The 57671-nt window shown below is 68.3% G+C and carries 39 protein-coding genes and 3 tRNA genes (1 of these 42 running past the window's edge); 13 read left to right on the top strand and 29 right to left on the bottom strand.

What is annotated here, in order from left to right; translation table 11 throughout:
- Both ABDW59_RS06525 and ABDW59_RS06520 read left to right on the top strand, forming a co-directional pair.
- Nucleotides 1-29, top strand: partial view of an HlyD family type I secretion periplasmic adaptor subunit gene (locus ABDW59_RS06525; protein ID WP_343628733.1) — the 3' end only. 1495 nt of this gene lie to the left of the window's left edge; only the last 29 of its 1524 coding nucleotides appear in the window; the start codon falls outside the window, past its left edge; its stop codon occupies nucleotides 27-29.
- An 80-nt stretch (nucleotides 30-109) separates the two neighbouring features.
- The gene (locus ABDW59_RS06520; protein WP_343628732.1) at nucleotides 110-17080 is read left to right on the top strand and encodes a C80 family cysteine peptidase; all 16971 of its coding nucleotides are present in this window, start codon (nucleotides 110-112) and stop codon (nucleotides 17078-17080) included.
- A gap of 23 nt (nucleotides 17081-17103) precedes the next feature.
- On the opposite strand, the gene ABDW59_RS06515 is transcribed toward ABDW59_RS06520, so the two are convergent.
- The 4 genes from ABDW59_RS06515 to ABDW59_RS06500 form a co-directional block, all read right to left on the bottom strand.
- The gene (locus tag ABDW59_RS06515) at nucleotides 17104-18213 is read right to left on the bottom strand and encodes a TIGR03364 family FAD-dependent oxidoreductase (protein WP_343628731.1); all 1110 of its coding nucleotides are present in this window, start codon (nucleotides 18211-18213) and stop codon (nucleotides 17104-17106) included.
- 115 nt (nucleotides 18214-18328) lie between these two features.
- Entirely contained in the window at nucleotides 18329-19984 is a 1656-nt protein-coding gene (locus tag ABDW59_RS06510; protein ID WP_343628730.1) for a putative 2-aminoethylphosphonate ABC transporter permease subunit, read from the bottom strand.
- 71 nt (nucleotides 19985-20055) lie between these two features.
- Nucleotides 20056-21114: an ATP-binding cassette domain-containing protein gene (locus tag ABDW59_RS06505; protein ID WP_343628729.1), complete on the bottom strand. Its 1059-nt coding sequence runs from the start codon at nucleotides 21112-21114 to the stop codon at nucleotides 20056-20058.
- A gap of 19 nt (nucleotides 21115-21133) precedes the next feature.
- Nucleotides 21134-22183 (bottom strand): putative 2-aminoethylphosphonate ABC transporter substrate-binding protein, encoded by a 1050-nt coding sequence (locus ABDW59_RS06500; protein ID WP_343628728.1) that lies wholly within the window; start codon nucleotides 22181-22183, stop codon nucleotides 21134-21136.
- A gap of 199 nt (nucleotides 22184-22382) precedes the next feature.
- Here ABDW59_RS06500 and ABDW59_RS06495 point away from each other — a divergent pair, with 199 nt between their 5' ends.
- From ABDW59_RS06495 to ABDW59_RS06485, 3 genes are all read left to right on the top strand, one after another.
- A complete protein-coding gene (locus ABDW59_RS06495; RefSeq protein ID WP_343628727.1) occupies nucleotides 22383-23255 on the top strand; it encodes a LysR substrate-binding domain-containing protein in 873 nt (290 codons plus the stop codon).
- A gap of 82 nt (nucleotides 23256-23337) precedes the next feature.
- Nucleotides 23338-24924: a Fic family protein gene (locus ABDW59_RS06490; RefSeq protein ID WP_343628726.1), complete on the top strand. Its 1587-nt coding sequence runs from the start codon at nucleotides 23338-23340 to the stop codon at nucleotides 24922-24924.
- A 116-nt stretch (nucleotides 24925-25040) separates the two neighbouring features.
- Nucleotides 25041-25514, top strand: coding sequence for a hypothetical protein (locus tag ABDW59_RS06485; protein ID WP_343628725.1), 474 nt, complete (start codon nucleotides 25041-25043; stop codon nucleotides 25512-25514).
- Between the two features lie 225 nt (nucleotides 25515-25739).
- Here the strand turns inward: ABDW59_RS06485 and ABDW59_RS06480 are convergent, their stop codons facing one another.
- A complete protein-coding gene (locus tag ABDW59_RS06480) occupies nucleotides 25740-26510 on the bottom strand; it encodes a class II aldolase/adducin family protein (RefSeq protein WP_343628724.1) in 771 nt (256 codons plus the stop codon).
- A 352-nt stretch (nucleotides 26511-26862) separates the two neighbouring features.
- Here ABDW59_RS06480 and ABDW59_RS06475 point away from each other — a divergent pair, with 352 nt between their 5' ends.
- A complete protein-coding gene (locus tag ABDW59_RS06475) occupies nucleotides 26863-27363 on the top strand; it encodes a hypothetical protein (RefSeq protein WP_343628722.1) in 501 nt (166 codons plus the stop codon).
- An 11-nt stretch (nucleotides 27364-27374) separates the two neighbouring features.
- Here ABDW59_RS06475 and ABDW59_RS06470 read toward each other — a convergent pair whose 3' ends face one another.
- From ABDW59_RS06470 to ABDW59_RS06420, 11 genes are all read right to left on the bottom strand, one after another.
- Nucleotides 27375-28265, bottom strand: a complete 891-nt coding sequence (locus ABDW59_RS06470) for a nucleotidyl transferase AbiEii/AbiGii toxin family protein (RefSeq protein WP_343628721.1) — start codon at nucleotides 28263-28265, stop codon at nucleotides 27375-27377.
- Nucleotides 28262-29080 carry a type IV toxin-antitoxin system AbiEi family antitoxin gene (locus ABDW59_RS06465; protein ID WP_343628720.1) on the bottom strand — a complete coding sequence of 273 codons (819 nt, stop codon included), beginning with the start codon at nucleotides 29078-29080 and terminating at the stop codon, nucleotides 28262-28264. The genes ABDW59_RS06470 and ABDW59_RS06465 overlap by 4 nt, the downstream gene beginning before the upstream one ends.
- A gap of 102 nt (nucleotides 29081-29182) precedes the next feature.
- Nucleotides 29183-30370, bottom strand: a complete 1188-nt coding sequence (locus ABDW59_RS06460) for an acyl-CoA dehydrogenase (protein WP_343628719.1) — start codon at nucleotides 30368-30370, stop codon at nucleotides 29183-29185.
- A 128-nt stretch (nucleotides 30371-30498) separates the two neighbouring features.
- A complete protein-coding gene (locus ABDW59_RS06455; protein WP_343628718.1) occupies nucleotides 30499-30945 on the bottom strand; it encodes a RidA family protein in 447 nt (148 codons plus the stop codon).
- 14 nt (nucleotides 30946-30959) lie between these two features.
- Nucleotides 30960-31394 carry a thioesterase family protein gene (locus ABDW59_RS06450; protein ID WP_343628717.1) on the bottom strand — a complete coding sequence of 145 codons (435 nt, stop codon included), beginning with the start codon at nucleotides 31392-31394 and terminating at the stop codon, nucleotides 30960-30962.
- A 50-nt stretch (nucleotides 31395-31444) separates the two neighbouring features.
- The gene (locus ABDW59_RS06445) at nucleotides 31445-33085 is read right to left on the bottom strand and encodes a benzoate-CoA ligase family protein (RefSeq protein ID WP_343628716.1); all 1641 of its coding nucleotides are present in this window, start codon (nucleotides 33083-33085) and stop codon (nucleotides 31445-31447) included.
- 10 nt (nucleotides 33086-33095) lie between these two features.
- The gene (locus ABDW59_RS06440; protein ID WP_343628715.1) at nucleotides 33096-34247 is read right to left on the bottom strand and encodes an acyl-CoA dehydrogenase family protein; all 1152 of its coding nucleotides are present in this window, start codon (nucleotides 34245-34247) and stop codon (nucleotides 33096-33098) included.
- Nucleotides 34248-34255: 8 nt separating this feature from the next.
- A complete protein-coding gene (locus tag ABDW59_RS06435; protein WP_343628714.1) occupies nucleotides 34256-35095 on the bottom strand; it encodes an enoyl-CoA hydratase family protein in 840 nt (279 codons plus the stop codon).
- Between the two features lie 39 nt (nucleotides 35096-35134).
- The gene (locus ABDW59_RS06430) at nucleotides 35135-35719 is read right to left on the bottom strand and encodes a MarR family transcriptional regulator (RefSeq protein WP_343628713.1); all 585 of its coding nucleotides are present in this window, start codon (nucleotides 35717-35719) and stop codon (nucleotides 35135-35137) included.
- Complete coding sequence (locus ABDW59_RS06425) at nucleotides 35716-36504, bottom strand: SDR family NAD(P)-dependent oxidoreductase (RefSeq protein ID WP_343628712.1); 789 nt, start codon at nucleotides 36502-36504, stop codon at nucleotides 35716-35718. Before ABDW59_RS06425 ends, ABDW59_RS06430 begins: the two co-directional genes overlap by 4 nt.
- A gap of 22 nt (nucleotides 36505-36526) precedes the next feature.
- Nucleotides 36527-38875 carry a bifunctional salicylyl-CoA 5-hydroxylase/oxidoreductase gene (locus tag ABDW59_RS06420; RefSeq protein WP_343628711.1) on the bottom strand — a complete coding sequence of 783 codons (2349 nt, stop codon included), beginning with the start codon at nucleotides 38873-38875 and terminating at the stop codon, nucleotides 36527-36529.
- Between the two features lie 271 nt (nucleotides 38876-39146).
- On the opposite strand from ABDW59_RS06420, the gene kynB reads away from it, so the two are divergent.
- From kynB to ABDW59_RS06395, 5 genes are all read left to right on the top strand, one after another.
- Nucleotides 39147-39794 carry an arylformamidase gene (gene kynB / locus ABDW59_RS06415; protein WP_343628710.1) on the top strand — a complete coding sequence of 216 codons (648 nt, stop codon included), beginning with the start codon at nucleotides 39147-39149 and terminating at the stop codon, nucleotides 39792-39794.
- A 49-nt stretch (nucleotides 39795-39843) separates the two neighbouring features.
- Nucleotides 39844-41148: a kynureninase gene (kynU, locus tag ABDW59_RS06410; RefSeq protein ID WP_343628709.1), complete on the top strand. Its 1305-nt coding sequence runs from the start codon at nucleotides 39844-39846 to the stop codon at nucleotides 41146-41148.
- An 8-nt stretch (nucleotides 41149-41156) separates the two neighbouring features.
- A complete protein-coding gene (gene kynA, locus ABDW59_RS06405; RefSeq protein WP_343628912.1) occupies nucleotides 41157-42041 on the top strand; it encodes a tryptophan 2,3-dioxygenase in 885 nt (294 codons plus the stop codon).
- Between the two features lie 190 nt (nucleotides 42042-42231).
- Nucleotides 42232-44049, top strand: a complete 1818-nt coding sequence (locus ABDW59_RS06400) for an aminopeptidase P family protein (protein WP_343628708.1) — start codon at nucleotides 42232-42234, stop codon at nucleotides 44047-44049.
- Between the two features lie 236 nt (nucleotides 44050-44285).
- On the top strand, nucleotides 44286-44567 hold the full coding sequence (locus ABDW59_RS06395; protein WP_343628707.1) for a hypothetical protein: 282 nt from the start codon (nucleotides 44286-44288) through the stop codon (nucleotides 44565-44567).
- Between the two features lie 6 nt (nucleotides 44568-44573).
- On the opposite strand, the gene ABDW59_RS06390 is transcribed toward ABDW59_RS06395, so the two are convergent.
- The 4 genes from ABDW59_RS06390 to ABDW59_RS06375 all read right to left on the bottom strand — a co-directional run bounded on the left by ABDW59_RS06390 (nucleotide 44574) and on the right by ABDW59_RS06375 (nucleotide 47607).
- On the bottom strand, nucleotides 44574-45461 hold the full coding sequence (locus ABDW59_RS06390) for a LytTR family DNA-binding domain-containing protein (protein WP_343628706.1): 888 nt from the start codon (nucleotides 45459-45461) through the stop codon (nucleotides 44574-44576).
- Between the two features lie 55 nt (nucleotides 45462-45516).
- Nucleotides 45517-46602, bottom strand: a complete 1086-nt coding sequence (locus ABDW59_RS06385; protein WP_343628705.1) for a histidine kinase — start codon at nucleotides 46600-46602, stop codon at nucleotides 45517-45519.
- Nucleotides 46603-46719: 117 nt separating this feature from the next.
- Nucleotides 46720-46974 carry a hypothetical protein gene (locus ABDW59_RS06380; protein ID WP_343628704.1) on the bottom strand — a complete coding sequence of 85 codons (255 nt, stop codon included), beginning with the start codon at nucleotides 46972-46974 and terminating at the stop codon, nucleotides 46720-46722.
- A 168-nt stretch (nucleotides 46975-47142) separates the two neighbouring features.
- On the bottom strand, nucleotides 47143-47607 hold the full coding sequence (locus tag ABDW59_RS06375) for a hypothetical protein (protein ID WP_343628703.1): 465 nt from the start codon (nucleotides 47605-47607) through the stop codon (nucleotides 47143-47145).
- 269 nt (nucleotides 47608-47876) lie between these two features.
- On the opposite strand from ABDW59_RS06375, the gene ABDW59_RS06370 reads away from it, so the two are divergent.
- Entirely contained in the window at nucleotides 47877-50141 is a 2265-nt protein-coding gene (locus ABDW59_RS06370) for a bifunctional (p)ppGpp synthetase/guanosine-3',5'-bis(diphosphate) 3'-pyrophosphohydrolase (RefSeq protein WP_343628702.1), read from the top strand.
- A gap of 42 nt (nucleotides 50142-50183) precedes the next feature.
- On the opposite strand, the gene greB is transcribed toward ABDW59_RS06370, so the two are convergent.
- Together greB and ABDW59_RS06360 are read right to left on the bottom strand one after the other, a co-directional pair.
- Entirely contained in the window at nucleotides 50184-50750 is a 567-nt protein-coding gene (greB, locus tag ABDW59_RS06365; RefSeq protein ID WP_343628701.1) for a transcription elongation factor GreB, read from the bottom strand.
- A gap of 69 nt (nucleotides 50751-50819) precedes the next feature.
- Nucleotides 50820-51587, bottom strand: coding sequence for a hypothetical protein (locus ABDW59_RS06360; RefSeq protein ID WP_343628699.1), 768 nt, complete (start codon nucleotides 51585-51587; stop codon nucleotides 50820-50822).
- 232 nt (nucleotides 51588-51819) lie between these two features.
- On the opposite strand from ABDW59_RS06360, the gene ABDW59_RS06355 reads away from it, so the two are divergent.
- Complete coding sequence (locus tag ABDW59_RS06355) at nucleotides 51820-52917, top strand: CaiB/BaiF CoA-transferase family protein (protein ID WP_343628697.1); 1098 nt, start codon at nucleotides 51820-51822, stop codon at nucleotides 52915-52917.
- A gap of 161 nt (nucleotides 52918-53078) precedes the next feature.
- Here the strand turns inward: ABDW59_RS06355 and ABDW59_RS06350 are convergent.
- From ABDW59_RS06350 to hemC, 7 genes are all read right to left on the bottom strand, one after another.
- Nucleotides 53079-53155: transfer RNA gene (locus ABDW59_RS06350), tRNA-Arg, on the bottom strand.
- 68 nt (nucleotides 53156-53223) lie between these two features.
- Nucleotides 53224-53300 (bottom strand) — tRNA-Arg (locus ABDW59_RS06345).
- Between the two features lie 119 nt (nucleotides 53301-53419).
- A tRNA-Arg gene (locus tag ABDW59_RS06340) sits at nucleotides 53420-53496 on the bottom strand.
- Nucleotides 53497-53568: 72 nt separating this feature from the next.
- Complete coding sequence (locus ABDW59_RS06335; RefSeq protein ID WP_343628696.1) at nucleotides 53569-54816, bottom strand: heme biosynthesis HemY N-terminal domain-containing protein; 1248 nt, start codon at nucleotides 54814-54816, stop codon at nucleotides 53569-53571.
- Nucleotides 54817-54826: 10 nt separating this feature from the next.
- Nucleotides 54827-56011: a uroporphyrinogen-III C-methyltransferase gene (locus ABDW59_RS06330; protein ID WP_343628695.1), complete on the bottom strand. Its 1185-nt coding sequence runs from the start codon at nucleotides 56009-56011 to the stop codon at nucleotides 54827-54829.
- Nucleotides 56008-56850, bottom strand: a complete 843-nt coding sequence (locus ABDW59_RS06325; RefSeq protein ID WP_343628693.1) for a uroporphyrinogen-III synthase — start codon at nucleotides 56848-56850, stop codon at nucleotides 56008-56010. Before ABDW59_RS06325 ends, ABDW59_RS06330 begins: the two co-directional genes overlap by 4 nt.
- Nucleotides 56850-57671: hydroxymethylbilane synthase (gene hemC / locus ABDW59_RS06320; protein WP_343628691.1), on the bottom strand; the 822-nt coding region annotated here is incomplete at its 5' end. The genes ABDW59_RS06325 and hemC, both read right to left, overlap by 1 nt.

Below are 57671 nucleotides of genomic sequence, written 5' to 3'. Positions count from 1 at the left end.
TGGGGAGCGAGAGCTTGCGGGAGCGGTGACCCCCGAAAGGGGGTTGGCCTGCGTTGCCGGCACCGACGGGGACTGAAAACGCTTTCCTCCACCCCGCCGCGCCAGCTCGATGACCTACTTGAATCCCGCCCCCGCAGGCTCCGCTTCCTCCACCCCGCGAGCACATGACGCGCAACCAGCCCTCTCGGCCGAGGTGACGCGCGACCGGATCCGCACGATCCAGGCGCGAATGTCCGGATTCTTCGTCAATGACGAGCCCATCCCCTTTTCGCCAAAGGAGTATGGGGAGCGTCAGATCCTGATCCAGCATCTGAACTCTCATCTGAGGCACCGATACGGCCGCCAGCTGGTCCATTCGCTGGATGAGGCGATTCACCAGATGTGCCACGAGCTGCTCGCCGGTCGGTTCTTCGACGGCTATCCCGAGACCGATCCCTACTCCCATCTCGTGGCGCAGCTTGACAGGGCAAGCATCCCGAATGAGCCCGTGGATATCGCCGGGCCGTTTGCAGACGCCGATCTCCGGTCACGCCTGGGTTCGACGACGGACAACTCGCTGGTCTCCAGGACGCGTGTCCCCCGGTCATCGGCCTTGTACCTTGACGTCCTCGGTGCGCTCGCGCAGCTCGTCGAGCAGCAACCGAGCACCACCGCGCGGCCGACGCACCTCGCCACTGGCCTGCGCTTGCTGCGAGCCGCCACGGCCAGCGCCCTCACCGGCGCACCAATGCTCATCGACCTTGATCGCCTGCGCGAGCGAGCCGCGCACAGGACACAGGAGAATGTCGCGGCGACCGAGGCGCTCAGGGCGCTCTACCCAGCGCTACGCCAGCTCGCCCATGAGGATCACATCGGCATCAGTTTCCTCGACACCCGAGGAGCCCGGCCGGAAGGCAAGACCTGGCGAGCGATCAACGATGGATGGGTCGTGTCTGACGATCCCTCCCAGGCAAGGGCGTTCATCGACCTCAGCGCGCTCCCGCCGCTGGTCGCTCGCCCCCCACGGGTCCAGCCCCCGAGGATTCCGACGGTGGACGGCTCCAACCCGTCGCCCTCCCCGGGGCCGACGACATGGCGCAACCACGTCGATCTGAGCGCCGAGCCCTCCTATGTCAGTCGCGGCAACGATGCGCCGCCCAGGCGGATCCGTCTCTTCATCGCGCTTGATGACGACATCCGCATCGAGCAGATGGGGCAGCTCGCGCTGCGCAAGTACGCGGGCGATCTGGTCTGGGTCAGACTGTCGCGAGACGGCCAGTGGAGCCTGCGGGCCGGCTCCGGTCTGCTCGTCGACGCCGCCGGGGACGCGTCGTTCCAGTTGATCGTCGGCGGGCAGGGGCAGATCGACCAAGCGACCGGATCTCGCCTGGTGAGCGGCTATCGGCCCCAGGCGCTGGCCGACGCGATCGGCCCCTTGCTGAAGTCTCTGCGATCCGGTCTGCCCGCCCGGGTCGAGAGTACCCGCCTGTTGGCCGACAGCCTCAAGCCCCCGGCCAACGGCGGCTTTGGCCGTGACTTCGCGCTCGCCGCCGACCGCTCCGGATGGGCGCGCCCCGGCATGAGGACCACGACCTATGCGGATCTGCTCAGCCTCGGACGGGACGACCCCGACGGGTATCGGATCTTCGCCAAGGTCGACCCCGGGACACCGCCGCCCGCCCGAAACGCCGGCCAAGCGTGGCAGTTCTGGGTCGAGGACGGCGAAGTGCGCCGCCAGGACAAGCACATGCCCGCCCAGGATGAGGTCGACAGGTCGCTCGGACTGCTGCCGGGCAACACGGATCCGACGGCTCAAGCGCGGCGAGTCGACCGCGCGCTGGTCGTCCTGGACCAGCTCCCGGGCTGGGACGATGACTTGTCGACATCGGAACGCCAGGATCTGCTCCAGCGTGTTCGCCAAGCAGTCCTTGACGACCTGAAGACCCGGCCGGCGCCCGATCCCACATCGCCGGCCCACGCCCAGCTGCTGTCCGATGTCTCCCGGGACGTCGCGGCCGGCCTTCTCGGCGAGCGGGGCCGTCTTCGGCTCGCGTTCACTCGGCTGCGCGACGCGTCCTCGATCGCCGGCAAGCAAGATCTCGCGGCCAGGATCTGCGTATGGCCGATTCGAGCGAACACGCTCGGACGCACCGTCGAACTGGCCCAGGCGCTGTTCGCCCGCGGCGACCGCACGCGAGCGCTCTGGGCAACCTACTTCAACCGCGCGTTGACGGCCGGCAACTGGCTGCTGGCCCGGGAGACGGGAGGGCTTTCGAGCAAGCTCACTCGACGGACGGGCTGGAACAACCTGGTGGCCGCCACGACCAGTGCCGCGATGCAACGCGATGTCGTGGTAGTGGATGTCAGCTCGGAGGTCGAGGCCTCCGACGCGGACATCGAAGTCGTCCGCGCCAGGCATCTGATCCGGCATCTCGCGGACACAGGCGTGATCGGCGGCGCCCTTGCGGTCACGTCCGACGTCTCCATAGCGGTGCCCGGCCGCTGGCGAGAGGTCTCCATCCCGATGCAGCCGCCGGACGCATCCACTGGCCCCACGTCCGAGCGGCTTTGGCTGAGGGCGCTTTCGGATGAGGCGGTGCTGGACGCGATGCCGCAGGTAATGGCGCAGGTCGCCGGCGATCATCTCGTCTGGCGCCGCCCGTCAGAGAGTGACGTCGCCAGTCAAGTTCAGGCGGCGGCCGATGCCCCGCTGGCCGAAGCATTGCAGCGCTTGAACGCCCTGAGGTCGGAGAACGCCGACGAGATCAAGATGATCAACTTCGTCAGGAGGGACCTGGCCGGACGCAAGCAAGACATCCTCGCACGGGCGCCGACGGAGCCGGGAACGGACTACGCGCGACTGCGACGGGTCGCCGGCGACATCGCCAGGGAGGTCGGGGTTCCCATCGCCGGATGGCGCGAGATACGGCGCCGCCTGGAACTGGACGAAGGCGAGCTCACCCCGCTGGTGGAGGAGGCGCTGGGGATCCACGCATCAGCGATCGAGGCGGCGACGCAGGGAATGGCAGCCCTGCAGGCTCGCTTCCGGGATGAGCGCGTGGGCGCTTCCCTCGATGTCCACGACGCTCTGCCGGCAGACGCCCCCTTTGCGTTCTTCGTCGATCGCGGTCCGGACTTCAGCCAGTCCTTGGACCGGCGCCGGGGTCTGATCACGCTGCGCGATCGGTTCCTGGACCTTGACACCGAGGTGCGGGTTCGGCCGCTCGACGCATTCGAAGGACCGGGGATCTCAGCGCCGGAAGCCCGGGCTCGCCAGGACGCGGAGATCCGCATTGCCGAGGCGCTGATCGTGCGCTTGCTCGACGCGCCGGACGGGGAATTCCGTCTCGCGCCGCTGGGGCTGGAGAGCCTGCCTCGTCGCATGGCCTTGGACGACGCCGGCTTTCACGTCAACGGCACGGTGGTCGCCGTCCCGCGCGACGACCTGTCCGCCGAGCAACGCCGAACCGTCGCTACCGGGTGGCGTGTCAAGGACGACTCCGCCGACAGCCTGCTGCGTTCGCTGAGCGCGGCCGAGCAGCGAGGCGACTGGAGCGTCAAGCACCTGCCCAAGCTGCCCGATCCGCCCTCCGATGCCGTGCCGACCCGACTGAAGATCGTGCTTCAACTGGCCGGCGACTCGGACAGCGCCACGGCGGCGTGGCTGCTCGCCAGAAAGCACAAGGGACGTGCGGTCTGGTTGCAGGACAGGTCGCAAACCGAGGGATCCCGGTCGTTTGCCATCTCGGGCAAGCACTTCCTGGACACACTGACTGGCGCGGCCGAGGCCGACCTGCTGGTGGTCGGCCATGGCGGCATGTCGACCACCGGCGAGCAAACCTTGAGCGGCTGGACGCCGCAGCGGCTGGCGAGCCGCGTGCAGGAGCTCGTGCAGGGGCTACCGGCCCCGGGAGGCAAGCTCAGCCTGCGACGCGTGAGCCTGATCGCTTGCGATCTCGCCTCGCCGTATGTCGAGGCGCCGTTCGCCCATGCGTTCGTGAAGACACTGCTCAAACAACCCGGCATGAGCGAGGTCAGCGTGACGGCGAGGACGGGACGTTTGCATGTGATCGGCGCCGATGTCCTGGGCGATGAGCGCATCAGGATCGTCACGGAGCGCAAACAGCCGGACGGGGAAATCATGCTCCGGCACCGCATGCCCGGGGACACGATGGTCTATACACGCGAAGGCGAGACCGTTCCGTTCACGGTCACGGACAAGTACCCTGCCGACGATGTCGACGTGCCCGAACGCTGGTCGGTCTTCGCCGACCTGTTGCCGCGCAGTCTCGACGCCGTGCTGTCGGATCCAGGCGCCGGTCCGTCGAGTGCATCCGCACCGAAAGGCCCGAACTTCCCCCAGCCCGAGTCCGGATTCGCAGGCCTTGCGCTCCCTCGACGCCTCACCGCCGTGGCGGCGAGCCTGCAGACCGGCGTCGCCTCGTGGGACCTGTCGGCTCCGCCCGCCCTGCAGGCGCAGCGCGATGCGCTGACGGACGCCACCTGGCAGGCGTTTGAAAAGAAGAAGCCCCTTTCGGGCAAGAGCAGAGCCGTCGCCGAGCATATGGTGGAGGGGCTGCTGACGGGATCGGCGTCCTCATTCCTGAAGGCCTACGTCGGTGTGCTGAACGCACAGGGCGCCAACGTCGCAGGTGATCCCGCCAAGCTCCAGGACGTCCATGCCGCCTACGAGACGCTGCGCACGACCGCGATGGAGCAACTGGGGACCGCCAACGCGGACCTGCGGGTCCACACGAACAGCGCGATCGCCCATCTCTTCGGGCGCGCGGCGCGGGCCACCGACGGCAGCCCGTTGCTGCTTGACTTCGTCGCCATCGATGAAGATGCCGTGCTGGGCGTCCTTGCCCCGCCCGAAGTCGCGAATGCAGGCGTGGAACTCGAACTGGCCCGTACGCTGAGCCAGCTCCACGACACCGGCTTCATCGGCCCCGTGCAATGGCGTTCCAGCCACAGGCCTGTCTCAGGCGCCTGGACGGCCTCGGGCAAGGACTTTGTCTCGAGCATGGACGCGCCCGCTCTGCTCTGGACGGACGTCCACTTCGATCCCATCAACGGTCTGCTGTGGGGCCAGCCGGCCCGTAGCTTCGATCCCCCGCCCATCGCCGACGACCTGCCGCTGCCCGGCCTGGCTGCGCTGGAGCGGCGGATCCGGCAGTCGCTGGACCCGCGGACGGGCATGGTGCGTCTGTCCTGGGAGGATCTGGAAGGATCGATAGGCGTCGCACGCATGCGGGTCGACGACTTGCCACCGGCCGTTGACGGAGGCGGACGGCCGCGCGCTCGCGCACTTGGGGACGCGCTACGACGCCTGGACCTGATGGTGATCGCGCTGGCGAGCAACGAGACAGGCGAGATCGTGCCTGACCGATTGCCGGCGACGCTCACCCTGACCGACGATGCCCTGCGATCAGGCGATCTGGTGGTGGCGAATCGATCGCCGCAAGGGTGGTCGTTCAAGCGCGGCGACGCCTGGACGCCGCCTCCCAGGCTGGCCGGCGGGGAGCCGACGCTTTCGATGACCGGCACCGGCCGCGCGCGCGCGATCGCGTCCAGCCTGTCGCTGGTGCCGGAAGCGTGGTTCGGCGACCCTGGCAAGCTTGGACCGTACCGGCACGAACTGGTCGAGGGTTACGGTGACACCGCTTTCGCCGCGCCCGACGCTTCCGTCCAGATCGATCCAGAGGTGCGCCGCGTGGCGGCCGAGACCTTGATGATGGGCATCCTCGACCCGTCGCTGGCGACGATGGAGCGCGCCCGCCGGCTTCTGCTGGACGCCGCCAATCAGGCCGGCACCGTGGGCGACGAATCGCCCGATACGCGGGCCGCGCGGGCCCTGCGCCACCTGGTCGAAGGCGCCGAACAACATCTGATGGGCGGCACCGACCAGCGCGCGATGACGGAAAGTGTCCAAGGTCGCCTGCTCGCCAACTTCTTCTCCAGCACCCTCGTGTCCGGGCCGACAACGCCCTTCCACCTGGATTACGACCGCTTGAGACGCGGCATCGAAGGCCCGAACGCGAGTCCCGAGGACACGAGCTACGCGGCGCTGATCCTCTCGATGCGCGACGAGCTCGACCTGCTGTCGTCCACCGGGGTGATCGGTGAGGTCGAGTACACGCGCAAACGCCGGCCGGTGGGGGGCGGGGCCAAGTGGCGTCATGACGACGAGGGGCTCTGGATCGCTAGCGACGACATCTTGGACGAGCAATGGCCGACCGCGGTCTTTGATCCGGATCAGCACCGGGTGCAGCGGCTGCGCTTCAACGATTTGCGCGAGGGGTGGGGAAAGCTCGCCGACGAATTGAGCGTCGACGTCCGCTCTCGCGAATTGAAGGAATGGCTGAACGAGACGTCACGGAAGCTGAAGGCCTTGCTGTCCCGCCCGCGGGCCGCGATGGCGGAGGGCATGAGCTCGGAGGCTTGGCAGCGGCGCGTGGATGAAGTGAGCAAGCTGACCCAGACGCCGCCGGACGACCCTGAGGTCAAGGCACTCTGGGACAAGGTGGTGGCACGTATTGGCGAATCGGCGAAGCTGGCGTCGAGCCCGGCCTACCAGGCCGCGTTCGGCGAGGGAGGCCGAGACCTGTTGCCCGCCGATTCCCCCTTGCCCTTTCTTGGCCTTGCAAGACCGGATCTGAAGCAGCGCTTCGACGCCACATCGGGCGCTCTCACGATCGAGAAAGAGGGCCAGACGCTCACATGGCAAGTCCAGACGGCGGCGAGCACCCCTGAGACCGATCGGTCCTGGCGTCAGGCGCAGTCCCTGCGGGAGCTGGATGTGTTGCTGGTCGCGTCGCTGGATGGGACCGACTCGCAGTCGCTGCCGAACAAGCTCCTCTACGAATCCGGCGAGCTGAGCGCTGACGGGGTGGTGATTGCGAGGATCGTGCCCGTCGCCGGCTGGGAGACTGCTCCGGCTTGGGACATCTCGGACTCCGAGCCCGAGTCCGACGTCCCCCTCGGATCCGCGACCCCAGCCCGGACCGAAGCCAAGCCCGCAGGGGTCCCGGCGGGCTCCGTACAAAGCGAGATCGCCCCGCCAAGCGAAGCCGCCGCGGCATCGGATGAAATGCCGATGGACGTCAATCAGCCGACGACGAGCACGGCAGAAGAAGGCACCAGCCGAGGCACCAAGCGGCCCCTGGCCGAGCCGGACAACGTCGTCCCCGCCAAGCGCGATCGCCCCGAGGGATCGTCGGCAGTCGATGTCGATGCACCTCGCTCCGAGTTCGAGTCCGAGTTCGAGTCCGAGACGGAGTACCAGCCCGATTCCGACTCCGATTACCAGCCAGATTCCGACTCCGAGTCCGGCTCCGAGTCCGACTCCGACGCCCCCCCTCGAACCGCGACCAAAACCCGGAACGAGACCAAGACCGTGCCGATCTCGGAGGGCTCGACACGCAGCGAGATCGCCCCCCCAACCGAAGTCACTGCGGCATCGGACGAGAAGCCGATGGACGTCCATCAGCCGACGACGAGCACGGCAGAAGAAGGCACCAGCAGAGGCGCGGAGCGTCCCCTGGCCGAGCAGGACAACGTCGTCCCCGCGAGACGCGATCGCCCCGACGGCTCGTCGGCAGCCGATGTCGATTCATCGGGCATCGTGTCGGTAGAGACGACGGGGGACACCTCGCTGACCATTCCCAACTCCAAGGCCATCGACACGCTGATCGTGGCTTGGCTCGACAGGCAATGGTCCGGTACGGAAACCAAGGTCAAGTGGAAGACCAATGACCGCTCAGCCTTGATCAAGGCCATCTCCTCGGAAGCTCAAACGCGTGGCCAGATCGATTCGGGCGCCGTCGATGAGCTTTGCTCACTGGTGAACAAGGGCAACGCTTCGTCCTCCGCGGCATTTCTTCTGGACATCCATGAGCGATTCGCCGGGAATCCCACCGTTGGCACCGGCGCCTCGATGTCCCGCAGGGAGGCGGCCTCATTGCTGAGTGCCGCCATTCGTCGTACCCGAAAGTCAGGCGAATCTCAGGTGGCGTGGGACTCGCTATCGGACTGGATCTTCGCCGCGCTGGACTCCTCCCAACAAAGAAAGGGGCTCAGGATCGACGCCGACGCCCTGCTCCAGTTGCAGCAACGTGGCTCCGAAGGAGAGCTTGTCGCCAGCAAGATCGTCAAGTTGCAACCCGTCCTGGAGGCGCTGTCGGCCCGAGGCGTCATCGGACAGATCAAGGTGGTGGCGAAAGAGGAAACCACCCTGAAACGCGGCACTTGGGTCGCCCACGGAAAGGACGGCTACCACGTCGCAAGGACGCCGCTCAGCGGGATTCTTCAACAACAGGGAGATGTCTCTACGCCCGCCCTCGTCTACGACAAGAACGATGCCTTGCCGGGGCTCTCTTTGGTTTGGTATCGGAAATACTCCACTTCGACCCGCCAAATTGTCGCAAAGCTCGGTCATGACGACAGCGGTGCTGCGAAACACTTCCAGTTCAAGACAACGAGATCGGGCAGCGTGGAGTCGAAGTCCTCGACCATACATTACCTCCGCATTGGCGACTCCATGGACGCATCGGCTGCCGCGATGGATCTCGATGTCGCGGCTGCGCACCTGATCGCCAATGGTTCCGTGGCCGCTCGGATGCCGAAGCGCTTGATAGCGAACCCTCGAGAAGTTTCGCTGGCGCGGAAAATCGGGTCAGCCCCCCTGGAGACGACCGTCGCACTCTTTGAGCGCGATGGCGAGCGCCTGAAGCCGGACGCCAAGGCCATCGAACAGTTCCGCGCCTTCATGGATGCCGGTGAGGTGCAGGCCGATGTATCTCGGCCCGATCTGAACAGCTGGCGTAACGAGTTGCTGCCACGGCATCAGGGCAACGACGCCTGGAGCGCGCTGCTGTCGAGAGTCCGCTCGTCTCCGGCCGACGGGGTTCGGTCCGCCGACAGGCGGACCATCGTGCTGCAGATGGATGATTCACCCTCCGCGTACGAGGCGAGCCTGAGGGTCATGGCCAGAGAGATGAGCAAGGACCGTCGGGCCTTGTGGATTCAAACGGATCATTCCGGCAACTTCCAAACCTACGCGGGGAATACTGCGTCATTCGGGCCAAAGGACATTCCGATCAAGCTCGTCATCGTCGGCCAGGGTGCCAACAAGGGCCAGTCAACAACATTGAGCGGCTACGAAGGAGAGGATCTGGGCAAGCGCGTGACAACCCTCCTTGGAAAGAATTTCCCGCAACAAGCGCTGCCCATCGACCGCATCACGTTGCTGGCCTGCAAGATCGCCTCGGAATTCTCAGCGAGTCGGTTCGAGGACGATTTCGCCACCGGTTTCAAAATTTCCCCGTCGAAGAAGGCCAGGGAGCTGGCGATCACCGCATACAGGGACATCGTGCTGTTTCCCGGCGACGAGCCGTCCAAGCCTGATTTCTCCCGGCGCTGGACAGTCGGAGAAGGAGAAACGCAAGCGATCCATCACGCCAGGAACAGAACTTCGATCACCATCAAGAAGCTCCGCTCCAGACAGGATCAATCGATGCGGAAGCTAACACAAAAGTACCAAGAGGAGCCGACCACCAAGCCCCTTTCCGAGGACGCCACCAAGCTCGCCCTCGACACGGCACTCGACGTCTCCGGCTCGGACGCCGACCGCCTCAACGCCTCGATCGAGAAGGACCTGCTCTTCTACCGTCCCGATCTGGGCGACGAGCTCCCTTCCCTCACCTTGCGGTCGCTGTTCGCCGATGACCAGGGGGTGGTCGACAAGGAGCGGCTGGATCGCATCGCCGAGGACGCCACGGAGCAGCAACAACTCGCCTGGGACATCGAACGCGAGTTCAAGACCACGACCGCCGACGCGCCACTGCGCGACCTGATCGACGAGTCGCTGGCCGGTTGCATGGTCAAGCTCGAGGGACGCGAAGTGCCGGCCCGCTTCCTCGACGCCCTGGGCGCCCGCCTCGACGGACAGCCGCTCACCGCCGAGCGACTGCGAGTGGCCGGTGGACACGGGGTCGAGTTGGGTGATCGCCTCCAGCTCGACTCGGCGCGATTCGAGGCGGTGTTGCCGCTGCTGCCTTCCGACGCGGACAGCACCGCGCGTGTCAGGACGCTCTCCCAATGGCTGAGGGCCCGACACACCCAAGTCGACGCGTCCCTCCCCTTGTTCTTCGACACGCCGTCGGCCAGCGCCCTGGCCCTGACCCGCCGAATGGTCGCGGCGGCCGGCCCGGACAGCTCGGAAGCCGACCTGCTCAAGGCGGTGCACGATCGCGAATCCGGTCCGAAGGGCTTGCTCGACGAGATCGTCGACGGCCTCCCCGATGCAAGTCGCGTGGAGTTCAGGCAGTGGATGGATCGAATCGGTCTGCGCGAGGACGCGCCCAAGACCATGAATCCGCCGCCCCCCTCGCCCGCACAGGGCTCGCCCGTCGAGCGAGTGATCGCAGAGATGGGCCGGGACGCTGAACACGGCCACGACATCGACTTCGACACGATCGACGCGATCAACGAGAAGACCTCGCTCGCCGCGCTCGAGAAGATCGGTGCGGTGCGGATCGATTCACAGGGCGTCAGGCTCGACAACGATCGGCTGACGTCGCTCTTGAGCGGCGAGGCCTCGCCGGAACTCGCCATGGCGGATCGCGCGTTCCGCAAGCTGCCAGGCACGCTCTTCCAATCGCTGCGCCGATCGGCATCGGCTCCGGTGGTGGCCCGCATGGATGCCAGCCGCTCGCGGCCGGGTCCCGTGACAAAGATGCTGGGCAAGGTCGACGGGTCGGTGGACTTCATGGACACCGCACTGGGCATCGGCCAACTGATCGCGCGCGGGCATGAGATGGACCCCGTCTCGCTGGTACTGACCAGCGTGCAGAGCTCCAGCATGGCCGTGACGCCCCTCTTGGCGCTGCTTGGCAGAAAGCTGTGCGCCCTCGACGCGGTGACGCGCATGAAGGTGCTTCGCGGGCTGGGAACAGGCCTTGCGGGTGGCGTAGGGAATGTGGTGATGGCGGCGGTCGGCGTCACCGCCTGCGTGTTTCAAGGCATCGACTTCGTCAAGAGCGGTCAGTCCATCGACAGTCCAGCCGGCAAGTCCTTCGTCCTCAACACCGTCATGACCTCCTTCTCGGTGGGCATGGCGTTGACCGGCGCGGTGATCGGCGTGAAGACGATTCTGGCCGGCGGCACCGCCGCGCTGGCCGGGACCGCCATGGGCGTGGCCTCCGCCATCCTGGCCAAGGTGGCAGCCCCCGCCGCGGTCGTGATGTTCGTGATCAATGGGATGGCGCAGGCCTTGCTCTGGTTCGACGAGTTCGGCAAGTACATCCTCGACTCGGCCAGTGCGGGCGACCGTTTCGCCGCGGGTTTAGCCAAGGTCTTCGGCATCTCGACCGATCTCGTGCTGCGGGCCGAGATGGAGAAAGCGGCATACGAAGCCGCGACCGAGTACGCCAGGACGCTGAAGGCGCAATTCAAGGACTCGGCGCAGTTCGAGATGGACATGCTGGCGAAGAAGCAGGGCTACAACGAGTTCTTCGTCCCTGACACCGAACACCCGGTGCGACACCCCGTTTTTCACGATCACACGACGAAGAAGAAGTACACCTTCGTGCTGCAAGCCGCGGAGCCCATCGCCCGCGACTTCGTCCACCACCAACGGGATCGAGGGGGCGCTGCCGCCCCGTCCGTGGCCGTGCTATCCATGGATCGGATCAACGCGTGGCAAGGGCCGATTGATGATTTCGGGCGCGATCTCATCAAGGGGGAGAAGCACGCAAAGCGTCAGCTGTTCCAGCTCGGCAGGTCAACCAGTACGGTCGTCGAGGGTAGTCTGCACGACGACATCTTTCAGATGACGGCGCCGGACAACGTTCGTCTGCGGGGACTTGGCGGCGACGCCGACGAGATCCAGCTGGATGCCGATGGCTCGGACGTGAATATCCTGCACGAGTTCGCGGGCATGAAGCCGGTGCTCCGAATCGAGATGCCCCAACGCGTGACGTCCTGGGCGACGGACGTGCATCGAATCAGCGTCCACAATGCGCGCGACGTCTTGATCCGCGGCTCGGACGCCGATGAGCGATTCGACGTGTCGTCCGCCCATGCCTTGATCGACGGCGGCGATGGCCACAACACCTACCTGCTTCGCGACAACAATCAGATCATCTCGACGTCGAACGACATGGCCATCTGGTCGCGCGGCGTCCGCTATGCGCGAATCGATATCGGCCGAAGGCGTGACACCCGATTGCTGCTCAAGATCGATGTGCTCCATGAGGCGGTGCGCTACCGCCGGGACGGTCAGCGTCTGGTGCTTTCCATCGGCGACGACACGCTGAAGCTCGACGGCTTCTTCGATCGACTGGAGGCGCCCGCGCGGGACGCCATGTCGGCCCCCCCTGCGAATCCGCTCATGCTCATCGACGCCCTGGGGCGGGCCGTCGTGCTGATCAACCCGCTGTCCATCGGCGACCAACCCGTGCCCCCCAGCCAGTTGGAGAAGCATGTGACGCTCCCCGCGTCGGGCCTTGCCGCGCCGATCACGCTGACCGGCGACGAGGCGCTGACTCGCTATCACCTATCCTCCGGCTCAGGCGACATCCGCGTCGAGCCGATGACCGCGGTGCCGATCGACATGGCGCTTGACATTCCGATCGATCGGCTTCGTCAGGAGGTGCAAGCCGAGGATCTCCTGATCATCGAAACCCCTCCCTCTGACGCCAGCCAGGACTTCACCCCGCTGCGTTTGCGACTGGTCGGCCAACGCGACGCCTCGGGACCATGGAGCGCCGCTCCCGCCATGCTCTGGGCGAACGGTACGGACAACAAGCCCCTGCCGCTCACCTTGCCCGATTCCGACGAACAGGTCGCCGCTGCCGTGCGGACCGTCGCGAGCAGCGGCTTCAGCAGCCACGGCAGCGGCAACGACGGTGCAGGGCAGAGCACGAGCACGCATTCAGGAACGCTCCCGTTCCTGGATCCGTCGCCGACGCAGGTCCGCAGCGGCACCGTTGCCGACGACACGCTCAGCTGGAAGGGCCTCCCCGACGGATCGATCCTCCGGGGGGGTGAGGGTTCGGACACGTACTGGCTCTACGCAAGCCCGCCCGCCGCCAGCGGACAGCATGTGGTGATCGACAACTTCGCACAGGATCGGACGCAGGACGTCCTGCAATTGCGCCACATCGACACGGCCGAGTTCCTGGAGCAGGTCCGCCTGTCACGCATCGGCGATGACCTCGTGATCGCGCTGGCACGCGACACGATCACCGTCCGGAACCATGCGACCGACCCCGACGCCCGGCACCTGTCGGTCCGGGTCGGAACAGAGCGGTTCGCACTGCCCGTCATTCGATCGGACGGGATCTTCGTGCATCAGCCCGACGAGCAAGGTGACGCGCTGGCGACGGCTCCAGGCACGCATGTCTTCCTCTCGGAACCCGGCGCCCCCTGGGGCGACCAGCCCTCCACCCGCCGGATCCGGATGCGACGTCCGGTCGAATGGGTGTCCCACGGCGATACGGTGGAAGCCCATGGAGACGGTACAACGCCGTCGATCGTGCTGATCCAGGACTATCACCGGCGCCCCGGGCGATGGTCGCTGCAGGTGGAGGGAGAAGGAGGATTCTGGAACGCGCTGCCCGATGGCGAGCGGCCGCCGAGCAAGGCGCTCCCCCAGGGCGCCGCCGACATCCAGCACCAGCTCTCCTTCGCTCGCCACGGTTGGATCGACTTCGACGTGGCCTACGCCGCCGCGGACGTGCAGGCGCATCTGCGGTCCAAGGGGATGCCCGGGGACATCGCATCCCGGATTCGCAGCGCCACGCCTCGGCAGCTGCTTCGGCTCCATGACTTGCTGCGACAGGTGGTCGATCGCCACGCATGGGCGCTTCCCGCTTCGGTGATCGACGGCTTCGCTGCCAGCGACGTCGACCTCACGCCCGCCCAGATCCCGGTGCTCAAGGATCTGGCACAACGGCAGATGCCCTGGCCCACGATCGAACTCGCCTTGCGAGAGAAGCTGACTCTGCAGGACCTCCAGGCCCATGAGACCTTCTGCGCCCGGAACCTGCCACGGGGCATCGATGACCCGGACGCGGGCTGGGCCCTGGAAGAGCTGATCCGGATTCGGGCCGGCGCGCTGCCGTCAAGATCTGTCGCCGTGCCTTTGCTGCCAGCGGTCCTTCAGCTGAAGGGACGGCCAGCGGCTGTTGCGGAATCTCTGGCGCGTGCCATGTTGGACGCCGGTGTTCCGGACGCGGACTGGGTCGCCGACATGCGCTTGGCGGGCGTCGAGGATTACACCGTTCTGCGGCGCCTGCGGGAGTCCGGCATCTCGGCTCACGATGTCGTCCTTGGCAATGCGAACCGCAAGGCCTATGAGCAGGGCGACCGGTCGGCGCTCATCAGCGTCAAGGCATCGCCGACTTTCAAGAGCGCGCCCCAGACGGAGTACCGATACCTGGCAAGACGCTATCTCAAGTTCAATGACGACCGCACCGGCTTCCACTTGGCGCATAGCCAGGCGCAGCAAGGTGTCCAGTACGACCTCGTACCCGGGCAGGTGCTCGACACCGAAGGCGGGTCGCCGGAGAATCCTCAGACCCTCATCGATGAGCGAAATGCCAATCTTCGCAAGCAAGCCGCGAAGGTCGAGCAGGATCGCTCGAAGAGCCCCTGGGACAGCGCACAGCTCTACTCGCCCGCGTCATTCGATGACTATCCGTTGCCCTCCGTCGTGATCCTTTACGAGGAGGGGCTGCTCGACTATCAGCCCTTCACGATCGAGGGGTCCTGGGAGGGCCGTTCACTGCCGCAGCACCTCGTCGACGGCCACGGCGAATCGGGGGAGATCACGGCTTGGCGCCCCGCCAAGACCGACGTGGGTCCGGACAAGTTCATCCGCTTCGACTTCCGGCACGCGATCGTCCTGACGGGTCTGGCGTTGAAACTGGGGCCCACATCGTTCGCGAGCGACAAGGCTCGGGAGATCAAGCGCGGAGGGCCGCTCGGCGCGCGCTGGAAGGTCCAGGGCATTCGCAAGGACGGGCAGCGCATCGACGTTTCCGCGCCGTTCGAGACGGCCTGCGACAGCGCGAAGGTGAAGATCGATACACAGGGCGTGCCCTATGCCGCCTACGAGATCGTCGGCATCGATGGCGACTTCCCGGCCACGTGGTTCGAGGAAGTCGAGTTCCAGACCGGCGAGGCGGGGGCCAGCCCAGTGCTGCAAGCGTTGACGGCCGAGTCGCTCTTCTCGCACGAGGACGCTCGGTGGCTAGCAAGGCGGGGAGTGCAGACTCCCGACGGGGTGAAGCATGCGAGGTCGCTTCGCGCAGCGCTGGGCGTCGAATTGTCGCTGGAGGCGACCGCGGACGATGTCGCGCGCCATGCCGCGCCCGCTGAGCGGGAGCTTGGGCTGTTCACTCGCCTCAACCAAACGGGCCGGACCCCCGACCAATCCCTGGAAATCGTGCGCCGCGGCCTCTCGCCGCGCGAACGTATCGAGGTCGGCCTGCCGCTGCTCCGCTACAGGAGCTGGGGCACGTCCCTGCTCACGAACAGTGTCGTCGACCCCCTACGCCAAGCGGTCGTGGCCCGGCTCGACGGCATGACGGCGCCTGCGGCGCGACGGGATCCCGACTTCACCCAAACCGTCGCCGGCCTCCTGCTCGACGCCGCCGCCGGCGACAACGATGCGATTCCCGCCGCGCTTGTGAAGCTCCACGACGCGCAGGCCCTGCTGTACGGTCAGCACGCGGTGGAGGTCCCGCGCGACTGGCATTCCAAGACCTTGCGCGAGTTGACCGGATCCGCCACGACCGACCGGCCTGCGCTTCGCGTGTCCGCCCCCGAGGCCATCGTGGGCACGACCCTGGGCTGGATCGCCGATGTGCTCCGCGCTCAGGTCATGGCGTCGCACGGCAGGGTGAACGCGGACATGGCCACGTTACCGGTGCACTTGGCGCTGGCGACGATCGCGGCCATGGTTGAGGGACGCCCCGCCGTCCTGCAGGCGCCCGTCGGCACCAGCCCCCGCGCGCAGGAGCTGATCAACAAGGCGGCCTTTGAACTCAAGCGCGACCTGGAGCCGCTCGGATTGATGGCGCCACCCACGGCGATGCAGAGCATCCGCACCGAGCCGTCAGCCGAAGAGGACGCCACGGAGCGACAGCGGCTGCAGGCCGTCATCGACAGCCTGCCGGCGCGGCTCCATGATGCCGAGGCGGTCGAGCCCCTCGACGCTCCGCTGCTGGCCCCGCTTCGCTGCGAGGTGATACGTCTGCTCCGGAAGGGGGCGAGACGGATCAAGCTCGACGACGAGACCGTCGAGGCGGTCTCCACCCTGCTGCTGAAGGCGTCCGGCGGTGATTGGCACGCCTTCGGCGCCGCGGTGGACCGGCTCGCCTCCGCCTCGGACATGCAGGGCGGTGAGCTGGACATCACGGCGATCGACTGGGGCGCCAAGGCCGTGAAGGCGCTGACCTCGACGGCGCTTGACGAGGAGGCCACGCGAATGGGCTTGATGTCGGTCTCCGTCAGCCTTCCCGCCGTCGTGTTGGCCAAGCTGCTGGAGATGCGGCGAGGCATCATCTCGGACGCTCTCGGCGACCGGGTGGCCCAACGCTCGGTTGCTCCCGGCGAGCTCATGCTCGCGACACTGGGCGCCGCGGTCGCCAGACAGCCTCTCGTGCTGCGCTTCCCCGACGGGGATACCGTTGCGGATGCGGCTCGACGGCAGGCCTTGACGGAAGCGGCCGCTGGCCTGGATGCACTGGAAGCCGCCGGTCTTCTGACGCTCAAGGTGCTCAGGCAGGGTCAGCCGCCGGAAGGTCAGCCCGGGTGGACGTCGATCCGAGAAGGTGACGATCCGATCTCACAAGCGTTGGATCCGCGCACGCTGCTGGCCACCGCGACCCCTCGGACGCCGAGCGCGGCGGCCGTGCCCCCATCCCTCGAACCGCTGCAGAGCACCGCGCGCTCACCGGCCGACTTGGCGGCATTGCTGACCCAGGCGATCGCGGGCTTCAAGCACCGATGCGGCGATGGAATCGCCGCCAGCCCGGCGCAGCCTGCGACGTCGACGTGGCTGGATCGGCTGCTCGCCCCATCGGTCGGTTGACTCCGGCGCAACGCGCATAGCGCTCACCACCCCGCCAGCACCTCCTCCGCCAAGCCGAAGGCGGTGCTGGCACCGGTGCCGCCGGTGACCAGCACCACCCGCGTGCGCTCGTCCGGCGCGTCGATCAGGCAAGGGCGCTCGGCGCTGACGGGATAGACGCCGGTCCAGCGTTCGACGACTTGCACCGGCACCGGCAGCTGCCGGTGCAGCTCGTCCAGGATCAGCCGGTCCACCTCGTCGCTCGCGAACGGCGGCAGCACCGGGCCGTAGTGATGCGAGTCCCCGACCACCAGCGTCCCGTCGGCACTCTGCACCGCGATCAGGTGGATGCCGTGGGCCAGCGCATCGTGGCGTTCGGCCGAAAGACGCTCGAGCAGCGGCTGCGCTTCGGGCAGTGCGGCGTAGCCCTCGTAGCGGACCAGGCTGAGGTCGGCCATCAGCGCGGCGTCCAGGCGGAAACCGTCCGGCGGACGCACGCGGAGCATCTGCAGTTGGCAGAGCGAGAGCGCATGTGGCGCCAGGCGGCGGGCGAAGAGGCCGTGCAACTCGGCGCCGGAGCAGACCGCGACGCGCTCGGCGTTGTAGACGGCCCGGGATGTGCGGATGCGAGGGGCTTCGACGTCGAGCACCGACTCGCCGAAGCGGAACTCGACGCCATGGTGCTCCGCCAGCCAGGCGGCGATGCGCGGGATCACCTCGCGCGATTCGACGCGCAGTTCGTGCGGGCTGTAGAGGCCGCCGAGCAGGCCTTCGGCGCGCAGGCCGGGTTGACGCGCGGCGGCTTGCGCGGGGTTCAGGCGCTCGCAGCCTTCACCCATCTCGGTGGCGAGGAAGGCGTCGAGCAAGGCTTCGGATTCGGCGCAGCGGGCGGCCATCAGGAGGCCGGCGTGCTCGATGCGCAGGCCGGCTTGGGGGGCGAGCTCGGCCCAGAGGTCGCGGGAGCGGCGGGCGCGTTGCCAATGGGTGCCGCGCTGCTGGCCGGTGACGGTGACGAAGCCGAAGTTGCGGATGGAGGCGCCGATGCAGGCGGCGTCGCGCTCGACGACAACAACGCGCCAGCCGCGCTTGGCGCCGGCCCAGGCATGCGCCAGGCCGACGATGCCGGCGCCGACGACGAGGAGGTCATGGGTCATGGGAGAGTGGAAGTGATGGAGAAAAGTTGACTCCCTCTCCCGCATGCAGGAGAGGGCGGGAAATGTTGACTCCCTCTCCCGCTTGCGGGAGAGGGCGGGGGAGAGGGTCTTCCAGCTACCTCGCCCGCCACCTCTGCGTCCGCTGCACCAGCAGGTCCCCCACCACGCCGATGCCCCCCCGCCCGATTGCCGCCGTCCCGAACAGCAGCGTGGCCATGGCCGCCGCCGGCGCCGTATCCCCGGCGTCGTCCATCGCCAGCACCGCGATCGCCGCCAGCGCGGTATCCGGCGAATACAAGAACACCACCGCCGACACCGTCGTCAGCGCGCTGACGAAGAAATAGCCCGCCACCTGCACCAGCGTCGGCACCGCGATCGGCAGATGCACCCGCCACAGATGCCGCCAAAAAGGCAGTCCCAGCGACTCCGCCACCCGCTCGTACTCCGGGTCCAGCTGCCGCAACGCGCCCAGCTGCGTCAGATGCGCCACCGAGTAGTAATGCGCCACCGTGCACAGCACCAGGATTCCCAGCCCGCCATACCACCCCCGCAGGGGATTCCACGGCGCATTGAAGAACAGGATGTAGCCCAACCCCAGCGCAAGACCCGGCACCGCCATAGGCAGCGTGGCCAGCGCATTCAGCACGCCCCGCGCCGCACGCAGCTCCCGCGGCTTGTCGACCATCCAAGCGAGCAGGAAGCTGAGCATCGTCCCCGTCAGCGCCGTCCAACCCGCCATCCGCAGCGAGTTCCAATAGCTCGCCCATCCCCCGCCGTCGCTCATGTCGAACTGGTAGTGCGACAGGGTCGGCGCCGGCTGATACGGCCAGTACTGCGCGAAGGATGCATACACGGCGATCCCGAATACCCCCACCAGCGCGCTCGCCACCAGCCCGCAGTACGCCATCGCCGCCAGATCGACCGCCGCATTCGCCTGCGGCTGATGCGGCACCGCGCGCAGGCTCAGCACCGCGCGCTGCCGCGCCCGCAAGCGCTGCTCCAGCACGAAGGCGCCCAGCGCCGGGATCAGCAGCAGCAGCGCGACCACGGCGCCGCGATCCAGCCGCTGCTGCCCGACGACTTCCTTGTAGATGTCGGTCGCCAGCATCGCGGTCTGACCGCCGACGACCTTGGGCACGCCGAAGTCGGTCAGCACCAGCACGAACACGACCACCAACGAGATCAGCAACCCGTAGCGGCTGGCCGGCAGCGTGACCGTGCGGAACACCCGCCAGCCGTCCGCGCCCAGGCAGCGGGCCGCTTCGATGAGACGCGCATCGCTGGTCGACAGCGTCGTCGTCAGGATGAGCAGCGCATGCGGAAAGGTCCACAGCACCGAGCCGGCGACGATGCCCGCCGGCCCGTAAATGCTCTCGATGCCGAATGCCTGCATCGCGCCCTTGAGCAAGCCCTGGTTGCCGAAGGCGTAGACCAGCCCGATGGCCGCCAGCAGCGACGGCGCGAGCAAGGGCAGCAGCGCCAGCCCGCGCCACAGCCCCTTGACCGGCAGAGCGGTATGCGTGAGCGCCCAGGCATAGCCGTAAGCCAGCACGACGCAGATCACCGCGGACAGCGCGGACAGCGACACGCTGTTGATCAGGGCGCTCCAGCGCCCGGTCGCGAAGTGGGCCGTGAAGTGGGCGATGCCGACGAAGCGCCCCTGCCCGTCGAGCACGCTCTGCGCCAGCAGCGACGCCAGCGGCAACAGAATGATGAGCACGAGCGCCGCCAGCGCCGCCATCACCAGCCCGCGCAACACCCAGCCCTCCACGGGAACGGGCCTGAAGAGCCCCTCTCCCGCTGCGCGGGAGAGGGGTTGGGGTGAGGGCCGTGGCAATGCGCTCACGCCGCCCTCCGCATCGACGTCGGCGCGTCAAACAGCTGAAGCGCGCGCGCCGGAAACCGCAGCCCCCGCACCTCGCCCTCGCTCAGCCCCGCGGCCTCCCCGCTCGGCAGCTCCAGCAACAGTTCCGCCGCCAGCGCATCGCAGCGCATCAGCACCTGCGTCACCGCGCCATGGAACTGCAGCGCCTCGATCCGCGCGCGGATCATCGCGCCCTCCCCGTCCAGCAGCCTCAGCGCCTCCGGCCGGATGCCCACTCTCACCACGCTGCCCGTCTTGTACGCGCTGGTCTCGCAGTCCAGCAGCGAGCTCCCCACCCGCACGCGCCCGTCCGACACCACCTGGCCCTCCAGCCAGTTCATCCGTCCGACGAAGCCCGCCACCAGCGCATTCGCCGGCTGCTCATACAGCTGCCGCGGCGCGCCCTGCTGCGCGATCTGCCCCTTGGCCAGCAGCACCACGCGATCCGACATCGCCAGCGCCTCGTCCTGATCGTGCGTGACCATCAGCGTCGCGATGCCCAGCCGCTGCTGCAGCGCGCGGATCTCGGTGCGCATCTCATGGCGCACCTGCGCATCCAGCGCCGACAGCGGCTCATCCAGCAGCAGCAGCCGCGGACGCGGCGCCAAGGACCGCGCCAGCGCCACCCGTTGCTGCTGCCCGCCCGAGAGCTGCGCCGGGAACTTGTGCTGCTGGTCGGCCAGGCCGACCAGCGCGAGCATCTCCTCGGCCCGGACCGCCGCCTCGCGACGCGGCAGCTCGGTCAACCCATAGCGGACGTTCTCCAGCGCCGTCAGATTGGGGAACAGCGCATAGGACTGGAACACCACGCCGAAGCGACGCTGCGAGGCCGGCCATCGCGTGATGTCCTGGCCCTGCATCAGCACCTGGCCGAGGTCGGCCTGCTCGATGCCGCTGACGATGCGCAGCAGCGTGGTCTTGCCGCAGCCCGAAGGCCCCAGCAGCGACACGAACTCGCCCGGCCGCAGGTCCAGGTCGATGGCCTGCAGCACGGTCTGCGGGCCGAAGCGCTTGGTGATCTGACGCAGTTGGATCATGGGACGCGACCGCCTGGTCTCACTTCTTCTCGGCCTTGGCTTCGTAGCGGCGCGACCACTCGGCCAGGATGCGGTCCCGGTGGGCGGCGGCCCAGTTGAAATCGTTCTTCGCCAGCAGCTTGTCGAGGTCGGACGGGACGTACTCCAGCTGCTCCTGCACCGAGGGCAGCGCCAGCACGGCGAAGTTCTTCGCGTAGAGCTCGTTGGCCTTGCGGGTGACGGACCAATCGGCCAGGGCCTTGGCGGCCTCCAGCTTCTTGGTGGTCTTCATGATGCCGGTGGCCTCGACGTCCCAGCCCAGGCCTTCCTTGGGGAAGACGATGTCGATGGGCGCGCCCTCCTTCTTGGTCTTGTTGGCGCGGTACTCGAAGGACAAGCCGACCGGGAACTCGCCGGCGCCGGCCTGCTTGCAGGGCTTGGAGCCGGAGTGCGTGTAGACGCCGATGTTCTGATGCAGCGCGTCCATGAAGGCCCAGCCCTTGGACTCGCCCATCATCTGCAGCCAGGCGGAGACCATCAGGTAGCCGGTGCCGCTGGAGGCCGGATGCGGCATGGTCAGCAGGCCCTTGTAGGCGGGCTGGGTCAGGTCTTGCCAGGACGTCGGCTTGGGCAGGTTGCGCTTGCCGGCCTCGACGGTGTTGAAGCACACGGCCGAGGACCACAGGTCCATGCCCACCCAGGTCGGCTGGGCGCGCGGGTCGCGCATGCTGGGGCGGACCTGCTCCACGCCCTTGGGCGCGTAGGCGGCCAGCATCCCTTCCCTGTCCAACAGCATCAGCGAGGTGGCCGCCAGGCCCCAGACGACGTCGGCCTGCGGGTTGGACTTCTCGGCCAGCAGGCGGGCGGTGACGATGCCGGTGGATTCGCGGACGAACTTGAGTTCGATGCTCGGGTGGTCCTGCTCGAAGGCGCTCTTGTAGGCCTTGATCTGGTCGGCCTCCAGCGCGCTGTAGACCAGCAGCTCGGTCTTGCCCTGCGCATGGGCCTCGGGGCTGCTCAGCGCGGCGATCGCGGACAAGGCCGCGATGGCGGCGGCGTGGAAGACGGTCGAGAGGGACTTGAGACGCATGGGCGCTCCATCGAGGGTCGTGGGGAAATCGGGACCGGCAGCGTCGCCGCCAAGGTCGGCGACGGACTGTCACGATCGATGGCGACACTGTAGGAATGGCATATGTCATCTGCGCGTCAAACGCCCCAAGTTCCCGAAAGCCGGTATTGGCGGTTTTGGGGAGCGGCTCGCCGGCCCTGCGCCGCCGGGGAGTCCGCCCATGCTGGTGAATCAGCTCAAGGCCTTCTTCGCGGTGGCGCGGCTGGGCTCGATCACGCTGGCGGCCAAGCAGCTGGCGCTGTCGCAGCCGACGGTGACGACGCAGATCCGGGCGCTGGAGGAGCAGTACGGGGTGGAGCTCTTCCACCGCGGCGGCGGCAGGCTCACCTTGAGCGACGCCGGTCGGCGCCTGCTGCCGCGCGTGGACGCGCTGCTGCAGCAGGAACTGGACATCGAATTCGCGCTGAGGAACTCGGCCGAGCTGCAAGGCGGGACGCTGCGGCTGGGCGCGACGGCGCCCTACTACACGCTCACGCTGGCGCAGCGCTTCCGGGCGCGTCATCCGCGCGTGGAGCTGAGCGTGGCGGCGGGCAATTCGCGGCAGATGGTGGACGCGCTGCTCGCGTACCAGGTGGATCTGGCGACCTCCAGCCATCTGGAGGAGGACGCGCGCCTGCATCGCGTGGAACTGGGCAGCGATCCGCTGGTGCTGCTGCTGCCGCGCGGGCATGGGCTGGCGAGGCGCGCGGCGGTGCCGCTGGCGGCGCTCGCGGGCGAGACGCTGCTCGCGCGGGAGCGTGGATCCATGACACGCGCCTTGAGCGAGGAAGCGCTGGAGCGGGCCGGCATCCGGCCCAGAGACCAGATGGAGATCGCCAGCCGCGAGGCCCTGCGCGAGGCGGTGGTGCGGGGCCTGGGCGTGAGCATCTTCGCCGCGCATGAAACAGGGCGGCATCCGGAGCTCGTCGCCCTGCCCTTCGAGGAGGACATGCCGCTGGTGCGCGAATACCTCTACTGTCTGCGGGAGCGCCGGAGCGCGAGCCTGATCGAGGCGATGCTGGGCTGCGTGGAAGCGGATTCGCAGCAAGTTTGATGCAGCGCAAACCGGCGCGGGCTCGGCGCGAGCGGCGGATGGTGAAGATGGCGGACTCCTCCACTCGCCTCGAATCCTGCCCATGGACACGCCTGACTGGTTCGGCCCGGAGCCGGAACCGCTGATCGGCCGAGCAATCGGCTACAGCCACCTGATCGACACCTTCTTCCTGAAGATCTTCCCCCGCGATCGCCCGGCCCGCACAGCGCGGGTCGACAAGATCACCCCGCAGCTGCAGCAGCTGGGCGTGCCGCCGTCGATGGCGCCCGCGCCCGACGATCTGGTGGGCCATCTGCGCTTTGCGCTAGCGCATGAGGGCGTCGAGCTGCCAGCGCTCATGCCCATCCTGCGCCGGCTCTCGCCGGAATCGATCGCCGATGCCTTCATCGCCGAGCCCGCAAATCGTTTCGCAAAGATCGCCTGCTACCTGTGGGAGATCGCGAACGAGCGGACGCTCGACGGACTCCCCGAGGCGGAGGGCGAGATGGAGGATCTCTTCGACGACACGCTCTACCTCACCGACCGTTCCCGCCCTGGCCGGGCCGGCCGGCGCTGGCGGGTCGCCTTCAACGGCATCGGCTCGCCGCGCTATTGCGTCACGGTGCGGCGCACGCCGCTGATCGAGGCGCTGCTGAAGCAGGACCTGCTCGGCCAGGCTGCGGCGTTCACGACGACGCTGTCGCCGGCCCTTCTGCTCCGCGCCTTGGACTGGGCTTACATGAGCGAGACCAAGAGCTCCTTCGCGATTGAGCAGGAGAAGCCCGGACACGCCGCGGCTGCCAGCTTCGTCCACCTGCTGGCCGAGGTGTACCGCGACCTGCCGATCACGGAGGACTATCTGGTCCACGTCCAGAACGTCGCGATGCTCGGAGATCCGCTGAATCGCGCCTTCGGCTTCCGCGCGGAACAGAACCGCTTGCGCAACGCGGCGCGCGGCGTGCTGGGCGTGAGCTATCTGCCTCCGCCGCCCGAGCTGCTAGGCGAGCTCATGGACGAGGTGATGCGGATCGGGAACGACCACGACAGCGCTCTCGACACGCTGGTCCGCGCGAGCATCGTCAAGTTCGGTTTCGTCCACGCGCATCCCTTCATGGACGGCAACGGACGGGTCTCGCGCTTTCTCTTCCACAAGGTGAGCTGCGCCGACCCTCGGCTCGCGCATGGCTTCGTGCTGCCGGTGTCGCTGGCGATGGAGCGAAACGAGGCGGACTATCTGCGCGCGCTCCGGTCGTTCTCGAAGCCCGCCCGGGAGCTCTGGAAGGTGACGATTGCCGGCGACAACGCCTTCATCGAACAGTTCGAGGGTGAGCCCGACATCTATCGCTACTGGGACGCGACGGACTGCGTCGAGTTCTCGCTGCGCATGGCGCAGGAGGCGCTGAACGTGGACCTCGTCGAAGAGAGCGATTTCCTGAGGCGACACGATGCGATCCGGGCGGCGGTAGAGCCCCGCTCGACGCTGCGGGGCCGCGATCTCCGGTTGATGGTGCGATCCTTCGCGTCAACGGGCCGGCTGTCGAAGAACCGTCACCGGCAGTTGGTGGGGCGCGGCCATGCCCCCGCTGCCATCGATGCGGCCGTCGACGCGGCCTTGGAAGCGACAACGAGGGCGACACGCGCGTCCCCGACGCGAGGGGCGCTGTGCGCAGCGCCATCCGCATCGGCTTGATTTATCGCAGAGACACCCGGCTCGCGCGGCGGGACGATGCGCCCCGTTCCGCGGGTGTCCGGTGTCTCCGGCCTGCCCGCTTCTCTGCCCTTCGACTCGACCGACGAGCTGCCGCCATGCCCGTGCATTTCCGCGACCATCCTCCGCATCACCTCTGGAGCGGCGACGACCGCGACGAGCCCGTCCGTCAGCGCCGTCCGCTGGACATCTGCGACGACGCGACCTTGCTGCGCCTGCAGGGCGGCTGGGGCATGACGCTGGACGGACCCGGTCGACCGCGCGTCGGCACCGACGCGCTGCGGCTGCGCAACGACCTCACCGTGGGCGATGCGCTGGCCACCGCGCAGCGCTGCGTGCAGGACGCCGCCGCGATCCTGCGGCTGTCCGCCGAGCGCGAGCAGGAAACCGCCGGCTGCGACTGCGGCGCACTGATCGCCGCCACGCACGACCTGCTGCGTCAGGCGCTGGGATCGATGGGCGTGGTCGAGCGAGGTCTCAGCGATGATGTCTGGGACCGCGCCGACCGACAGCGCGGCCAAGTCGGCGAGCGCGCCCAGGCGATCGGACTGCTCTCGACTGAGGAGCGCTGATCGGCGCAGGCCGACGCGGCGCGCCGTCACGCGGACGTAAGCCTCAATCCGCCGTGATGCCCCGCTCCAACGGCGAGCGCTTGGGCCCGGTCACGCCGAGCGCGTGCAGCCGGCCCGACTGCACTCGGCGGCCATGTGGAAGGATGGCGAGAGACCGCTCCTCAGAATTCAGCTGAGGATCATGCTTTCGTTCCTGGAAGTTAAGGAGCGGCGCGGGGGGAATGCTCAGACGTCGAAGCCCGGGCATTCCCGCTGCGCCTTTCGCAGCAGCGCCGGCCACACGAAGGCCCCGCCCAATCCGCCGGTCTGGACGCGCATCGACTCGGCGGTGCCGCGGATGATGGACTCCTCCACTTGCGTCAGCGGCCCGCCGCCAGACTGCGCGGCGATCTGGATCTGGCAGGCGCTCTCGAAGGTGTACATCGACAGGAAGGCATCCGCGACCGTCTTGCCCACCGTCAGCAGGCCGTGGTTGCGCAGGCAATAGAAGATCTTGTCGCCGAGGTCGTTTTGCAGACGGGGCTGCTCCTCGGGCCGGATGGCGACGCCCTCGTAGTCGTGATACGCGAGCGAGGCCAGCACGAAGGTCGACTGCTGCGAGATCGGCAGCAAGCCCTCCTTCTGCGCCGACACCGCAACCCCGGCGCGCGTATGCGTGTGCAGCACGCAGCCCACGTCATGCCGGGCCGCATGGATCGCCGAATGGATGATGAAGCCGGCCTGGTTGACGGGGAACGGCGTCTCTTGAAGCTTGTTGCCCTGCGCGTCGACCTTGATGAGGCTGGAGGCGGTGATCTCCTCGAACATCAGCCCGTAGGGGTTGATCAGGAACTCGTGCGCGTCGCCGGGGAGCCGGGCGCTGATGTGGGTGAAGATCAGATCGCTCCAGCCGTGCCGGGCGACGAGCCGGTAGCAGGCGGCGAGGTCCACGCGCAGCTGCCATTCGGCGTCGCTGACCTTGCCCTTGAGCGAGGGGATCTGGGCGGTGATGTCCATGGGGCGTCTCCATTCGCGCGAGCCTCGATCGGGCCCGATCGCGGCGGATCGTGCGCCGTGATGGACGGACGTGCTGTCGCGTGGAGGACAGCCGACATCCGCATTCGCCCTTGACTCTGCCCTCGGCGATCAGCGCGCGAGCGCTCGATTCGCCGTCTTCGACAGGCCGCGTCGAGCATCAGCCATGTCGCCGCGTTGTCCGATGGCATCGATGATCTAGCGCATCGGGGTCTACACAAGGTGGCAGCGTCAGCTCCAGAATCGATCGAAGCATCGCTCGTCTCCAAGAGCGATGCGAGATCTCGCATCTCTCAACGATTGATGTGGTCCACACCGTAGGAGCCAGCGAGCCATGGGCGCCAAACTGCAAGTGGTCAAGGGCCTCGCGCCACAGACGACTGATTCACTGCTGACTTACTGCCTCAAGGTGGCCGCGCTCTCGCTGGTGGCGAACCTCGCGTTGTCCGGCGCCGCGCAACTCGCGGCTCACGCCCTTGGACTGCCTGGATCAATCGCCGACCGATCATTGACCTGGGCCGAGATCCTTGGAACGCTGCTCTTGGCGCCACTCGTCGAGTCCGTTCTGCTGCGAGTGGCTTGCGCACTCGTGAGGAGTGGCACCCGCGCGGTGTGGTTGCCGAGTCTCTTCATCGGCGTGATCGCGGGCCTGGCTCATGGCGCGCTCGACGGGCTGAGATTCTTTGGTCCCATGGCGTCGTTCACCATCTTCGCTTGGGCATGGCTTCGTTGGCACGATGCGAGGCGAGCTCATGGATTCATGGTTCTGCTGCTACCGCACGTGCTGCACAACGCAGTTCCGATTGGGGTCCTCGCATCGGCTGGGCCCGTCTGAGGGCCTGTCTCTCAATCTTGTCCTGCAGTCGCGTTGCCGGCCAGCAGATTGGGAAAGCGCTTCTCGCGCAGCTCCTCCAGCACCTTCGGCGTGAGCTTCCATCCATCGCCCTTGAACCGGGAGATCAACAGTCGCCAGACGTTTTCGAAGGCAGTCAGCGCATCCGACTCCTCAAAGCGCATGCCGGCGGGCAGCAAGGGACCGATGTCCTCCGTCAGGCTGGCCACCAGCTTCTTGAGCATCCGCTCCTCAGCCAACGCACGCGTGATGCTCACCCCCTCCTGCTGCAGGTAATGATCGAAGCAGGCCACTAGCTGATCCGGATCGAGCCGGAGCGATTCAAGTCCGTGGTGGAGGTCGAAGAGATCGCGATTCTTGCGACGTTGCAGCAGCGCCCGCAGCTTGGTCCCGAACAGCTCCTCGGGCGCGAAGGTCGTGATCTCGCAGGCACCGCTGTACCAATCGTTCTTGACCTCGAAGGGCATCTGTCGAAGGCCCATCAGATTGGCGTGCTCGCGCGTGTTCATCTCGACCTTGAGCTGGAGCTTCTCGTCCGGCGCCACTTCCGGATTGAACTTGTAGACGAAGTGCAGCGAGTGCCCCGCCAACTTGCGCGACGGCACGCCAAGCCAGGACAGCGCCTCGCGGATGGCATCGATGGTCGGACCGATGGGTTCGGCCTTGGTCTGCACCAGATCGATGTCTTCCGAGTAGCGCAGCGGCTTGTCGAACAACAGCTTGTTGATCGCCGTGCCGCCCCGGAAGGCGATACGGCCTTTTAGGGCGGGTGCGTTGAACAGGTCGCAAAGGGCGCGGCAGATGAGCAGATCCTGCTCGACTTGTCGGAGGTTGGGCCACGGCGCATGCGTGAACCAGTCCTGAAGGTATGCCCGATTGATCAAAGGTCTATCTCCACCTCCCCGTTCAAGAGGAGTTTCCATTTGGAGTTCCTCCCCAGTTCCTCCGCCAACGACTCGATCAGCGGCCGGGCCGCCGGATCCAGCAATGCCATCGTCTTCGCAGATCCTGCGAAGGGCTCAAGCAGCCTTGCCTGTCTGTCGTGGTGGAAGTGGTCGAGAAGAAATCCAAGTCGTCGCACACACGGCGTCTCGTAATGCTCTGCCAAGCTCGACAGGCGCCGAGGATCAGCCCTGTCGCCGAAGGTCATGACCATCTGAGCAACACCGTTGATGCCACCCGCCAACGATGAATAGCGGGCCGCATCGAGGAGCGTCAATTCGATGCCTGCTGCCTTCGCAAAGCCAGCGTCCGACTTGATCGATGTCAGAAACGGCGCTTGATTGACCGCTTCGAATGCGGGCGCCGTCTGCCTCACAAACTGGATACGGTGACGCCCGATCTCGAAGCTGCGCAGTTGCTTGGGGACGATGATCTGAAAGACCATCGCCGCTTGATGCGAGGAGCCGTGAAGCGCGGCCGCGCGAAAGAGCGATACGCGGTAGTCGATGCCCACGTGGCGCATCAGCGGATCGATCCAGCGCTCCGGATCGGGTGCGCCCGCCACGACGTCCTCGGGCCGAAGAATCAGATAGAAGCCCTTGTAGGGATTCGCGATCCGGTTGCGCTTTCCCAAGCGCACCAATGCCGACTTCAGCCCCGCCTCTCCCAACCCCAAAGCGATGGCCGCCTCCTCGCGCGCGAACGTCGCGCGCCCTCGAGCAAGCAGCTCATCGACGAACAGATCCAGCGAATTCATCCCCAAACCATATGCAGAAAGATGCAATTTTGCAACTTTCTGCATACAGAATGGGAAAGAGGCACCTCAGCGCCTCTCCGTTCTCCCGCCTTCGGACCCGCGTCAGAACGCCGCGATCCCCGTCTGCGCGCGGCCCAGGATCAGCGCGTGGATGTCATGCGTGCCCTCGTAGGTGTTGACCACCTCCAGGTTGACCAGATGACGGGCGATGCCGAATTCATCGCTGATGCCGTTGCCGCCCAGCATGTCGCGCGCCATGCGCGCGATGTCCAGCGCCTTGCCGCAGCTGTTGCGCTTCATGATGGACGTGATCTCCACCGAGGCCGTCCCCTCGTCCTTCATTCGCCCCAGCCGCAGGCAACCCTGTAAGGCCAGCGTGATCTCGGTCTGCATGTCGGCCAGCTTCTTCTGGATCAGTTGATTCGCCGCCAGCGGCTTGCCGAATTGCTGACGGTCCATGGTGTACTGGCGCGCCGTGTGCCAGCAGGCCTCGGCCGCGCCCAGCGCGCCCCACGCGATGCCGTAGCGCGCGCTGTTCAGGCAGGTGAACGGGCCCTTCAGACCGCGCACGTCCGGGAAGGCGTTCTCCTCCGGGCAGAAGACCTCGTCCATCACGATCTCGCCGGTGATCGACGCCCGCAGCCCCACCTTGCCGTGGATGGCCGGCGCGCTCAGGCCCTTCCAGCCCTTCTCCAAGACGAAGCCGCGGATCTGGCCGCCATCGTCCTTGGCCCAGACGACGAAGACGTCGGCGATCGGGCTGTTGGTGATCCACATCTTGCTGCCGCTGATCGCGTAGCCGCCGTCGACCTTGCGCGCCCGCGTGACCATCGAGCCCGGGTCCGAGCCGTGATTCGGCTCCGTCAGGCCGAAGCAGCCGATCCACTCGCCGCTGGCCAGCTTGGGCAGGTACTTGCGCTTGGTCGCCTCGTTGCCGAATTCGTTGATGGGCACCATCACCAGCGAGCTCTGCACGCTCATCATCGAGCGATACCCGCTGTCCACGCGCTCGACCTCGCGCGCCACCAACCCGTAGCAGACGTAGTTCAACCCCGCGCCGCCGTACTCCTCGGGAATCGTCGCGCCGAGCAACCCCAGCTCGCCCATCTCGCGGAAGATCGCCGCATCGGTCTTCTCGTGCCGGAAGGCCTCCAGCACGCGCGGCTGCAGGCGGTCCTGGCAGTAGGCGCGCGCGGCGTCGCGCACCGCGCGCTCGTCGTCCGTCAGCTGCTGATCCAGCAGCAGCGGATCGTCCCAGTGGAAGGAGGCCTTGGCCTTGGCGTTGCTCATGATGTGATCTCGCTTGTCTCGTGTCTCTGAATCTGGAAGCGCACCCGTCTCGTCGAGTCCGGCGCGCGATGTCCGCCCGATGCCCTTCCGATGTCCATCCGGTTTCGGGCGCGGCGATCGAATCGATCCTAGCCCCGCGGCGGCACCACCGCTGTCACCTCGATTTCAAGCTTCGCACGGTCCTCGATCAGCCCCGAGACCTGCACCGCCGTCATCGCGATCCCATACTCCCGGCCCAGCACCTCCCGGTAGGCCTGCCCGACCTCGCGGCCGCGGGACACGTACTCGCGCTTGTCCAGCACATACCAGGTCATGCGCACGATGTGCTCGGGACCCGCGCCGGCCTCGGCCAGCACCGCCTTGACGTTGGCCAGTGCCTGCCGCACCTGGGCGATGAAGTCGTCGCTCTCGAAGGCGCATTGCGCGTTCCAGCCGATCTGGCCGGCGACGTAGACCTGCCGGCCCACCGCGCTCACGCCGTTGGCGTAGCCGCGCGGCGCGGCCCAGCCCTCGGGCTGCAGCACCCGCTTGTCCGTACCGCTCGCGTGGTTCTCGTTGTTCGTGTTGGTCGTCATCGTCGGGACTCCTCTTACTGCTCGGACGATTGCTGTTGCTGGACGGCCCGCACCAGCGCGGCGCGGACGTCGTCCGGAAAAGGTTGCGATTGATGCGTGTCCAGCGAGGTGCACACCAGCACCTGGCCGAAGCTGACCCGCGTGCCGTCGGGCCCGTCGAAGCGGATGCGCAGCGTCAGCGAGCTTCGCCCCACCCGCTCGATCCACAGTCGCTGCACCAGGCGCTCGCCGATGCGGCTGATGCGCTCGAAGCTGGTCTGCAGCTGCACCGTCGGCAGGCCCACGCGGCGCGCGCCGATCAGCGTGGCGTACTCGACGCCCAGGCCCTCGTTGAACCAGTCCTCGACGAAGGCGTTCAGCAGCTCGTAGTAGCGGGGGAAGAACACGATCCCCGCCGGATCGCAGTGGCCGAAGCGCACCAGCACCTCGCGCTCGAAGGTCGACGTCATGGGGCCCTCTCCTGTCGCTCCGCCCGCTCCCACCGGGACCGCCGTCCGGGTCATGCCGACTCCTTCAGCCGGAAGCGCTGCAGCTTGCCGGTCTCGGTGCGGGGCAGGCTGGCGCGGAACTCTATCGCACGGGGGTACTTGTAAGGGGCCACCGTCGCCTTGACGAAGTCCTGCATCGCCTTGACCAGGGCCGCGTCGCCCTCATGCCCCGGCTTGAGCACGACGAAGGCCTTCACCAGCTGGCCGCGCTCCTCGTCGGGCACGCCGATGACCGCGCATTCCGCGACCGCCGGATGCGCCATCAGCGCGGACTCCACCTCCGGCCCGGCGATGTTGTAGCCGCCGGAAATGATCATGTCGTCGGTCCGCGCCTGGTAGACGAAGTAGCCGTCGGCATCGACCAGGTAGGCGTCGCCAGTCAGGTTCCAGCCGTCCTTGACGTAGTGGCGCTGACGCTCGTCGTCGAGGTAGCGGCAGCCCGTCGGCCCCTGCACCGCCAGCTTGCCGACGCTGCCGCGCGGCAGCTCGCGGCCCTCGTCGTCGACCACGCGGGCGCGATAGCCCGGCACCGCCACGCCGGTGGCGCCGGGACGGGCGCTGGCCTCGGTGTGGGAGATGAAGATGTGCAGCATCTCGGTCGCGCCGATGCCGTCGAGCATCTCGATGCCGGTGGCGTCCTTCCACTGCTGGCGCGTCGCCGCGGGCAGCGCCTCGCCGGCGCTGACGCACTTGCGCAGGGAGCTCAGATCGACGCTCGCGCCCGGCTGCGCCAGCATCGCCGCCATGGCGCGATACGAGGTCGGCGCGGTGAAGCAGACGCTGGCGCGGTAGCGGGCGATCGCGGGCAACAGCGCCTCGGGCGAGGCCTTCTCCAGCAGCACCGCCGTCGCGCCCACGCTCAGCGGGAAGAGCAGCAGCCCACCCAAGCCGAAGGTGAACGCGAGCGGCGGACTGCCGATGAAGACGTCATCGGCGGTCGCCTTCAGGCAGGACCGGGGCCAGCACCGGCAGATCGCGATCACGTCCTGATGGAAGTGCATCGTGCCCTTGGGCTGACCGGTGGTGCCCGAGGTGAAGGCGATCAACGCGCAATCGTCGGCCGCGGTGTCGACGTTCTCGAAATGCGGCGACTGCCGCTCGGCCAGCGCCTCCAGCCCGTCGGCGGCCTGGCTGCGGAACAGGCACACCCGGTACAGCACCGGATGCTGCGCGCGCGCCGTCTCCAGCTCATCGGCGAGCGCCGCATCGCACAGCGCATGCGTGACCTGCGCCTTATCGATGATCTGACCCAACTCCTTGGCGCGCAGCAGCGGCATGGTCGCCACCGCGATTGCGCCAGCCTTGATCACCGCGAACCAGCAGGCGGCCATCTGCGGCGTGTTGGCGCCGCGCAGCAAGACGCGATTGCCGGGCACCACGCCCATCTCGTGGACCAACACCTGGGCGATGCGGTTGGCCTGCGCCTGCAGGTCGGCATAGCTCCATCGGATCTCGCCGCCCCGGCCGTCGCCGCCGATCACGCAGGGCCGGTCGCCGTGACCCTCGGCCACCCAGCGGTCCAGCAGCTCGTGCGCGCAGTTCATCCGCTCGGGAAACTGCAGCTCGGGCAAGTCGAAATGCATCTCCGGCCACTGGTCTTGCGGCGGGAGGTGGTCTCGGGCAAAGGTATCCAGATGGGCGCTGCGATGCATGGGGAAGTCCTTATCCGTTCTTCAACAGGTCGCGTCCGATGATCAACTGCTGGACCTCGCTGGCGCCTTCGTAGATGCGCAGCGCGCGGATCTCGCGGTACAGCGATTCGACGATCTCGCCGCGTCGCACGCCGCGGCCGCCGTGCAGCTGCACCGCCGCGTCGATGACGCGCTGCGCGCCCTCGGTCGCCATCAGCTTGGCCATCGCGGCCTCGCGGGTGATGGTGCGGCCCTGATCGCGCTCCCAGGCCGCGCGGTAGACCAGCAGCGCGCTGCTGTCGACGGTGCAGGCCATGTCGGCCAGCTTGGCCTGCGTCAGCGGCAGGTCGGCCAGGGTCGCACCGAACATCGCGCGCTCCTTGGCCTGTGTCAGGCCCTCGTCGAGGGCCCGCCGCGCGAAGCCCAGCGCCGCCGCCGCCACCGAGGTGCGGAACACGTCCAGCGTGCGCATCGCCACCTTGAAGCCCTCGCCCGGCGCGCCGATCATCGCGGCCTTGGGGACGCGGCAATTCGTGAAGCGCAGGGTCGCCAGCGGATGCGGCGCGATCACGTCGATGCGCTCGGCGATCTCGAAGCCCGGCGTCCCCGCGTCCACGATGAACGCGCTGATGCCGCGCGATCCGGGTGCCTCGCCGGTCCGCGCGAAGACCACGTAGAAATCGGCGATCCCCCCGTTGGAGATCCAGGTCTTCTGACCGTCGAGCACGAAGTACTCGCCGTCCCGCCGCGCCGCGCATTGCATCGCCGCGACGTCCGAGCCGGCCTCGGGCTCCGACAACGCGAAGGCGGCCAGCGCCTCGCCGCGGGCCACGCGCGGCAGATAGGCCTCGCGCTGCGCCGGCGTGCCCATCAGCGAGATCGCCCCCGATCCCAGCCCCTGCATCGCGAAGGCGAAGTCGGCCAGCCCATCATGACGGGCCAGGGTCTCGCGCAGCAGGCAGATGGCGCGGGTGTCGATGACCTCGCCCTCGCCCGCCACCGCGTGCGTCAGCCAGCCGCCCTGCCCCAGCGCCTTCACCAGCGCCTTGCAACTCGCGTCCACGTCCTCGTGATCGACCGCGCCATGCGCCAGATGCGTCGCGCACCAGGCGTCGAGCTCGGCCGCGAGCGCGCGATGCTTGTCCTCGAAGAAGGGCCAGTCCAGGTGTTTCAGATGATTCATGGCCGTCCTCAATCGCCCTTGAATTCAGGCCGCTGCTTCGCGACGAAGGCGTGATACGCACGGTGGAAGTCCTGCGTCATCATGCAGATCGCTTGAGCTTGCGCCTCGGCCTCGATGGCCTCGTCCACGCCCATGGTCCATTCCTGATGCAGCATCCGCTTGGTCATCGCATGCGCGAAGTTGGGGCCGGCGGCGATCTCCGCGGCCCAGGCCACGGCTTGCGATGCCAGCGCATCGGGCTCGGCGATGCGGTTGAGGAAGCCCCATTGATGCGCTTCCTCGCCGCCCAGGCTGCGGCCGGTGTAGAGCAGGTCCGACGCGCGGCCCTGGCCCACGATGCGCGGCAGCAGCGCGCAGGCGCCCATGTCGCAGCCGGCCAGGCCGACGCGGGTGAACAGGAAGGCCGTCTTGCTGCGGGCGGTGCCCACGCGCAGGTCGGAGGCCATGGCCATGATCGCGCCGGCGCCTGCGCAGACGCCGTCGATCGCGGCCACCACCGGCTGCGGGCAGGCCCGCATCGCCTTGACCAGATCGCCGGTCATGCGGGTGAAGGCCAGCAGGTCCGGCATGGACATTTGCGTCAGCGGGCCGATGATCTCGTGCACGTCGCCGCCGGAGCAGAAGTTGCCGCCCGCGCCCTGGACCACGATCGCGTTCACCTCGTCCACATAGGCCAGCGTGCGGAACAGGTCGCGCAGCTCGGCGTAGGACTCGAAGGTCAGCGGGTTCTTGCGCTCGGGGCGATTCAGCGTGATCACGCCGACCGCGCCCTCCTGGCGCCAGCTGAAGTGCGTCGGCACGAAGCCCGCCAGGCTGCGCCGGTTGCCGGTGATGAGATGGCTGTCCATCGATGATGGCTCCTTGATGCCGTGTTCGGTTTGTTCGGTTTACTTGCGGGTGGCGTCCAGCGCCGCCAGATGGCCCTTCAGCCCGGCGAGCAGCCCCATCACCTGCGTCATGTCCTCGGGCGACCAACCGCCCAGCAGCTCGACGATCCAGCGCTCGTGCGTCGCCGCCATGCGCTTGAACTGGCGCCGACCGGTCGGGGTGAGCCGCACCGTCACGCTGCGCCGATCGGAGGGATGGGGCTCGCGCACGACCAGCCCCTCCGACTCCAGCTGATCGGTGATGCCGGTGACGTTGCCGCCGGTGACCATCAGCCGCTGCGACAGCTCGCGCATGGTGAGCCCCTCGGGGCTTCGCTCCAGTTGTGCCAGCAAGTCGAAGCGCGGCAGCGTGGTGCCGAACTCGTTGCGCAGGCGCTGGCGGATCTGATCCTCGACCCGCGTGGTGCAGGCCAGCAACCGCAGCCAGACGCGCAGCGCCTGGTGGTCGCCGTCCTGCGCGCGGGACTCCAGGTCCAGTGCCAGCCCGGCACTGTCGTCGACGACGTCGCTGCCGTCGCCGGGCTCGTCGGCATCGCGGCCATCGCGCGCGGCGTGCTTGCCGATCGCATCGTTCGGGCGCATCACATCACCTCCCCGCCAGCCACGGCGATCGCCTGCCCCGTGATGGACGCGCTGTCACGTCGCGCCAGCCAGGCCACCGTGGCGGCCACTTCCGCCGGGTCGACCAAACGCCCCTGCGGATTCACGGCGGCCAGCTCGGCCCGCGCCGCCTCGGCCGTGCGGCCGGTCTTGGCGACGATGGTGTCGATGGCGCCGGCCACGATGTCGGTTTCGGTGTAGCCGGGACAGACCGCGTTGACGGTCACGCCCTTGCGCGCCGTCTCCAGCGCGAGCGCCCGCGTCAGGCCCAGCACGCCGTGCTTGGCCGCGCAGTAGGCCGCCACGTAGGCATAGCCCTTGAGCGCCGCGGTGCTCGCCACGTTGACGATGCGACCGAAGCGGCGCTCGGTCATCGCAGGCAGCACCTCACGACTGCACAGGAAGCTGCCGGTCAGGTTGACGTTGAGCAGCCGCTGCCAGGTCTCCAGCGAGGTCTTGCCCAGCGGCGCGGTCTCGACCTGTCCCGCGTTGTTGATCAGCAGGTCGACCGGTCCGGCCGCCTGCCCCGCCGCCGCGAAGGCGGCGCGCACGCTGGCCTCGTCGCCGACGTCGCAGACCTGCAGCTCGACCGACGGACCGCCGTCGACGTTCAACCGGTCGCGCTGCGCCTTCAGCTTGTCGATGCGGCGGCCCATCAGCGTGACGCGCGCGCCGTCGGCGATCAACGCCTGCGCGATCGCCGCGCCGATGCCGGAACCGCCGCCGGTCACCACCGCGTGCAGGCCCTCGAGCGGGTACTTGTCGCTCATGTCGATTCCTTGCTCCGCCACCTCACACGCCGAGCGCGCGGTTGGCCTGTTCCTGCGCGGCGGCGCCGCCGCTCGTCGCGCGCTGGCGCTCGAACTCACGCTCCATCTGGCTCTTGCCGGACTGGTACTGCTTGGGCCAATCCAGGCCGGGACCGGAGAGATAGCCGATGCGCGCGGCCTCGGTCAGCGTCCAGGCCGGATTCGCCAGATGCGGCCGCGCCACCGCGCACAGGTCCGCGCGGCCGGCCGCGATGATGCTGTTCACGTGGTCCGCCTCGGAGATCGCGCCCACCGCGATCGTCGCAATGCCCGCGCGATTGCGTACGCTCTCGCTGAACGGCGTCTGCCACATGCGGCCGTAGACCGGCTTCTCGCGCTTGCTGACCTGGCCCGAGGACACGTCGATCAGATCGGCGCCCGCGGCCTTGAAGGCTTCCGCCATCGCGACCGCGTCCTCGGTCGTCGTGCCGCCCGGCACCCAGTCGCTGGCGGAGATCCGCACCGACATCGGCTTGTCCTGCGGCCACACGGCGCGCATCGCCCGGAAGACCTCCAGCGGATAGCGCAGCCGGTTCTCCAGCGTGCCGCCGTACGCGTCGCCGCGCTGATTGGTCAGCGGCGACAGGAAGCTCGACAACAGATAGCCGTGGGCGCAGTGCAGCTCCAGCCAATCGAAGCCGGCCTCGGCGGCGCGGCGGGTGGCGTCGACGAAGTCCTCGCGCACGCGGTCCATGTCCTCGCGCGTCATCGCGCGGGACCATTGGCTCACGCCGTCCAGGTACTGCTGCGGCGAGGCCGAGATCAGCGGCCAGTTGCCCGACTCCAGTGGCTGGTCGATACCGTCCCAGGCCACGCGGGTCGAGCCCTTCGCGCCCGCATGGCCCAGCTGCAGCGCGATCTTGGCCGTCGAGATCGCATGCACGTGATCGACGATGCGCCGCCAGCCGTCGCGCTGCGCGTCGTTCCAGATGCCCGGGCATCCCGGCGTGATGCGCGCATCGGGCGACACGCAGGTCATCTCCACGAAGACCAGCCCCGCCCCGCCCATCGCGCGGGCGCCCAAGTGGGTCAGGTGGTAGTCCGCCGGCTGGCCGTCGACGCAGGAGTACTGCGCCATCGGCGAGACCACGACGCGGTTCTTCAGCGTCGTGCCGCGCAGCGAGAACGGCGTGAACATCGGCGGCGCGGCGCGGTCCAGGCCGGCGCGCTTCGCGAGCCAGGCCTCGTAGGCGCCGACATAGCCGGCATCGCGCAGCCGCAGATTCTCATGCGAGATGCGCTGCGAGCGCGTCAGCAGCGAGTAGGCGAACTGCTCCGGCGCCAGACGCGCATGGCGCTCGACGTTCTCGAACCATTCGGTGGAGTTGCGCGCCGCGTTCTGGATGCGCAGGACTTCGATCGATCGCGTGGCTTCGTACTCCTCCAGCGCGGCGGCCAGGCTGTCGACGCCGCCGCCGTGGCGGGCGATGTCCTTGGCCAGCGCGATCGCGTCCTCCAGCGCCAGCTTGGTGCCGGACCCGATCGAGAAATGCGCCGTGTGGGCCGCGTCGCCCATCAGCACCACCGGCGCGCGGCCGTTGTGATGCACCCAGCGCTTGCAGACCACGCGCGGGAAGCGGATCCACTGCGCCGAGCCGCGCAGATGCGCCGCGTTGGAGATCAGCGGATGGCCGTCCAGCACTTTGGCGAAGAGCTTCTCGCAGAAGGCGATGCCGTCCTCCTTGCTCATGTCCTCCAGGCCGGCGGCCTTCCAGACGCGCTCGGGCGCCTCGACGATGAAAGTCGAATGCGTCTCGTCGAAGCGGTAGGCATGCGCCTGGAACCAGCCCCACTCGGTCTTCTGGAAGTCGAAGGTGAAGGCGTCGAAGAGCTTGGTCGTGCCCAGCCAGACGAAGCGGCAGTCGCGCAGGTCGATGTCGGGCTGATAGGTCGCCGTGTACTTCTGACGCAGCCGGCTGTTGAGGCCGTCGGCGGCAATGATCAGGTCGGCGTCGATGTCGGCGTCGTCACCGACATCGGTCTCGTAGCGGATCTCGACGCCCAGCTCGACGCAGCGCTCGCGCAGGATGTCCAGCAGCCGACGTCGGCCGATGCCGCAGAAGCCGTGACCGCCCGAGACCATGGTGCGCCCGTCGATGTGGACGGCGATGTCGTCCCAGTGGTTGAAGGCTTGCAGGATCGCGTCGGCGGTCTTCGGGTCGGCCTCGCGCAGCGCGGCCAGCGTCTGGTCCGAGAAGACCACGCCCCAGCCGAAGGTATCGCCGGCGCGATTGCGCTCCAGCACCGCGACCTGGTGCGAGGGATCCTGCCGCTTCATCAGCAGCGCGAAATACAGGCCGGCGGGACCGCCGCCGATGCAGGTGATGCGCATGGTGCTGGGCTCGCCTCTCGGCAAAGCGTTGACTGCTTGACGAAGCCACTTTAGGCATTGATATTTGAGGTGTCAACTAAATCGGCATCAGATTCAACACCTCGCACAGCACCACGTCCGACGACCCTTCGCGATAACCCTCAGACCGTCGCGGCGCGCGTGCGGACGGCTTGCGCATTCGATGGCGGCTTGTTGGAATTAACCGACACCACGACCCGCGGCCCCACGCTAAGGTGCGCGCCGCCGTGCCGAGTGCCGGCAGGAGCAGCCCATGAAGTCAACGTCCTCAAGCCCACCGCGCGCGCTGTGGGACATCTCGCCGGTGGTCGCGCCGGACGCGCCGATCTTTCCCGGCGACGAGCCCTATGCGCTGAAGTGGACCGCCCGCCTCGCGCCGGACTGTCCGGTCAACCTGAGCGCGATCACCATGTCGCCGCATGTCGGCGCGCATGCCGACGCGCCGCTGCATTACGCCGACGGCGTGGCCAGCGCGGCGGAAGTGGATCTCGACGCCTACCTCGGCCCCTGCCGCGTGATCCATGCGATCGGCTGCGGGCCGCTGATCCGCATCGAGCATCTGGAACATGCCGCCGAGGCCCTGCCACCCCGCGTGCTGGTGCGCTGCAACGAGCGCGCCGACACGGTCTGGAATCCCGAGTTCAGCGCCTATGCGCCGGAGACCGTCGAGTGGCTGGCCGCGCGCGGCGTGAAGCTCATTGGCCTGGACACGCCCAGCGTGGATCCGGCCACCAGCAAGACGCTGGACAGCCATCAGCAGCTGCTGCGCCTGAACCTGCGCGTGCTGGAGAACCTCGTCCTGGACGAGGTGCCCGAAGGCGACTACGAGCTGATCGCGCTGCCGCTCAAGCTGGCCGGCGCCTGCGCGTCGCCGGTGCGGGCGGTGCTGCGCGCGCTCTGATGTCCTCCTCCGCCTGTCCGCCATTTTTTTCGCCCTGTCTGGAACACCCATGACGACACGACAAGACTGCCTGGCCCGGGACGCCGCCGATCCGCTGGCGCCGCTCAAGGACCTGTTCTCGCTGCCCGCGGGCACGCTCTATCTGGACGGCAACTCGCTGGGCGCGATGCCCAAGGCGACCGCGGCCCGCGTGCAGCAGGTCATCGCCGACGAATGGGGCCGCGACCTGATCAAGAGCTGGAACACCGCCGGCTGGATCGATCTGCCCACCCGCATCGGCGACAAGATCGGCCGCCTGATCGGCGCCGCGCCGGGCGAGACCATCGTCGCGGACTCGACCTCGCTCAACCTGTTCAAGGTGCTGAGCGCGGCACTGCGCATCGTCAAGACCGACGACCCATCAGGCCGCCGCACGCGCATCGTGTCCGAGCGCAGCAACTTCCCCACCGACCTCTACATCGCCGAGAGCCTGGCCGAGCAGCACGGCATGACCCTGCATCTGGTCGATCACGTCGACGAGATCCCGGCGCTGCTGGACGAGCAGCTCGCCGTGCTGATGCTGACCGAGGTCAACTACCGCACCGGCCGCAAGCACGACATGAAGGCCGTCACCGCCGCGGCGCACGCGGCCGGCGCGCTGACGGTCTGGGACCTGGCGCATTCGGCCGGCGCGATCCCTGTCGATCTGAACGGCGCGAACGCGGACTTCGCCATCGGCTGCGGCTACAAGTACCTGAACGGCGGCCCGGGCGCGCCGGCTTTCGTGTGGGCGCATCCGCGTCACGCGGACCGCTTCTGGCAACCGCTGTCGGGCTGGCTGGGCCATGCGGCGCCTTTCCAGTTCACGTCCAACTACGCGCCGGCGCCTGGCATCAAGCGCTACGTCTGCGGCACGCCGGCCATCCTGTCGATGGCGGCGCTGGAATGCGGCGTGGACACGATGCTGGCGGCCGAGCCCTTCGGCGGCATGGCCGCGCTGCGCGAGAAGTCGCTGGCGCTGACCGAGTGCTTCGCCCGTCTGGCCGAGGAACGCTGCGGTGAACTGGGCGTCTACGTGGTCTCGCCACGCGAGCCCGCGCTGCGCGGCAGCCAGGTCTGCCTGGCGCTGAAGGCGCCGCTGGAGGACGCGAGCTACGCGGTCGTGCAGGCGCTGATCGAGCGCGGCGTGATCGGCGACTACCGTGCCGGCGATCCGGCGCGGCTGGCCCAGGTGCCGCACATCCTGCGCTTCGGCTTCACGCCGCTGTATGTCGGCTTCGCCGACGCGTGGGACGCGGTCGAGCATCTGCATCAGGTGCTGGTAACCGGCGAATGGCGCGAAGCGCGCTTCAACAAGAAGGCGGCCGTGACATGAGTTGCCCGATGGGACATGGCGACCGACCCGTCGCCGACAAGGATGCGCCGGCGATCACCGGTGGCGAGGCCATCGTCCGCGAGGAAGGCGCGCAACTCGATTTCTCCAAGGACATGAGCTACGGGGACTACCTGCACCTGGACAAGGTGCTGAGCGCGCAGCACCCGCTCTCGCCCGACCACAACGAGATGCTTTTCATCGTCCAGCACCAGACCTCGGAGCTGTGGATGAAGCTGATGCTGCACGAGCTGCAGGGCGCCGTCGGCAACGTCGCGCAGGATCGTCTACCCGAGGCCTTCAAGAAGTTGGCGCGGGTCTCGCGCATCATGGAGCAGCTGGTCCACGCCTGGGACGTGCTGGGCACGATGACGCCGCCGGAGTACTCGGCCATCCGCCCCTATCTGTCCAACAGCAGCGGCTTCCAGAGCGCGCAGTATCGGCGCATCGAGTTCATGCTCGGCAACAAGAACGCCGCCATGCTCAAGCCGCACGCGCATCGCCCCGACCTGCTGGCCGAGGTGCAGTCCGCATTCGAAGCGCCCTCGCTCTACGACGAGGTGCTGCGCCTGATGCAGCGCCGCGGCATCGCGGTGCCGGCCTCGCACCTGACGCGCGACTGGACCCGGCCCTATGCGGCCGACGAGGGCGTCAAGAACGCCTGGCTGCAGGTCTACCGCGAGCCGCAAGCCCATTGGGACCTGTACCAGATGGGCGAGGAACTGGTCGATCTGGAGGACGCGTTCCGGCTCTGGCGCTTCCGCCATGTGACGACGGTGGAACGCGTCATCGGCTTCAAGCGCGGCACCGGCGGCACCGGCGGCGTCAGCTATCTGCGCAAGATGCTGGACGTGGTGCTCTTCCCCGAGCTCTGGGCGTTGCGCACCGAGCTCTGAGGCCGCCCCCCCCCCCCGCACCGCCCGGTCACCATCGGGCCTTCGCGAGCCAAGAAGCGCACGCCCTCGCCGCCGGAAGCCCTTCAGGCCGGAAGTCATGGGGGCGTCACTTCTACAATTCGCGGCTTCCGCGCGCGCAGCCGATCCGGCCGCTCCGCGCCTTGCCCGCCAACCCGCCGAGGCTCACCCCATGGACACTCGTCTCTCCCAGATCAAGCTGCGCATCGCCAAGCTGCGCGACGCGCTGCGCAACGCCGGCGCCCACGCCATCCTGGTGCCCTCGGCCGACCCGCATCTGTCCGAATACCTGCCCGGCCGCTGGCAGGCGCGCGAGGTGCTGTCGGGCTTCACCGGCTCCATGGCCACGCTGGTGGTGACGCTGGACGATGCCCGCCTCTTCGCCGACAGCCGCTACTGGACGCAAGCCGAGCGCGAGCTCGAAGGCAGCGGCATCACGCTGTTCAAGATCCCCACCGGCGCGGCCACGCACCACATCGGCTGGATCGCGGAGCAGCTGCAGCCCGGCCAGACCCTGGCCGTCGACGGCCAGGTGCTGGGTCTGGCGCTGGCGCAGCAGTTGCGCGCGGCGCTGGGCGCCAAGGGCATCCGCATCGACACCGGCCTGGACCTGATCGATCAGGCCTGGGACGAGCGCCCCGGCCTGCCCGACGCCCCCATCTACGAGCACGCCGCCCCGCAGGCGACGGTGTCGCGGGCCGACAAGCTCGCCCAGGTGCGCGAGGCCATGGGCAAGCACGGCGCGACGCATCACCTGATCTCCAGCGTCGACGACGTGGCCTGGCTGCTGAATCTGCGCGGCTCGGACGTCAGCTACAACCCGGTCTTCGTCGGCCATCTGCTGCTGTCGCTGGACGGCGCGACGCTGTTCGTGCAAGCCGGCAAGATCGACGCGGCGCTGACGCAGCGGCTGGCCGCCGACGGCGTCTCGCTGGCCGCGTACGACCAGGCGCGCACCGCCCTGGGCGCGCTGCCGGCCGACGCCCGCGTGCTGATCGATCCGCGCCGCGTGACGCTGGGCCTGCGCGAGGCGCTGCCCGCGACGGCCGCCGTCATCGAGGCCATCAACCCGAGCACGCTGCTCAAGAGCCGCAAGAACGCCGCCGAGGCGGCGTTCGTCCGCGACGCAATGGCGCAGGACGGCGCCGCGATGTGCGCGTTCTACGCCTGGTTCGAGGCGGCGCTGGCGCGCGGCGAGGCCATCTCCGAACTGACCGTCGACGAGCGCCTGAGCGCCGAGCGCGCCAAGCGTCCGGGCTTCGTGGGCCTGTCCTTCCCGACCATCGCCGGCTTCAACGGCAACGGCGCGATGCCGCATTACCGCGCGACCGCCGAGTCCTTCGCGCAGATCCAGGGCGACGGCCTGCTGCTGATCGACTCGGGCGCGCAGTACCTGGGCGGCACCACCGACATCACCCGCGTCTGGCCGATCGGCACCCTCACCGACGACCATCGCCGCGATTACACGCTGGTGCTCAAGGGCACGATCGCGCTGTCGCGGGCGGTCTTCCCGCGCGGCACGCTGAGCCCGATGCTGGACGCGCTGGCGCGCGCGCCGCTGTGGGCCCACGGCCTGGACTACGGCCACGGCACGGGACACGGCGTCGGCTACTTCATGAACGTGCATGAAGGTCCGCAGAGCATCTCCAAGGCCGTGCCCGACGCCAACATGGCGATGGAGCCCGGCATGATCACCTCCATCGAGCCCGGCCTGTACCGGCCCGGCCAGTGGGGCGTGCGGATCGAAAACCTGGTGCTGAACGTCGAGCGCGACACGCCCGAACGCGGCCAGTTCGGCGCGATGCTGGCCTTCGAGACGCTGACGCTGTGCCCCATCGACACGCGCAGCATCGCGGTGGCGCTGCTGTCGGACGAGGAGCTGGCCTGGCTCAACGACTACCACGCCGAGGTGCGCCGCCGCCTGGCGCCGCTGGTCGACGGCGACGCGCTGGCCTGGCTGAACACGCGCACCGAGGCGCTGTCGCGCTGAGCGACATCCCGGCACCGCCACGATCCTGATGCCGCCTTCTTGCGGTCCGGTATCGGGACGGTGTCCGAGGCCCGATCCGGATCTGAAATCGGCCCGCTCCGTGAGCGATCCGACGAACGCCCGGAAAGCGTGGCCGAAGCGCTTTTCTTTACGCCCCGTCTCCCTGGAAGGCCGCAGCACCGCGGCCTAAAGTTGTCTTCAGGCGATATGCCTGATGCACGCCAGAGGAGGCGATCATGGACATCAAGCTCTGGCAAGTCCTGCAGGGATGGCGCGGACATTCGCGCGCCGGTCCCCCGGGCCATGAGGAACCGGCGCTGCACCACTTCTCCGACGGCGCGCTGCACACCGCGCTGATGGCGGCGGTGATCCTGGTGGCGGTGCTGGCCGTCGTGCAGGCGCTGCGCGTGGGCACGCTGATGTGGCAGCTCGAACCGGTCGTGGTCCAGGGCAAGTCGCAGCAGGTCCCGCTGCCCGCCGCGCCGCAGCCGCTGGAGGCCGCACAGCCCCGCCGCTGAGCACGCTCACATCTGCCGGAACAGGTGCAGATAGCTGCGGCTGACCGGCAGGACCTCCGGCCTGGCCTTCAGGTGCAGGTCGGCGGTCTCGTTCGGGCCGCGCGTGACGTGGCTGATCGCATGCAGGTTCACCACCACCGAGCGATGCACCTGCACGAAGCGCTGCGCGTCGAGCCGCTCGATCAGCTCGCGGATCGGGGTGCGGATCAGCGCCTCGCCGTCCGCGGTGACCACCAGCGTGTATTTCTCGTCCGAGCGCAGGAACAGGATCTCGTCGACCGGGATCAGCTTGAGCGTCGAGCCCACCGAGGCGCGTATCCATTGCAGCGGCCCCGTGTCCGAGGCCAGCCCCGTCGATGAGGACGGCGACGCGCTGGCCGGCATGCCCGGCGCGCCCGGGAAGCCCGGCAGTCCCGACGCGCCAGGAGGGCGTGCCATGCGGCGCGCCAGCTCGTCGATGACCGCCTCCAGCGCCAGTCGCTGGCTGTCCTTGGGCGCGGCGGCGGCGCGCTCGGCGAGCCGCTCCTTCAGCCGTCCGACGGTGTCGGCCAGCCGCTCTTCCTCCACCGGCTTCACGAGGTAGTCGATGGCGCCGCGCTCGAAGGCCTGGAGCGCATATTCCTCATAGGCGGTGACGAAGACCACATGCGCCTGCCGCGCGATCTGGCGCGCCGCCTCCAGCCCGTTCAGGCCCGGCATGTGGACGTCGAGGAAGACGATCTGCGGCCGATGAACCTCGAAGAGCTCGACCGCCTCGCGGCCGTTGCGGGCTTGGGCGACGACCTGCAGCTCCGGCCAGCTCTGCGCGAGGCTGCGGGCCAGGCTGTCGCGCAGCAGCGGCTCGTCGTCGGCGATGAGCGCGGTCGGGGCGGAGGCAGAGAAGGCAGGGGTCATCGCGCGGAGGGATCGGGTCGTGTGAACGTCGGGGGCGCCGGTGGCGTCTGGCGTGTCATTGCGGCGTGAAACGCAGCTCGGCGCGCAGACCGTGCGGGTGATTCTCGGTGAGCTCCAGCGCCGCGCTCAGGCCGTAGAACAGCGTGAGCCGCTCGCGCAGATTGCGCAGGCCGGTGCCGGAGCCCATGCTCTGGGTCATGCCGACGCCGGTGTCGCTGACCCACAGCCGGACCCGGCCGCCGGGCTCCAGCGCGCCGCCGACCTCGATGCGGCCGCCCTCCTCGCCCGGATCGATGCCGTGGCGCACCGCGTTCTCGACCAGCGTCAGCAGCGCCATCGGCGGAAAGCGCACGATGTCCAGCTCCGGCGGCAGATCGACGCTGTATTCCAGCCGGTCCGGCATGCGCAGGTGCATCAGTTCCAGATAGGCGCGCACCAGCGCGGCCTCGTCGGCCAGCCGCGTGCTCTCGCCCTGCAGCCGCGGCATGGCGGCGCGCAGATAGGCGATCAGGCTGCGCAGCACCGGCGCCGCCTGCGGCGAGCCGGTCTCCACCAGCGCCCGCACATTGGCCAGCGTGTTGAACAGGAAATGCGGCTCGACCTGCGCCTGCAGCAGCCGCAGCCGGGCATCCAGCGCCTGGCGCTCGAGCTCGCTGCGCTCCAGCTCGAAGCTCAGCGCCTGATTGCGGGCCTCGGTATCGCGCTGCCGATACAGCGCACCCATCGCCAGCAGCGGCCCCACGACCAGGCCGGCTCCGGCGATCCAGAAGAAGCCCATCACGCGGGCTTCGGACTCGACCAGGCTGGCGAAGTCCCCGCCCACCGCGACCAGATAGACCGCCAGCGTCGCCACCGGCACGGCCGCGGCGACCACCACGACCTGGAACAGCCAGCGCGCCCACCAGCGCGGCAGTCGGCGCGGCCATTGGCCGGCGGCCGAGAAGGCCAGCAGCGCCAGCATGCCGACGAAGAGCGTGCGGCCCAGCAGGACCGGGAAGGGAGTGATGAAGATGGGGGCGAGCACCAGCGCGGCCACGGTGGCCATCGCCAGCGCGAGCAGCACGCGCTGCGGCGTCAGGGACGAGACGAAGCCATGCCAGGCTTGCGGCGCCGGCGTGCCGGCGGGGACGGGGGTCGACATGCCCGCACGATAGCGGTCGCGCCGCCGCCGTCCAAGCGGGCGCTGGGCCTGAGGCGACGAAGCACGGAATGGGCCCCTTGAGCGACGGGGAACGGGCGCCTCGGCCCGAGGGCGCGCTCAGGCATACATGCCGATGCGGCACATCACCGCTTCCTTGCCTGCGTTGAGGGCGAAGCGCAGCGCCTCGGCCGGGGTCGCCCAGCCGTAGCCGCCGGCCAGGTTCTCGTCGCGGAAGGCCTCGCGCTTGTTCATCGACAAGGACGCGTCCATCCGGACCACCACCACCGCCGCCACGTAGCCGAACTGGCGCGGACGCTCGATGGCGCCGGCGTAGATGCGGTAGTCCCCGGTATCGATTTCGGCGAAATGCATGGATGACTCCTGTGGACCTCGGCGTGCGAGGAAGCCCCTTTGCGGGGGCGGCGGAGTCGAACTGTGCGCGGCGATGACAACGATGGGTAGCCGACCAAGGGGGGCCCTCCAATGGGGGTCCGGGCATCCCCTGCCCTCCCATGGGGGAGGTTTGGGCGCAGGGCGGTCTCAGCTGCGGGTGTTGGCGATGCTGGTGTACTCGCGCAACTCGGCCTCGACGACGCGGCGGGGGGGCGTCTCGGCCGCTCGGGCGCCCAGCTCGGGGTGGACGATGTCGTAGGCGCGGCGCTCGGCGGGCGAGACGACGCCGTTCTGGTCCGAGTCGGCCTTGGCGTAGATCAGATTGGGAACCAGCGTGAGCGGCTGCTCGGTCGTCGTGGTGGACGCGGCGGCGGCCACCGGGCCTTCGGTGGTGGAGGCGTTGGTCATGGTGCTCGCAGGGGCGACGCCGCCGGCCGTGGTCGTCGCCGCTGAATTGCTCGCGGCGGCCAGGCTGACGGCTTGCGCGGACACGCTCACCACGGCGGACGCCTCGGCGGTGTCCAGGCCGTCGTTTTCACGCACGCGCGTCGTCTGCCCGGTGGTCGCACCGGGACCGTTCACTGTCGTTGTGTTGTTCAGGGCAGCAATCATGGCGAGCCTCCCACGAGGTTTCCGCGGATTCCGGCCAGCGGATACCGGGCCCGGGCAATGGCCGGACCAGAAGCCTTTCGGGGCATGTCTGTCTTTTCGACCCGAATCCTTGAGACTTTAGGGCGACTTGAGCGGCTCCCGCACTTTCTTGATCGGGATAAACCCTAGGTTTGAAGCCGCCGGCACCGCGACGGTGCGGCAATCGACCGCTCGCGCCGGCCAGAAGCCACGCCGGAGAAACCCCTTCCGCCTTCGGTTAAATTCGAGCGATGGGTCTCCGCTCCTTCGCCACCGCACACATTCCGGGCCTGACAGGGCTGACCGGCCCCAAGGCCGTGCCCGACACCGCCGCCGAGGCCTCGTCCTTCGACGCGCTCGTCAGCCGGCTGCATTACCTGCCCAAGGCCGACGTCAAGCGCATCCGCGAAGCCTACAAGTTTGCCGACGAGGCCCATCTGGGCCAGTTCCGCGCCAGCGGCGAACCCTACATCACCCACCCCATCGCCGTGGCCGGCCTGTGCGCCGACTGGCGCCTGGACGCGCAGGCCATCATGGCCGCGCTGATGCACGACGCGATGGAGGATTGCGGCGTCACCAAGACCGAGCTGATCGAGCGCTTCGAGGCGCCGACCGCGGAGCTGGTGGACGGGCTGACCAAGCTGGACAAGCTGCAGTTCTCGACCCGGGAGGAATCGCAGGCGGAGAGTTTCCGCAAGATGCTGCTGGCGATGGCGCGCGACGTGCGCGTCATCCTCATCAAGCTGGCGGACCGGCTGCACAACATGCGCACGATGCAGCACATGGCCTTCGACAAGCGCCGCCGCATCGCCCGCGAGACCCTGGACATCTACGCCCCGATCGCGCACCGCCTCGGCCTGAACGAGATCTATCGCGAGCTGCAGGAGCTCTCGTTCCAGTACATCCATCCCTGGCGCCACGGCGCGCTGGCCAAGGCGGTGACCAAGGCACGCGGCCATCGGCGCGATCTGGTCTCGCGTATCGAGCGCGACGTGCAGAAGGCCTTCGCCGAGGCCAACCTGCGCGTGGAGATCCAGGGCCGCGAGAAGACACTGTTCAGCATCTACAAGAAGATGCGCGAGAAGCACCTGAGCTTCGCCCAAGTCAGCGACATCTTCGGCTTCCGGGTGATCGTGCAGGATCTGCCGCAGTGCTATTGGTCGCTGGGCGTGCTGCACCAGATCTACAAGCCGCAGCCGGGCCGCTTCAAGGACTACATCGCGATTCCCAAGCCCAATGGCTACCAGTCGCTGCACACGACGCTGGTCAGCCCGCTGGGCACGCCGGTGGAGTTCCAGATGCGGACCGAGGCTATGCACATGGTCGCGGAGAAGGGCGTGGCGGCGCACTGGCTCTACAAGAGCAAGAGCGACGCCAAGGGCGCGCAGCAACTGGGCTCGCGCTGGCTGCAGTCCCTGCTGGACATCCAGGATGAGACCCGCGATGCGACGGAGTTCCTGGAGCACGTCAAGATCGACCTGTTCCCGGACGCGGTCTACGTGTTCACACCGAAGTCCAAGATCATGGCGCTGCCCAAGGGCGCGACGCCGGTGGACTTCGCCTACGCGATCCACTCGGACGTGGGCGACCATTGCGTGGCGGCCAAGGTCAACGGCGAGCCCGTCCCGCTGCGCACCGAGCTGCGCAGCGGCGATGTGATCGAGATCGTCACCGCCGCCGGCGCGCGGCCCAATCCGGCCTGGCTGAGCTTCGTGCGCACCGGCCGGGCGCGCTCCAAGATCCGGCACTTCCTGAAGAACCTGGAGCAGGAGGAATCGCAGGAGCTCGGCCACAAGATGCTGGCTCAGGCGCTGCGCGCCGAGGGTCTGGCGCTTCCCAGCCTGAGCGAGGACGACGCCGCCGCCGCCGCGCTGTGGCAGGACCTGGCCCGCTGGGCAGGCAATCGCAATGTCGACGAGTTGCTGGTGGAGATCGGCCTGGGCCGCAAGATCGCCAGCATCGTCGCCAAGAAGCTGGCGCGCACGCTGTCCGAGCAAGGCCAGCGGCCCGACGCGGTGCTGCTGACGATGGGCCGGTTCGCGACCGACGACGCCCCGTCCCAGGGTCAGGTCTTGCTGGACGGCAGCGAAGGCGCCTCGGTGCGGCTGGCCACCTGCTGCCGGCCGATTCCGGGCGACGACATCAAGGGCTATCTGGGCCGCGGCGAGGGCCTGGTGGTCCACACGGCGGAATGCTCGGTGGGCCGGCGGCTGTTCCAGCGCGACAGCGAGCATTGGATCGCGGTCGGCTGGGCCGAGGAGCTGACCCGCAGCTTCGAGGCCGAGATCAACGTGCTGATGCGCAACGGCAAGGGCGTGCTGGCGCAGATCGCGATGGCGGTCAGCAGCGCCGAGGCGGACATCACCCACATCGCGATGAGCGACGACTCGCAGCAGCGCGAGACGGCCGAAATGTCGCTGCTGCTGGCGGTGCGCGATCGCCTGCATCTGGCGGACACGCTGCGCACGCTCAAGCGCTCGAGCGCGGTGATGCGGGTCTGGCGGGTGAAGCCCTGAACCCCCCCGGCCCTGCGCGGTCGGTGCCGTGGCGACCGGCCCTCAGGCGGTCGGCTTCGGGTAGGACACCTCGAGAACTTCGATGAGCTCGACGCCGACCGGCGTCACGAGCTGCAGCTCATCCCCCTCCCGCGCCTTGAGCAGCGTGCGCGCGATCGGCGACACCCAGCTCACCTCGCCCGACAGGCTGTCGGACTCGTCGATGCCCTTGATGGTGATGGTGCGCTCCTCCCCCTTGCCGTTGGCGTAGGTCACGGTGGCGCCGAAGAAGATCTGGTCGCTGCCGTGATGGGCGCTGGGGTCGACGACCTCGGCGATGTCCAGGCGCTTGGTCAGGAAGCGCAGGCGGCGGTCGATCTCACGCAGCCGCTTCTTCCCGTAGAGGTAGTCGCCGTTCTCGGACCGGTCGCCGTTCTTGGCGGCCCAGGAGACGATCTCGACGATCTTGGGGCGTTCGTCGTCGAGCAGGGTCATGAACTCGGCGCGTAGCCGGGCGTAACCCTGCGGCGTCATGTAGTTGCGCGAACCCTTGGGCAATGCGGGCAGCGAGGGGCTGTCGTCGTCGTCATCGCCGGCGGCGTCGGATTCTTTCGTGAAGGCCTTGCTCATCCGGGCATTGTGACGAAAACGACAAGGGCCGGCGCCTTTCGGTGCCGGCCCTCGGACTGGGGAACCCTTTCAGCGTGGTTGCTTGGGGTCGCTCAGCTTGAGGAAGAGATCCTCATAGTCGGTACCCGTCTTGTAGTTCTCGAAGCCCATCTTGTAGCCCTCGCCATCCTTCGTGACCTTGGCCATGTCCCGACCACTCGTGTTCATCGTCGTACCGGCCTGCTGCCACTCGCCATAGGCATTGATTCGGAACTCGAGCTTGGAGCCCGGATCGGCTTTGACGGTGACGCTCTTGCCGTGCAGTGTGTTCGCAGTCCCCAGGTCGGTCCAGCTGCCACCCGCGCTCCGATACTGGATCTGGTAGTCCTCGGATTTCGAAGGGTAATGTGGTGCCAGCGTGTCGATCTGGAGCTGACCGCTCTGGCCGACGATGTAACCGCCCTTGTCAGCATTCCAAGCCCCCTCGCGCGGCGCATTGATGATTGGCGCGGGAGCGGGCAGAGGAGCCGGGACCGCGGCCGGAGCGGGCACAGGCAAAGGAGTCGGAGCCGGCGCCGGCGCCGGGCAGCAAGCAGCTCCGTTCTGGATGGGCGGCGTCACGCTGTGGCCGCAGTGCCGATGCGCACCGTCGCCGCGCCACTGGGGCCAGCCCCAGCCACAGCCCAATCCGGCTGCGCCAAGCCGCATGAGCGCGCCGGCCAGCCACCAAGGCAATCCCATCTGCCCCATACCGCCGCCAGAACTGCCCCAGGACGCGCCTTGGGTGGCGTCGAATCCGTTCGTCATGAAGAAGGAGAACGGAGCCCACGGGTGGAAGTCCGATCGATAGCAATACATGTGTTGATTCCTCTGAAGAAGTCCGTATTCGGGGATGCGAACGCAGCGATAAAGGGGCGAGGCGCCCGGCTGCAAGTTCGCACGCGGTGGCAAGTGCGGCGCTCGCATCCGCTGGTTCATCCAGCGGCACCGACCGTTCGCATGGGGAGGATCACCCTGTGATGCAGTCGACACGGCGCGCGCTATCGTGGTCCGATCGCGCTCTGAGCGCGCCTCCACAAGGGACGAGGGCATGGACGCAGACAGGGAGACCCGCCACGGCGGACCGCTGGCCGGATTGCGAATCGTCGAGTTCGCCGGCATCGGCCCGGCGCCCTTCGCGGGGATGGTGCTGTCCGACTTCGGCGCCGAGGTCACCGTGGTCGAGCGCCCCGGCGGCGAGACACGGCTCGGCGGGGGATCGGCGCTCAACCGGGGCAAGTACGTCGTCGAGGCGGACCTCAAGTCGCCGGCCGGACTGGCGCGGATCAGCGAACTCGTCGCCGGCGCCGATGCGCTGATCGAGGGCTTCCGCCCTGGCGTGATGGAGCGCCTGGGGCTGGGACCCGACACGTTGTGCGCGGCGCATCCAAAATTGGTCTACGCGCGGCTCACCGGCTGGGGCCAGACCGGCCCGCTCGCCCGAACCGCCGGCCACGACATCAACTACGTCGCCCTCACCGGCCTGATGCCCGCCGCGGCCCGCACCGGCGTCGGCCCTGCGCTGCCCGCGACCTTGCTGGGCGACATCGGCGGCGGCGCGCTCACGATGCTCTTCGGATTGATGTGCGCGCTGTGGGAATCACGCCGCTCCGGCCGCGGTCAGGTCATCGACGCGGCCATCATCGACGGCGTCGGCTACATGGGATCGCTGATCCAGGCGCTGCGCGCTGACGGGCTCTGGACGGACGATCCCGCGCGCAACTTCTTTCTGCACCAGTCGCCCTATTACGACTGCTTCGAGTGCGCGGACGGGCGCTGGCTCTCGCTGGGCGCGATCGAACCCCAATTCCATGCGGAGCTCATGGCGCGGCTGGGCATCACGCCCGTCCCACCGCAGGACGATCCGGCGCAGTGGCCTGCGCTGCGGGCAGTGGTCGAAACTCGCATTCGCGAGCGCCCGTTGGCCGAGTGGGTCGCCGTCTTCGAGGGCAGCGACGCCTGCGTGGCGCCGGTGCTGACACCGGCCGAGGCGCCGCACCATCCGCAGCACCAGGCGCGGCGCAACTTCTTCATGCGGGACGGCGTTGCCTGGGCGATGCCGGCGCCGAAGCTGTCGCGCACGCCCGCGTCACCGGCTGGCCCTCCCGCCCTTCCCAGCGCTGCCGCGAGCGATATTCGCCCCAAGTGATTGGATACTGATTTGACGGCCTCGCCGGATACCCTGCTCTCGAGGATTCAAGGATCATCGGGCGAAGGAGAATCCCGCCGCTTCAAAGAGGTTTCAAAGGGGGCTTCAAAGCATGAGGCGCAAAGAAAAAGGCCAGTGTCGTTAAACACTGGCCTTTGATTTGGTGCGGCTGGCAGGATTCGAACCCACGACCCCTTGGTTCGTAGCCAAGTACTCTATCCAACTGAGCTACAGCCGCAAAATTATTATGATCAGTCCATCGTCGCGGAAGAAAAAGGCCAGCGTCTTTCAACACTGGCCTTTATTTGGTGCGGCTGGCAGGATTCGAACCCACGACCCCTTGGTTCGTAGCCAAGTACTCTATCCAACTGAGCTACAGCCGCGCGACTTTTACTGATCAGAGCCACCGTCGTGGAAATGGACTCTGCTTTTTGTTCTTACTTCTTCTTTTTCCGCTGAATATCTCTTGACCTGTCGGTGTCGGAAATATCCATCGTTTTTCTGGCGCGGCTGGCAGGATTCGAACCCACGACCCCTTGGTTCGTAGCCAAGTACTCTATCCAACTGAGCTACAGCCGCTGAAAGACTGCGACTATAGCACGCGTTTTTCAGAGTACGCAAGAGTCTCGCGAGATTCTCTTCAAAAATCCTTCAGCCGAGAGTTGCCGCGGCTTCGAAGCAGCGGCCGCGGCGCTCCATGTCGCCGTCCTGCTCGGCCAGCTCGGCCAATCGCAGCCAGCTGCGGCGGCGCGACGCCACACCCAGCGCCCGGTCTTCGGCCGCCTGCTCCAGCATCAGCCGCGCCTTGCCCCAGAGTTGGCGTTCCGCCAGCGCGTGGCCCAGCGCATAAGCCATGGTGCCGTCGCGCGGGAAGCGCTGGACCGCACCCTCCAGCCGCTGCAGCCATTCCGGGCCCAGGCCCGGCATGCAGGGGACCAGCGCCTCGGCCAGCGCCTGGCGCTCGTCGGCGCCCTGCTCCGCGATCGATTCCCAGAACGGTCGCAGCCAGCCGCGGCCGTCCTCCGGCGCGCCCAGCGCGGCCGCGCAATGGGCCGCCCGCGCCGCCACGAATACGTCGCGGCGATCGGACGCATCCAGCTGTTGCCAGGCGCCGCGCAGTTGGTCGATGTCGCGCGACGACTCCAGCGCCTCGCAGGCCAGCGATCGAAGCAGCCCCTGGGCCGCCGCCTTCGAGAAGCCTTGATGCTTGGCCAGCAGCCGCGCGGTGCGCAGCGCCTCCAGCGGCTGATGCGCCAGCCGGCTGGCCTGCAGCTTCAGACGCAGCGATTGGGTGCGGCGCGCCACGCCGGGGCTGAGCTCGCCCAGCAGGCCCAGCGCCCGCGGCGCATCGCGCTCGTCGAGCGCCCATTCGGCGGCGAGCAGCCGAGCGCCCTCTTCCTGAGCCCGCGCGCCCGGCGATTCCGCCGCCACTTGCAGCGCCTGCCGCAGGTGCTCGTCGCGATTGCGCCGGTCCTGCAATCGATGGGCGCTCTGCGCGGCGACCAGATGCGCCAGCGCCATGAACGCGCCGTCCTGCGCCAGATCGGGCGTCTGCGACTGGATAGCCAGCGCGCGTTGCGCCGCCTTCTGCGCGCGGCTGTAGCGCGCGCCGAAGTACTCGGCCCAGGCTTCACGCAGCGCGATCTGGGCGCTGCGCTCGCGCTGCGCCATGCGCCACAGACGCGCCCGCTTGGGCAGCGTCAGCAGCGCGTCCAGCGTCTGCATCAGCGTCATCAGCGCGAAGCAGCCCGCCACCAGCAGCAGCAGGAAGAGATTGAGCGACAGGTCCATGCGCCAGCCGCGCCAGTAGAAGCTGGCGAGACCGTCGTTGTTGCCCAGGGTCAGCGCCGCGACGACCGCCGCGACGAACAGCAGCACCAGCCAGATCACCATCCGCATGGCGATCCCCTCAGCGTGCGACCGCGTTCAGCGCGGTCAGCGTGTCTTCGGGACGCGGCACGACCACCTGTCGCGACTGGCCTTGCACCTGGCGCAGCAGCTCGACCGTGGTCGACAGCTTGCGCGAGCGCCCGTCAAAGTAGCGGTCCAGCATCGCCTGCGCCTCGCGCAGGTCCACCTGCGCGGTGTCGAACTGGCGGCTCAGCAGCGCCAGACGCGCGTTCAGCAAGCGCAGCTTGAGGTTCTCGCGCAGGAAGAAGGCCTGCTCGGGCGCCATCAGCGCGGCTTCGGGGTGATCGATGCGGGTCACGCGCAGCAGGCCGCGGGCCTCGCGCCAGACCTCGCCCGACAGCGTGGTCCAGCGCTCGCCGGCCTGGTCCCAGACACGCGACCACCAGCCCGCGTCTGCGTCGCCTCCCGCGACACCCGAAGCGCCGGCGCCCGCGCTCACGCCGGACGCCTTGCGCGCGTGCGCCGCCGCACGAGGCGTCGACGCGGCGCCGGCTTCCGCCCGGTTCGGTTGAGAGGTCACCGGATCGCGGCCCGGTTGGGCGACGGCGAGCAGCGGCAGATCGTCGATCTGGCGCACGACCTCGTCGAGCTTGACCGTCAGCGTCGACACGTCAACCACGCTGACTGCCTTGACCCGTTCCAGGTCGCGCGACACCGCGCGGCGCACGCCGTCCAGCCGCGGCTGCTTGTAGCGGCCGAGCCGGTCTTCAGCCTGATGCAGCGCGGCCACCAGCGGCTCGGCGCTGCCGGTGATCACGCCCTGCTGCATCGCCACGCGCAGCGAGGCCTCGATGTCGCCGACGACGTTCTCGTCCCGCGACCGGCTCACCGACTGCATCAGCGATTCGAGCTGATCGCGCTGCACCGAGACCTCGGCCAGACGCGCGTCCAGCAGCGCGACCTTGGCCGCGGTGTCGCGGCTCAGGTCCTGCGCGATGCGGGCCTGCTCGCGCGCCAGGTTGGCTTCGGTCTGGCTGGTGTCCTGGCGCCGGACCAGTTCCTGTTCGACCTGCTTGAGCCGTTGCTGGCTCTGCCAGGCCAGGCCCAGGCCCAGCAGGGCCACCAGACCGACGACGAACACGCCGGCCTGGGTCAGCGTGGCGCCCGGGCGCGGCGGCGACGGGGGCGGAGAGGATTTGTTGGGCGACGCAGCGTCGCCGACTGGGGTGGTGGTCTCGCTCACGTGCGCGATTCTAGGGTGGACCCTGACAGCATCCGGAACGCGTCGGCGACGGCGGCGGCCTCGGGTCGCACCAAAACCACATGCCCCACTCCCAGGGCTTGTGCTCGCGCCGCGATCCGCTCATGCGTCGCCACGGCTCGCACCGCCCCCCAGTCGGGGGGCGAGGCGCCCCCGCGCGCCCCTTGTTCGAGCGCCTCCAGGTGGCCGATCGCCTCCGAACTGCTGAACAGCCACACGTGCGACGCGGGCTGGGCAAGCGCCTCGCGCAGCAGTAGGCGGGTCGTCGCATCCAGACGTGGGCAGGCACGCCGGTAGACGCTGACGGCGTCGACCCGCAGGCCGCACTCGCGCAGGCGATCGCCCAGCCACTCGCGGCCTCCGTCGCCCCGCACGAGCAGCGCCCGGCGCCCGGTCCAGGCGTCGCCCTCCCCGCCCCAGGCGCAGGCGAAGACCCGGCGCAGCTCCGGCCACAGGTGTTCCGAATCCAGGCTCTCCGAACCCGGCGGCGGCTGCACGATGCGCTCAGCTGGGACGCCCAGCGCCAGCAAGGCCTGCGCGCTGCCCGGACCAACGGTCGCGGCCCACGTTCGCGCGGGCCAGGACGCTGCGTGCGGACGCTGATCGAAGAAATGGCGGACCGCGTTGGGGCTGACGAACATCGCCAGATCGGTGGCGCCCAGCTCGGACCAGGCCTGGCGCGCCGGCAGCGGGTCGTCCGTGGCGGCGATGTCGATCAGCGGCAGCGAGACGGTCGCCACGCCCAGCGCCGCCATCCGTCGCGACCAGTCGTCGGCCTGGGCCTCGGGACGGGTCAGCAGCAGGCGGACGTCGTCCGGCATCAGACGTCCTTCAGGTAGTCGTCGGCGCCCTGCGCGCGCAGCGCGTCGGCGGCTTGGCGGCCAAGGGCCTCGGCAGCGTCGAGATCGACGATGGCGGCCTGCTCAGTCGCGCGCAGCAAGGCGCGCTCGGGGTGAATCGGGTGGCCCAGCGCGGCGGCCAGCACGAGCTGCCCGTCCGCCGTCCATTGCGCATGGGCGGCCAGCGGCATCGAGCAACTCCCGCCCAGCGCGCGCGACACCGCCCGCTCAGCGGCGGTCGCCAGCCAAGTAGGCCGATGCGCCAGCGCTTCCAGATGCGCAGCCAGCGCGGCGTTTCCAGCGCGGATCTCGATGCCCAACGCGCCTTGTCCGGCGCAGGGAATCATCGCGTCCACGTCGAAATACTGGCGGATGCGGTCTGCCAGATTCAGGCGCTTCAGGCCCGCGGCGGCGAGCACGATCGCGTCATGCTGACCCTCGTCGAGCTTGCGCAACCGCGTGTCCAGATTCCCCCGCAGCGGCTCCACGACCAGATCCGGGCGGCGGCTCTTGAGCTGCGTCACCCGGCGCAGGCTGGAAGTCCCGACGCGCGCGCCCCGCGGCAGCGCGTCCAGGCTCTCGTAGCGCGGCGACACCAGCGCATCGCGCGGGTCCTCGCGCTCCAGCACGGCGGCCAGCACGAAGCCTTCGGGCAGCTCCATCGGCACGTCCTTGAGCGAATGCACCGCGAGCTGCGCGCGGCCGTCTTCCAGCGCCGTCTCCAGCTCCTTGACGAACAGGCCCTTGCCGCCGACCTTGGACAGCGTCCGGTCCAGGATCTGGTCGCCGCGCGTGGTCATGCC

The sequence above is a fragment of the Roseateles sp. genome, assembly GCF_039595295.1.
Classification (GTDB): Bacteria; Pseudomonadota; Gammaproteobacteria; order Burkholderiales; family Burkholderiaceae_C; genus Roseateles.
This window is presented reverse-complemented; position numbering and strand designations above follow the sequence as displayed.

Excerpts from the sequence above, each read along its gene's own strand:
- ABDW59_RS06520 (WP_343628732.1), top strand. The coding sequence starts at position 110 with ATGACCTACTTGAATCCCGCCCCCGCAGGCTCCGCTTCCTCCACCCCG.
- ABDW59_RS06515 (WP_343628731.1), bottom strand. The coding sequence starts at position 18,213 with ATGACCCATGACCTCCTCGTCGTCGGCGCCGGCATCGTCGGCCTGGCG.
- ABDW59_RS06505 (WP_343628729.1), bottom strand. The coding sequence starts at position 21,114 with ATGATCCAACTGCGTCAGATCACCAAGCGCTTCGGCCCGCAGACCGTG.
- ABDW59_RS06500 (WP_343628728.1), bottom strand. The coding sequence starts at position 22,183 with ATGCGTCTCAAGTCCCTCTCGACCGTCTTCCACGCCGCCGCCATCGCG.
- ABDW59_RS06495 (WP_343628727.1), top strand. The coding sequence starts at position 22,383 with ATGCTGGTGAATCAGCTCAAGGCCTTCTTCGCGGTGGCGCGGCTGGGC.
- ABDW59_RS06490 (WP_343628726.1), top strand. The coding sequence starts at position 23,338 with ATGGACACGCCTGACTGGTTCGGCCCGGAGCCGGAACCGCTGATCGGC.
- ABDW59_RS06485 (WP_343628725.1), top strand. The coding sequence starts at position 25,041 with ATGCCCGTGCATTTCCGCGACCATCCTCCGCATCACCTCTGGAGCGGC.
- ABDW59_RS06480 (WP_343628724.1), bottom strand. The coding sequence starts at position 26,510 with ATGGACATCACCGCCCAGATCCCCTCGCTCAAGGGCAAGGTCAGCGAC.
- ABDW59_RS06475 (WP_343628722.1), top strand. The coding sequence starts at position 26,863 with ATGGGCGCCAAACTGCAAGTGGTCAAGGGCCTCGCGCCACAGACGACT.
- ABDW59_RS06465 (WP_343628720.1), bottom strand. The coding sequence starts at position 29,080 with ATGAATTCGCTGGATCTGTTCGTCGATGAGCTGCTTGCTCGAGGGCGC.
- ABDW59_RS06460 (WP_343628719.1), bottom strand. The coding sequence starts at position 30,370 with ATGAGCAACGCCAAGGCCAAGGCCTCCTTCCACTGGGACGATCCGCTG.
- ABDW59_RS06455 (WP_343628718.1), bottom strand. The coding sequence starts at position 30,945 with ATGACGACCAACACGAACAACGAGAACCACGCGAGCGGTACGGACAAG.
- ABDW59_RS06450 (WP_343628717.1), bottom strand. The coding sequence starts at position 31,394 with ATGACGTCGACCTTCGAGCGCGAGGTGCTGGTGCGCTTCGGCCACTGC.
- ABDW59_RS06445 (WP_343628716.1), bottom strand. The coding sequence starts at position 33,085 with ATGCATCGCAGCGCCCATCTGGATACCTTTGCCCGAGACCACCTCCCG.
- ABDW59_RS06440 (WP_343628715.1), bottom strand. The coding sequence starts at position 34,247 with ATGAATCATCTGAAACACCTGGACTGGCCCTTCTTCGAGGACAAGCAT.
- ABDW59_RS06435 (WP_343628714.1), bottom strand. The coding sequence starts at position 35,095 with ATGGACAGCCATCTCATCACCGGCAACCGGCGCAGCCTGGCGGGCTTC.
- ABDW59_RS06425 (WP_343628712.1), bottom strand. The coding sequence starts at position 36,504 with ATGAGCGACAAGTACCCGCTCGAGGGCCTGCACGCGGTGGTGACCGGC.
- ABDW59_RS06420 (WP_343628711.1), bottom strand. The coding sequence starts at position 38,875 with ATGCGCATCACCTGCATCGGCGGCGGTCCCGCCGGCCTGTATTTCGCG.
- kynB (WP_343628710.1), top strand. The coding sequence starts at position 39,147 with ATGAAGTCAACGTCCTCAAGCCCACCGCGCGCGCTGTGGGACATCTCG.
- kynU (WP_343628709.1), top strand. The coding sequence starts at position 39,844 with ATGACGACACGACAAGACTGCCTGGCCCGGGACGCCGCCGATCCGCTG.
- kynA (WP_343628912.1), top strand. The coding sequence starts at position 41,157 with ATGGGACATGGCGACCGACCCGTCGCCGACAAGGATGCGCCGGCGATC.
- ABDW59_RS06400 (WP_343628708.1), top strand. The coding sequence starts at position 42,232 with ATGGACACTCGTCTCTCCCAGATCAAGCTGCGCATCGCCAAGCTGCGC.
- ABDW59_RS06395 (WP_343628707.1), top strand. The coding sequence starts at position 44,286 with ATGGACATCAAGCTCTGGCAAGTCCTGCAGGGATGGCGCGGACATTCG.
- ABDW59_RS06390 (WP_343628706.1), bottom strand. The coding sequence starts at position 45,461 with ATGACCCCTGCCTTCTCTGCCTCCGCCCCGACCGCGCTCATCGCCGAC.
- ABDW59_RS06385 (WP_343628705.1), bottom strand. The coding sequence starts at position 46,602 with ATGTCGACCCCCGTCCCCGCCGGCACGCCGGCGCCGCAAGCCTGGCAT.
- ABDW59_RS06380 (WP_343628704.1), bottom strand. The coding sequence starts at position 46,974 with ATGCATTTCGCCGAAATCGATACCGGGGACTACCGCATCTACGCCGGC.
- ABDW59_RS06375 (WP_343628703.1), bottom strand. The coding sequence starts at position 47,607 with ATGATTGCTGCCCTGAACAACACAACGACAGTGAACGGTCCCGGTGCG.
- ABDW59_RS06370 (WP_343628702.1), top strand. The coding sequence starts at position 47,877 with ATGGGTCTCCGCTCCTTCGCCACCGCACACATTCCGGGCCTGACAGGG.
- greB (WP_343628701.1), bottom strand. The coding sequence starts at position 50,750 with ATGAGCAAGGCCTTCACGAAAGAATCCGACGCCGCCGGCGATGACGAC.
- ABDW59_RS06360 (WP_343628699.1), bottom strand. The coding sequence starts at position 51,587 with ATGTATTGCTATCGATCGGACTTCCACCCGTGGGCTCCGTTCTCCTTC.
- ABDW59_RS06355 (WP_343628697.1), top strand. The coding sequence starts at position 51,820 with ATGGACGCAGACAGGGAGACCCGCCACGGCGGACCGCTGGCCGGATTG.
- ABDW59_RS06335 (WP_343628696.1), bottom strand. The coding sequence starts at position 54,816 with ATGCGGATGGTGATCTGGCTGGTGCTGCTGTTCGTCGCGGCGGTCGTC.
- ABDW59_RS06325 (WP_343628693.1), bottom strand. The coding sequence starts at position 56,850 with ATGCCGGACGACGTCCGCCTGCTGCTGACCCGTCCCGAGGCCCAGGCC.